This is a genomic window from Arthrobacter sp. ZGTC412 (genome assembly GCF_002929215.1).
Classification (GTDB): Bacteria; Actinomycetota; Actinomycetes; order Actinomycetales; family Micrococcaceae; genus Arthrobacter.
This window is the reverse complement of the sequence record NZ_PJII01000026.1, coordinates 1-55,914: the sequence shown is the minus strand read 5'-3', so window position 1 is coordinate 55,914 and position 55,914 is coordinate 1. Positions and strand designations below refer to the sequence as shown.

The following is a 55,914-nucleotide window of genomic DNA, read 5'->3' as shown; positions in this document are numbered from 1 at the left end:
TGATGAGGTTGGCGTCGTGGGCGCGCTCCTCGTCCAGCCAGAACACAGCCGGGGTCTGGGAAGCGCGGGCGCGGGTGACGGCGAGCTTGACCCAGTCGCGGATGGGCAGGTCCTTGGTCTGGCAGGCGCGCCAGATGTCACCCTCGGAGACTTGGTGTTCGATCAGGACGTTGCCCGAGCCGTCCACAATCTGCATGGTGCCGGCTTCCTGGAGTTCGAAGGTCTTGTCGTGGCTGCCGTATTCCTCGGCGGCCTGCGCCATGAGGCCCACGTTCGGCACGGTTCCCATGGTGGTGGGATCGTAGGCGCCGTTCGCGCGGCAGTCATCGAGAACCACCTGGTAGATGCCGGCGTAGGAACTGTCGGGCAGCACGGCGAGCGTGTCGGCTTCCTTGCCGTCCGGGCCCCACATGTGGCCGGAGCTGCGGATCATGGCGGGCATGGACGCGTCCACGATGACGTCGCTGGGGACGTTCAGGGTGGTGATGCCCTTGTCCGAGTCCACCATAGCCAGGGCGGGGCCCTCTTCGAGGCCCTTTTTGATGAGGTTCTGGACGCCTTCACGAACGTCTTCCGGCAGTTCTTCGAGGCTGCTGAGGATGGCGGCGAGGCCGTTGTTGGGGCTGATCCCCGCGGCGGCGAGCTGCTTGCCGTAGGTGTCGAAGAGCTCGGAGAAGTAGGCCTTGACCACGTGGCCGAAGATGATGGGGTCCGAGACCTTCATCATGGTGGCCTTGAGGTGGGCGGAGAAGAGGATGCCCTCCTCCTTTGCGCGGGCCACCTGTGCCTTCAGGAACTCGTCCAGGGCTGCAGCGCGCATCACGGAGCCGTCGATGACCTCGCCGGCCAGCACGGGGAAGGCCTTCTTCAGGACCTTGACCGAGCCGTCTTCGCGGACCAGCTGGATTGCGATGGTGCCCTCGGACCCGATGACAACGGACTTCTCGTTGGAGCGGAAGTCATCCTGGCCCATGGTGGCCACATTGGTCTTCGAATCGGCGGTCCAGGCGCCCATGGAGTGCGGGTTCTGGCGGGCGTAGTTCTTGACGGACAGGGGTGCGCGGCGGTCCGAGTTGCCCTCACGCAGGACCGGGTTCACTGCCGAGCCCTTGATCTTGTCGTAGCGGGAGCGGACGGCCGTCTCCTCATCAGAGGACGGGTTGTCCGGGTAGTCCGGCAGGGCGTAGCCCTGGCCCTGCAGCTCGGCAATGGCTGCCTTCAGCTGCGGGATGGAGGCACTGATGTTGGGCAGCTTGATGATGTTGGCTTCCGGCGTCTTCGCCAGCTCACCGAGTTCAGCAAGGGCGTCACCGATCTGCTGCTCAGGGGTCAGGTAGTCACCGAAGACGGCGATGATGCGGCCGGCGAGCGAAATGTCGCGGGTCTCCACCTCCACACCTGCTGTCGAGGCGAACGCCTCGACGATGGGCAGGAACGAATAGGTAGCCAGCATCGGCGCTTCGTCGGTGTGGGTGTAGATAATCTTGGACATGCGCGGGCGTCTCCCTGAAGGTCGGCTTAATTATGAAATCCGGTCTATTTCACCATGTATAACCTACCCGAGGACACGGGTTTGAACCCTACTGGGGCTTGTGGATTACCCTGCCGTTGGGCAGGATTACAGCGATGGAGAACGGACGACGGCGTCACGCGCCCGGGTGCCGCTGCCGCCGCCGTGCTTTCCCCCGAAGGTGGGCATCAGGGCCCCCCTATCCGAAGTTGCGGGGTACCGAAAAGACGAAAGCACTGGCCGATGCGCAGCTACTATCTACAATGTTGTATCCGGCGTTATGTTTGCCACGTCACTCTTGGCCCTCCCCGTGGCCCTCCCCGTTAGGACAGGACAACAATGATTCGCACCAGGTCCTTAGTTTCCGGATTTCTAAGCCTCTCAGCAGCAGCCGCTTTGACGCTCTGCTCGACAGGCGGGGCCGCTGCTGCCCCCGCCGCCTCCGATGAGAAGAACAACCCCACCGTCGTCAGCGCGGTCCTGGACAGTACCGGCGTTGCCGAGTACTGGACAGCCGACCGGATGCGGCAGGCAGTCTCAGGCGAGGTTCTTGCCGAAAAGGCCCTCGAACGCGGCAACCGTTCGAGTGTGGACACCGTGGAGAAGGGCAAGAGCAGCAAGGTCAAGGCCACCCGCGCCAAGGCTGAAACCCCAGCGTCCGTGAGCCACATCGGCAAGGTCTTCTTCACCATGGGCAACGCCAACTACGTCTGCTCCGGTAACGCCGTTGCCTCCGCAAACCAAAGCACCGTGGCCACAGCAGGTCACTGCGCCATGGACGGCTTGGGGCAGGAGGCTGAGAACTTCATATTTGCTCCGGCATACGAAAACGGGGTGGCACCCTACGGCACCTGGACGGCCAGGGCCTTGTACGCACCCACCGAGTGGCGATCCAAGGGCAACATGGCGTATGATACCGCTTTCGCTGTGATGGCCCCGAACGACAACGACCGGCTCCTGACCGACGTGGTTGGCGGTTCGGGCCTAGCTTTCAACGAAAGTGCGGGGCAGTACTACACGTCCTATGGTTACCCGGCATCGAGTCCGTTCACTGGGGTGACCCTCAGGAGCTGCGCCGGCACGGCAACCCCGGACATTATCAACTCGGGGTTCGGCACACAGGGCATTCCCTGCGACATGAACGGCGGCTCGTCCGGCGGCCCGTGGTTTATTGGCTCCGGCCCGGAGGGACTCCAGAACTCGGTCAACAGCTACGGCTACAAGGGCTCCAAGGTCCTGTACGGGCCTACCTGGGGCAAGGTCATTAGGGCGACGTACATGATTGCACAAGCTTCCTAGCGACGCCTGGAAAACAAAGACGGCGCCTGTCCCCACCAAGGGGACAGGCGCCGTCGCTGTTTCACGCCATACGGGTCCACGCCGGCAGGGTTCCCTGTCCGAGCTTGCGAGGTCAGGGAACCGGTGGAGACTAGTGGAAGAAGTGACGCGCTCCCGTGAAGTACATGGTCACGCCGGCCGCGTTGGCTGCTGCAATGACTTCCTCATCGCGCACCGAACCGCCGGGCTGGACTACGGCGCGGACGCCGGCGTCGACCAGGATCTGCAGGCCGTCAGCGAACGGGAAGAAGGCGTCAGAGGCTGCAACGGCGCCGCTGGCCCGCTGTGGTGCGCCGCTCGCGTCGGTGTTGCTGGCACCGCCGGCTCCTTCGACGTCGGACTCCACCGTGACGCCCAAGGTGTTGGCCCGCTCCACGGCCAGCCGGCAGGAGTCCAGGCGGTTGACTTGGCCCATGCCGATGCCCACGGCAGCGCCGTCCTTGGCAAGCAGGATGGCGTTGGACTTGGCCGCGCGGCAGGCAGTCCAAGCGAAAGCCAGGTCCGCGAGGGTCTTTTCGTCCGCAGCTTCACCGGCGGCAAGGGTCCAGTTAGCGGGGTTGTCGCCGTCGGCATCGACCTTGTCCGCGACCTGGACCAGGACGCCGCCGGATACCTGGCGGATCTCCGACGGGTAGCGGCCGTAGCCGTCCGGCAGGGCGAGCAGGCGGATGTTCTTCTTCTTGGACAGGATTTCCACGGCTTCAGGTTCGAAGCCGGGGGCGATAACAACCTCGGTGAAGATGTCCTTGACGGTGTTTGCCATGCCGGCGGTCACGGGGCGGTTGGCAGCGATGACACCACCGAAGGCCGAGACGGGGTCGCAGGCGTGGGCCTTGGCGTGTGCATCGGCGATGGGATCAGCGGCATCCGCGGAACCGACGGCAACGCCGCAGGGGTTGGCGTGCTTGATGATGGCCACCGCGGGCTCGGCGAAATCGTAGGCTGCGCGAAGGGCGGCGTCGGCGTCCACGAAGTTGTTGTAGCTCATAGCCTTGCCATGCAGCTGGTCAGCCTGCGCGATGCCGGCCGGAGCTGCCTTGTCCACATACAGGGCGGCCTGCTGGTGCGGGTTCTCGCCGTAGCGCAGGACCTCGGAGCGTTCCAGCGAAAGGCCGGCGTAGGCGGGCCAGTCGATGACGCCGTCGCCGTCTTCATCCAGGAACTGGCTCGCGGTCCAGGAGGCAACGGCGTTGTCGTAGGACGCCGTGTGGGCGAACGCCTTGGCGGCCAGCCGCCGTCGTGTGTTCAGGTCAAAGCCACCCTCAGCGGCTGCAGTGACTACCTGGCCGTAGAAGGAGGGGTCCACCACGATGGCGACGGCGGCATGGTTCTTCGCGGCGGAGCGCACCATGGCGGGGCCGCCGATGTCGATCTGCTCGACAACGTCGTCCTGTCCAGCGCCGGACTTAACGGTTTCCACGAACGGGTAAAGGTTCACCACCACCAGGTCGAAAGGCTCGATCTCCATGTTGACCAGCGTCTCCATGTGCGCCTCGACGCGACGGTCAGCCAGGATTCCGCCGTGAACGCGCGGGTGCAACGTCTTGACGCGGCCGTCCAGCATTTCCGGCGAGCCGGTGACTTCCTCGACCTCCTGGACCGGGATACCCGCGGCGGCGATCTTCTTGGCCGTGGACCCGGTGGAAACAAGCTTCACTCCCGCTGCGTGCAGGCCCTGGGCGAGCTCCTCCAGACCGGTCTTGTCGTAAACCGAGATCAGGGCCCGGCGGATGGGAACACGGTCAATGGATACGCGCTCATGCTGCGTGAAGCTCACAAATGTCTCCGTCTTATGTCGCGGAACAGTGCCGCGGTTGGTGGGGATACGGCCAGTTTATCGCGAAGTGCAGTTTGCCCCCGTGCAGGCGGACGTGTGAACGCCAGCGGGCCCGGCTAAAGTTCTTTGCAGGAGGCTGCAATGAATACTTACACCACTGTGCCGAGCGGCGAGCAGGTGGTCCAGGAACTGCCCTGGCGATGGAAAGTCCAAGGCAGGATCTTTTTGATCGGCGGCCTTGGTTTTATGTTCGATGCCTGGGACGTGACACTGAACGGCATCCTCATTCCGCTGCTCTCCACGCACTGGGCCCTTACCCCCGGCGAGGTGGCGTGGGTTGGCACGTCGAACCTGATCGGGATGGCCCTGGGCGCTTTCGTCTGGGGCACCATCGCGGACACCATCGGACGCAAAAAGGCGTTCACTGCCACGCTGCTGATCTTCTCCCTTTTCACCGTGTTTGGCGCCTTCTCCCCCGACTTCATCTGGTTCTGTGTGTTCCGGTTCATGGCGGGGTTCGGCCTGGGCGGCTGCATCCCGGTGGACTACGCGCTGGTGGGTGAGTTCACTCCCCGGAAGCAGCGCGGCAGGGTGCTCACGGCCATGGACGGCTGGTGGCCGGTGGGTGCCGCCCTGGCCGGTTTTGTGTCAGCAGGGCTCGTGGCCCTGTACGGAGACTGGCGGCTGACCATGCTGGTGATGGTCCTGCCGGCGCTCCTGGTGTTCTGGGTCCGCCGGAGCGTCCCGGAGTCCCCGCTGTTCCTGATCCGCAAGGGCCGGCGCGAAGAGGCGGCCAGGGTCATTGATGATCTGGTGGCGGCAACCGGCGCCGAAGCCCGCGTTTACAGCCTGCCCGACGCCAAGGAAGTGCCGCGGCTCTCCGCCGGCAGCGCCTGGCATCAGCTGCGCCTGGTCTGGCAGTTCAACTGGAAGATCACGGCCACGGCCTGGGCCCTGTTTTTCTCGATCCTGCTGGTCTACTACCTGTCCCTTACCTGGATGCCGCGGATCCTGATCGGCGCCGGCTTCGCCGAGTACAAGGCGTTCGTTACCACCGCGTCCATGGCCGCCGTTGGGCTGTTGGGGGTTGTCGTGGCGGCCCTGCTGGTGGAGCGGGTGGGCCGCAAATGGATCCTTGCCGTCACCGGGCCCTTGTCTGCGTTGACCCTGGTGATCGTGGCGATCGTGGTGGACATCCCCACCGCGGCGGTGTTCTGGCTGCTGGTGTTCGGGTTCGTGGTGCAGGTGGCCATCCCCGTGCTTTATGCCTACGTTTCCGAGCTGTACCCCACCGAACTGCGCGGCACCGGCTTCGGGTGGGCGTCCACGTTCTCGCGGCTGGGCGCGGGCTTCGGGCCGCTCATTTTCGCGAACTACTTCTGGCCCGAGCTGGGCCTGGCAACGTCCTTCGCCTTGGCCGGTGGCCTGGTGCTTCTTGCCGTGCTGTGGATGGCGTTCTTCTCCCCGGAGACCAAGCAGCGCAGCCTCGACTAGCAGGCCAGTCGACACGCCCATTCGATTTCGACACGGGCGTTCCTTTGGGCACCCCAAATTTCAGGTGCGCCTAGGAGCCTGCGGGTCGAAAAGGCACTTGCGCAGCGACGGGCATCGGGTTCGGGTGGGAACTGGTCAGGTGCCGGAGGGGTGGGCGGCGGCCAGGGCTGCCAGGGTGGACACCAGCAGCCGGCGCTCCACTACCTTGATCCGCTCGTGCAGGGTTTCCTCGGTGTCGGACTCCTCGATGGCCACTGCCTCCTGGGCAATGATGGGCCCGGTGTCCACCCCGGCGTCGGCCCAATGGACAGTGCAGCCGGTGACCTTCACGCCGTACGCCATCGCGTCCCTCACACCGTGGGCTCCCGGGAAGGCCGGGAGCAAAGCCGGGTGGGTGTTGAGGTATTTGCCGTTGAACGCGTCGATGAACTCCGGGCTTACGATGCGCATGAACCCCGAGGAGACCACCACATCCGGCTCGAACCCGGCCACGGCCTGGGTCAACGCGGCATTCCAGTCAGCCCGGTCCGGGTAGGCCTTGAAGTCCACCACGAACGTCGGGATGCCGGCCGCCGCGGACCGTTCCACCCCGAAGGTTCCCGGCCGGTCGGCGCCGACGGCGGCGATTTCGATGTCCAGTTCCCCCGCCTTAACCGCGTCAATGACTGCCTGAAGGTTGGACCCGGTTCCGGAAACGAGGACGACGATACGCATGGCACTAGCTTATGGGCAGCCTCGCGTAGGCTGGAAAACATGAACACCACACCGGAACCGGCTGGGCGGCAGCGCACAAAACAGCCGCTCAGCGAGGCAGCAAAGGCCTCGCTCGCCAAGACCCACACCCTGTTCCGGATCTTCGTGGTGACCGTACTGGGGGCGTTCTTTGTCTACCAGCTGGACGTCAGCTACCTCTGGCTCACAGCACTCCTGACCGCCGCCAGCATTGCCCTGGGCGTGGTGCTCCTGGTCCGGGCGGCACGGCTGAAGGAGTCCCGCCTTGTCCTTATCGGCACCATATCGGGTCTCGTGGTGTCCGCGATCATGGTCCTGCTGATCTTGGTCACATCGCTGTTCTTCAATGAAGTGCGCGAGTACCAGGCGTGTGTTGGACGGGCGCTGACGGACCAGGCGCAGTCCGCGTGCCGGGTGCAGCTGGAAGGATCGCTGCCCTCGCAGCTCCCCTAGGGCCATGAAGCTCCCCTAAGGGCAGCCCAAAGACGCCAGCTCCGGCAAACTACCGGACCAGTTCGGCGTCCGCTTCCGTTGCTGCGTGCTCCCGTTCCAGCCAGGGTCCCGCCGCGTAGCCGATGACGACGCCGGCACCCACTTCCGCTGCCACCCAGACTCCCGTCCAGAACGGGTCGGGTCCGATGTCAGTGAGGCGTCCGATTCCGGCCGAGCCGCGTGCCAGCCACGCCAGGCAGGCGGTCAGCAGCCCGGCAGCCAGTCCACAGAGCACGCCGAGCACCAGGGTTGAAACTGTGGCCGTGAACCAGCGGGCGCGGATCTTGATGGCGAGCCACTCGTCGAAGTGGTTTTCCCCTTCGCGGAGGAACCACCAGCCGGCCAGGACTCCGGCCAGCACCGGGACGATCAAGGCAACGAAGGCGTACTCCAAGGGGCCGGACGGGATGGCGGCGAGTACCGGCACGGAAGGCAGTGGACCGACGGCGGTGCCCAGCGGGCCCAGCTGGGATCCGACGCCCATGGCGAGCCCGGAACCCGATGTCCAGGCCAACGCAAAGACGACGAGGTTGGGCAGGAAGCCCAGCTGCGCAATGGTGAGGGCGGCACCTCCCACCGCGCCGGCGTCGAGCGCTTCATAGACCGCAACCACCAGGTTCCAGTGGATGAACAGATCAACAGCCAGCAGCACCGCGGCCAGCGAGAGGGCCGAAAGCACGGCCACAAAACCGGCCTTCGCCGCAGAGGCGAGGTAGGACCCCGCCCACCGGGAGTGCTGGCTGGTCCGGAAAATCCAGTCCACGGCGTCGACGCCGATCAGCCGGCTCCAGGAACCCGCCTCACGCCGCGCGCCGATCACCATGCCCAGGGCGTAGGGAATGAGGGGAATGTACATCGCATGCCAGGCATTGATGCCGACGTCGGGCGTGCGGCAAATGAAGCCTGTTGCCGCTCCGAAGGCCGAGTACACCACCCAGGACCCGAGGAGTGCTTGCCAGAGCTGATCCGTATAGGAGGCCCGGGCCAGCCGCCGGCCTGCGCGCCAAGCCAGCAGGAAAGGGATCAAGGTCAGGCCAAGCGGAACAAGCGTGAGCAGCCCCGCCCCGGAAGCGGTGGCTGCATTCGAACCTGCGGCAGTAAGTTCCAGGGGCACGCCATGGACCAGCAGCCAGGACTGCCCGGCAAGGCGCGCAAGGAAGTCGACGGCGCCGTCCTGGAATCCGGCGGTAGCCCAGACAGCAAGAATCGGAGCAAGCACCACCAGTGCCGAGATCATGGCTGCCTGGGCCGTTTCGAGGGCACCCTGCAGCCACAAGGGCATGGGAAGGCCACGGTCTCCGGTCTGATCAGCGCGCAGTTTCATCGTTGTCCATGGTGTCACGGTGCTGCGGCCAGGCCCGTGACCGACAGGCACAACCCCGGAGCTGCCTGCACGTTCAATAGGGCCTTGCACCGGCGCTTTTCGTATGGGTCCGCCGTAAAATTTAACCGTCCACAGTTAGTGGTTGGAGGCAAAAGAATGACTACCGCATCCCCTCATGCACACGGCGTTCACTTTGGACGGGCAGACATCCAGAACGTGGGTATGGGCCTGGGAATTGTTTTGATGCTGGTGGGCGTCCTGGGCTTCATCCCCGGCGTCACCACGCAGTACAGCGAACTGATGTTCCTCGGACCGGCTTCGCATGCCATGTTCCTTGGGCTGTTCCAGGTGTCCATGCTGCTCAACATTGTGCAACTGGCAATCGGTGCAACCGGCTGGGCTATGTCCCGCACAGAACATGGAGCACGGAACTTCCTTCTGGGAGCCGGTGCGCTGTACATCGTCCTGGCTATCTTCGGGCTCATTGTCGGAGTGGATTCGGCGGCCAATTTCCTGTCGCTGAACATGATGGACAACTGGACCCACCTGGTGCTGGGCATCGTGATGATTGTTGCCGGCTGGCTGTTCTCGAGGAATATGACGGCCGACAGGACATAGCCCGGAATCCGTAACCCGGGAAACAGGAGCCGCGAATGAGAAAAGAACCTTAAGTTCTGAAGATATTCGTCCTACTGGCTGGTGCAGTCGCCGCTTCCTGCGTGGCTGCACCAGCATCTCCGCGGCCCGCCCGCACCAGCAGCAGGCTGGCCCGGCAAGTTGGAAAGTTCCGCATGCACCACGACGCCGGGAGCCCCCAAGTGGACTCCCGGCGTCGTTTGCTGCGCGGTTGCGTCAGCGCCGGTCCGTTCAGCGGCGCTTCAGCAGCACACTAGCGGCGAGGATCAGCGGCGCGTGCCTTCGACGCCGTCGCCATCAGCTTCGATGTGCTCCTTGCGGACTTCCTCAGTGACCGTTACGTCTTCCTGCACAACGTCCTTGTCCAGGCGGACGCGCTCTACCGGGACCGCTTCCTTCTGCACCACGGGGCGCTCCTCGTGCAGGATCACCTCGTGCTCTTCTTCGCTGATGTCCGGACCGTCAAGGGCCGCGCCGCGGTTGGCGTCCGTGATGGGCTCCCGCTCCAGGCGGACCTCTTCGCGCTGCACAGGAACCGTCGTGGTGACGTTTTCCGTGGTGACGTACTTCCGGAGCCTGGCCCGGCCGGCAGCTTCGCGCTCGGTGCCGACGCGGAGCTGCTCCTCCGAGCGGGTCATGGCGTCATCGGTGGTGGGACCGGAGGTGTCGTGGCCCACCGTGTCGCGGTCGGAGGAGTAGCCTGCGGTGCCGGTGCCGGTGCCGGAGGCGTAGCCAGCGGTGCCTGCGTTGGGCGTGCCGGCGTTCAGGTCGGAGTCACCCTGCAGGTCCACGTCGTTCTTGCTGTCCGAGTAGGTCTGGGCACCGCGCTCGTAGTATGCGTACAGCCGGTCCTCTTCCTCAGGGGTGAGGTGGCCGTCGACGTCGACGCGCGGGGCGTCCTTGACGTGCTCCTTGCTGAATGGCACAACCAGGTCGTCGCCCTGGTTGTGCGCGCCTTCAACGGGGACAAAGGACTGGGAAGACCCGAAAAGTCCCGTCTTGACGGTGACCCATGTGGGCTCGCCCGTGTCGTCGTCTGCGTACAGCTGGCCGATCGAGCCGATCTTCTCGCCATCGGAACCGATGACGTTGCCGCCCTTGTGGAGCAGGCCTTCAATGTTTTCCCTGTTGAGCATGACGTCTCCTTGGATGTGTCGTTGCGCTGGGCATTAGCTAGCAATTGGATGTTCCGGCACCGGTTGTCCGGTACTCGGCCTCCGCCCCCTCTGCTGAAGGCTGTGCGCTAGCTGCCCCCATACCGTAAGCATGCTTAGCATCAAAAGGAAAGCCTGCTTAGTAAATTTTTTTCGTGCCGGAGCCCCGACCACCCGTTCACCAGCAGCTTTGCCCGGAAAAAATTTACGGCTTCACCGGAGTGACACATGGCGGTGTTCGAGGCCTAAAAGGGATGCGGCAGCCTTGATGTCGGCCGCGCGGTGTCCCAAGCACAGGGCCCAGTGGTGGCCGGTTCCGGTCTGGCTCCACTGGTCAACCCACAGGCCGGGGTTGCCGCCGAAGTCCACGCGTGAGGTGGTGTTTCCGATGGCCAGCAGCGGGCCCGGAACCACTTCCCCTTCCGACGTGACGAAGACGTAGCTGCCACCGGGGTCCTGGCCAACAGCGAAGGTGGTGACCGGCCCGGGCTGGACGTCGAACTCCACCGAGACCCCCCAGCCGCGCTTGCCGTGATAGATGCCGAGGCCGCGCAGGAGCGGATCTTTTGAGGAGACGGCAAGGTGCGCGGGCCCGTCGTGCCCCATTTCCACCACGTTGTCGAAAAAGTTGAGGGCCTGGATTTCAGTAAAGGAACCGCCGGCGCCGATGGCCTGGGCTGCCAGCATGGCGATGGAGGTCCGCAGCTCGTACTCGCCCGCCATGGGAATTCCGCGTGCGGTGAGGATAGAGGAGCCCAGGATCATCCCGGCGCCCAGCCGCTCGTGCTGTTCCCCTGCAAGTCCCCGGTGGTAGTAGGCCACCGAGTCCAGGTCGAAGTCCGCCACAAGCCGGTCCAGGCCCACCGAGACCCTGGCACCCCAAGCGAAGTCGTCGTCATTGACGGACTCATCGAGCAAAAACAGCTCCCGTGCCAGCGCAAGCCGCTCGGACACCTCGGCGTCGGTCACCGCCTTGACGCGCTCACGCAGGTCGTCGAACTCAAGCACTTCCACGTGCGATCCGAAGGTGGTGGAGACGGTGGTAAGGTCGGTGGCTACGTCCAGCATGCCCGGATACAGGTGCCCCATCAGGCCGTGCCGCGCGTTCCGAAGCCTGGCGCGAACGCCCGCGGCGTGGACCCACTGGTTGATCCGTTCCCAGGCGGATTCCTGCTTCAAATGCCCCGAGACGGACCGAAAGTCGATCCCCGCGCGGCGGAAGACGTTCGCTACCTCCGGCACCGGGCATTGGCCGCAGTAGGCGAGCCAGGCGCCCGTATCAAAGTTCGCGTGGTCCATCGCCTCCGTGGGCTGGAGATCGATCACCAGCACCGGACTTCCGGAGCGCTGTGCCACGGGCAGAACCATGGAGGAGGTCAGGTACGTGGCCAGGAAGATGACGATCAGATCGCAGTCAGCCTGCCGAAGCTTCTCCCCCGCCGCAACGGCCTGGGTGGCATCAGAGATGAATCCTGCATCCACCACCTCCGCGTCCAGCTCCTTGAAGCGCGAGGTGACGTACCGGGCTGATTCCTCCAGCTGCGGCAGGAGTCCGGGGAACTGGGGCCAGTAGGCACCCAGCCCTCCGGAAACCAGGCCGATCCGGGTGGGCCGGCGCCGGTGGGGCTCCAACAGGGTTTCAGCGTTCCTCGTGGTGGGCGACATGCTGACCTTTCATTCCTGAGGCTTGATCCACCGCCAAGCACGGAAGGCCGGGCGGACAGGGCCCGCCCGGCCTGCGCCGTGCCGTGCTAGAAGTCGTACTGGTCGATGTTCTGGGCATTGAAGACGGTCGGCGGGCCAACAATCACCACGCCGCCTTCTTCAACCGTCCGGTCGCCCAGCTCCCCTGCGGTGAATTTGTCGCCCGGGGCGCCGGTGATCTTTCCTTCCACCAGGGCCTTGCCGGCGAATGCCGCGACGTATCCGAGCTGGGCGGGATCCCAGAGCGCAAACTCCTTGACGGTGCCGTCCTTGACGAACGGCCGCATCTCGTTGGGCAGCCCCAGCCCGGTCAGCGCCACCTTGCCCTTGTACGCCGAGGTGGAAAGGTACCGGGCGGTGGCGGCGATACCAACGGTGGTGGGCGAAATGATGCCCTTCAGGTTCGGGTGTGCCTGCAGCAGGCCCTGCGCTTCCTGGAACGACTTGGTGTCGTCGTCGTCGCCGTAGACCTTTGCCACCAGCTTGATGTCCTTGTAGGCCGGGTTGGAGGCCAGATCCTCCTCCATGAACTTGATCCACTCGTTCTGGTTGGTGGCGTTTGCCGTGGCGGACAGGATGGCGATTTCACCGGAACCGCCGATCTGCTCCGCGATCAGCTTCGTCTGGATCAGGGCCACTTCCTTGGCCACCACCTGGCTGATGAACACATCACGGCAGTCGGGGTTGGCGTCGGAGTCGAACGCGACGATCTTGGCACCGGCTGAGCGGGCCTCGCCCAAAGCCGTGCAGACGGCGTCGGGATCGTTGGCGGCGATAACGATGACGTTGGTGCCGGCCTGGGTTTCGGCGTTGATAAACGAGACCTGGCTGGAGGCCGACGCTTCGAGGGGGCCCACCACCTGGGAGGAAGCAAACCCTGCTTCCTGCGAGCCGTCCTTACCGCCGCCGAGGACGACGTCGGTGTATGGGTTGTTGAGCTGTTTGGGGATGAACGTGATCTTCTGCTCCTGCACCGCGGCGGAGGTCTCCCCCGTTGTTCCGGAGCCTCCGCCGCAGGCCGTCAGGGCCATGGCTGCGGCCGCCGTGATGGCCATCAGCGGGGCCAGTTGCGCTCGTCTGCCGGTGTTTTTTCGGTTCAACATCATTGTTTTTCCTTTTCCCTGGGTTGTGGGTTAGCGGCGCGCTCGGTTTAGGGCGTGTTCCGGCTGAAGCTCTGCCGGACCCGCCGGTTGTGCTGCCATTCCCGGATGGCGGCGCCAATGCTTGGTGCCACGACGGAGAAGATGAGCAGCAGGCCGGTCACGGTGATGAGGACGACGTCGGACACCCGCCCCAGGCGCAGGGCATAGTTCAGGCTGCCGATCAGCAGGACACCGGCAACCACGCCGGGAATGGTGCCCTTGCCGCCAAAGATGGAGACACCGCCGAGGAGCACGGCAGCGATGACGGCCAGTTCCAGCCCTGAGGCGTTGTCGCTCCGGGCACTGGTGTAACGCAGCGTCCAGTAGATCCCGGCCAGGGCTGAGACCGCGCCGGAGGCAACATACAGCCAGAACTTGCTGCGCGCCACGTTGATGCCCACGAAGTTGGCCGCCTCCTTGCTGTAGCCCATCGCGTACAGCCCGCGTCCGAACGGCGTGAAATGGAGCAGGATGCCGAAGAACACCATGATGAGTACGACGCCGATCATCACCGTGGGGATGCCGGTGGCTCCGAGCTTGGAGGTGAAGAAGGCTGTCAGGGGGCGGGGGAAGTTGGCTACCGCATTGTCCCCGATGACCACCAGCGCAAGGCCGCGGAAAAGCGCGAGCGTGCCGATGGTGACGGCCAGCGAGGGCAGGCCGAGGACAGCGATCAGGAAGCCGTTGAACATGCCGGCCGCTATTCCCGCCACTAGGCAGAGAACAAGTACGAGCCAGATATCCAGGCCGGCCGCCCAGAGTACACCCATCAGGGCGCTGGTCAGCCCCGCGATGCTCGCCACTGAAAGGTCGATTTCTCCGGTGACAATGATGAGCGTCATGGGCATCGCGATCAGCAGGACCGGGATGACATCCAGCAGCAGGAAGCCCGTGGTCACGGGCGAGGCAAAGCGCGGAATGGCGATTGCGGCGTAGATCAGGAAGGCCAGGAGTGCATAGATAGTGATGGCGTCACGGCCGGCCAGGATCCGCGCAGCCCCCGTCCGGCCCTTCGGCTCGGTAGCCAGCGGCTTGGTGCTGTCGGCAACTGGCACGGCTGCGGGGGTGCTGCTGGGAGTGGTGGTCTCAGACATTCCGCGCCTCGCTCATCCGCAGTTTCCTGGCTGTTCGTAGGCTGGCCAGGCGGTCAATAACGATGGCCGTGAGGATCAGGATGCCCACGATGGCCTGCTGCCAGAACTTGTCCACCCGGAGGGCTGTCAGGGAACTGGTGATGGTGGTCAGCAGCAGGGCTCCGAGGGCCGCGCCGGCAACCGTCCCGCTGCCCCCGAAAATCGCAACCCCGCCCACCACCGCGGCGGCCACCACATCGAGCTCCATCCCGGTCCCGGTGGTGGCGCCGACCGAGTTGAAGCGGCTGGCGTAGAGCACCCCGGCCAGGCCGGCGAGCGCTCCGTTGGCCAGGAAGGCCAGGAACACCCGCTTGGACACTTTGATGCCGAGGACCTTCGCCGCTTCCGGGTCCGAGCCGATGGCGTACAGGTCCCGGCCGGGACGGGTGCCCGCCATGTACACCGCAACTGCCGCCACCACAGCTATGGCCAGCAGGGTGATGATCGGGAAGCCCAGCACGGTGTCCACGGACAGGGCTCCAAAGGCCTCCGGCCGGTCCCCGGCAAAGTACTGCTTGCCGCCGGCCCAGGCGTTGTTGAAGCCGCGGAATACATACAGGGTGCCCAGGGTGATGACCAGGGCCGGCACCTTGGCCACCGTGACCAGGAAGCCGTTGACCATCCCAAGCACGGCGCCGAAAGCCATCCCGAGGAGCAGGACCGCCAGGATGGGAAGGTCAGGCATTGCGGCGAAAATCGATCCTGTGCCGAAAGCCACCAGGCCCAGCATGGAGCCGACCGACAAGTCGATGTTCCGCGTGATGATGAGCAGGGTCTGCCCGGCCGCCAGGATAACGATGATGGTGGCGTTGAGGAGCAGGTCTTTGATTCCCTGCGGGGAGAGGAACAGCGGATTGTTGAGGAATGTGATCAGCACCAGCAGCGCCAGCGCGATCAGGACGGGGAGTTCACGCAGCCGCAGCAACGAGCCGAACCCGCCGCTGCCGCCGCCGGTGCGGCCCGCCGTCGTGGGTTTTTCCTCGTGCTTGACGGTGGAACTCATTCCGTAACTCCTGTCGGGGAGGTTGCCGCGTGCATCACCGATTCGGGGTCCGCGTCCGCCCTGTCCAGCTGGGCGGTGATCCGGCCCTCGCGCATCACGAGGACACGGTCTGCCATCCCCAGGACCTCCGGAAGCTCGGAGGAAATCATCAGGATGGCGATGCCGCGGCCGGCCAGGTCGGAGATGAGGCGGTGCACCTCGCTCTTGGTGCCCACGTCGATGCCGCGCGTCGGTTCGTCGATGATGAGCAGCTTCGGGTCTGTTGCCAGCCACTTGGCCAGCACCACCTTTTGCTGGTTGCCGCCGGAGAGCGTGGAGACGGCGTGCTCCTGGGAGCCTGCCTTGACCTGCAGGCGCTTGCTCCACTCCTTCGCGGCAGCACGTTCCTTGCCGCCGTTGATCAGCCCGGCCGTCACAAACTTGTTCCGTAAAGTGAGCGTCACGTTCCGTGCCACCGACAGGTTCATCACCAGGCCCTGCTTGCGCCGGTCCTCCGGGACAAAGCCGAGGCCGGCGGCGATGGCGGCCTGGGGGTTCCGCGCCTTCAGCGGCTTTCCCTCCACCCGGATCTGCCCCGAGTCATAGGGGTCGATGCCAAATACTGCGCGGGCCACCTCGGTCCTGCCGGCGCCCACCAGGCCCGCGAGGGCAACGATTTCACCGGCACGGACCTCAAAGCTGATGTCCCGGAAAACCCCCGACCTGCTGAGCCCGTCAACTTCCAGGACCGTGTGGCTGATCTCCGCCTCGGCCTTGGGGAACAGCGTTCCGATGTCCCGGCCCACCATTTCGCGGACGATCTTTTCCACAGTGACTTCGGCCGTCAGGTGTGTTGCGATGTAGCGGCCGTCCCGCATCACGGTGATCCGGTCGCAGAGATCAAAAACCTCATCAAAACGGTGTGAGATAAACAGGATTCCAGTCCCCTTGTCCCGCAACGCTCGGGCCACGGCAAAGAGCCTGTCCACTTCCACCCCGCTGAGCGCGGCGGTGGGTTCGTCCATGACCAGTACCTTGGCGTCGAGCGAGATGGCCTTGGCGATCTCGATGATCTGCTGGTCCGCAATGGAAAGCCCCTCCGCAACGCGGGATGGATCAATGGGCACGCCCAGCCGCTCGAACAGTTCAGTGGCCTGCCGCCTCATCTCGGGACGGCTGATCAGGCGGGACCGGCCTTTCGGTTGCCGGCCGATGAAAATGTTTTCTGCCACCGTGAGGTCCGGGAACAGCGTGGGCTCCTGGTAGATGACGGAGATTCCGGCGGCCTTGCTCTCCGCCACGCTCCGGAAGTGGACGGGCTCACCGCTGAGCCTGAAGTCCCCCGAGTCCGGATGGTAAAGCCCCGCGAGGATCTTCACGAGGGTGGACTTCCCGGCGCCGTTCTCCCCCACGAGCGCGTGGATTTCCCCGGCCCGGATTTCCACCGTACCGTCCGCCAGGGCCACTACGGGACCGAAGGTCTTGGCAGCCCCGGTCAGCGAGAGCACCGGCCCGCCCTGCTGGATCCCTTGTCCGGGCTCGGGAGGATTACTGCGATCTTGCTGCATAAATGAACCGCGTCTCTGAGGTTTATGCTTCGCTAATGAATCGTTTCACAACATCCACGTGCTCTGAATCATAAAGCCGTCCAAATAGCAGGGTCAATAGAATTCACCGCTGCCGCAGCATTCGTGATTGATCCGTGTTCCAAGAGTGCCGGCCGCAGTGCTGTTGTTTCCCAAACCTTTCCCCCGCCGTCACATCCGGTCCCCCGCGCGGCAACACCGGGCGCCCACCGTGGAGGGGTGAGGATCGCAATTGTTGCTGAATCATTCCTGCCACTGATGAATGGCGTAACGCATTCCATCCTGCGTGTGCTGGAGCACCTGGAGGACCGGGGCGACGAGGTCCTGGTCATCGCGCCCTCCACGCTGGACGGGGAAGCTCCGGACCGTGTCAGGGGCGCCGAGATCCACCGGCTGCCTGCTGTTCCGCTGGCCGGTTACACAAACGTCCGGGTGGCGATGGGCGGTGTGTACCGGGTCAAGCGAATCCTTGCCGACTACGCACCGGACGTCGTCCACCTGGCCTCGCCGTTCGTCCTCGGCTGGCGGGCCGCACAGGCGGCCCACCAACTGGGCATCCCCACCGTGGCCATTTACCAGACCGAAGTTCCGAGCTACGCGGCACGGTACGGCGTGCCGTTCCTGGAGAACTGGGCCTGGAACCGCGTGGAGAACATCCACCTGCTCGCCACCCGCACCCTGGTGCCTTCCACGTTCGCGCTGAACCAGTTGCGCGGCCGCGGCATCCCGAGGGTGGAGATGTGGCGAAGAGGTGTGGATACGGCAAGGTTTTCGCCGGAAAAGCGCGACGACGGGTGGCGGACTTCAGTGGCCCCCGGCGGTGAGCGGATTATCGGCTACGTAGGCAGGCTGGCCGTGGAGAAGCAGGTGGAGGACCTGGCCGCCCTGGCCGGAATTCCCAACACCAGGCTGGTGATTGTGGGCGACGGACCCCAGCGGGCGGTACTCGAGGAAGCCTTGCCGGACGCAGTGTTCACCGGGTTCCTGGGCGGCGAGGAACTGGCACGCGCGGTGGCGTCCTTTGACCTGTTCGTCCATCCCGGCGAGTTCGAAACGTTCTGCCAGACCATCCAGGAGGCCATGGCGTCGGGTGTGCCGGTGGTGGCCACGGGCCGCGGCGGGCCACTGGACCTGGTGGAGAACTCCCGGACGGGATGGCTCTACGAACCCGGGGATCTGTCCGGAATGCGCTCCCACGTCCTGGATCTGATGGGCGACGACGCCAAGCGCCGCGCGTTCGCCGCAACGGCTCATGCGTCGGTGCAGGACAAAACGTGGTCGGCCCTCTGCGCACAGCTGCTCCGCCACTACGAACAGGTGACGGCGCTGGGCCCACGCCCGCCGGGTTCCCTGGCCGAGCCTGCGAGGTTAGGGCGCGGGTGGGGATCATGAAAGTCTCCGTGATCGGCTGCGGCTACCTTGGCGCTGTGCACGCCGCCACCCTGGCCTCCATGGGCCACACAGTGGTGGGCATCGACGTCGACCCCGGCAAGGTGGAGCAGCTGGCACGCGGCGCGGCACCCTTCCACGAACCCGGGCTGGACGAACTGCTGCAGGACGGGCTGGCCACCGGCAGGCTCACTTTCGCCACGACGCCGGCTGCCGCCAAGGGCGCGCAGGTGCACTTCCTGTGCGTGGGCACGCCGCAGCACAAAACGTCCGACGCGGCCGACCTCACCTACCTGGTCTCCGCCGCGGAGGCGCTGCTGCCGCACCTGGCGGCAGGCGCCGTCGTCGTCGGAAAATCCACGGTGCCGGTGGGCACCGTGGACATGCTCCGCGGCGTGCTGGCCGCACGGCCGGACGTGCTGCTGGGCTGGAACCCCGAGTTCCTCCGGCAGGGCACCGCAGTGAAGGATTCCCTGGTGCCGGACCGGCTGGTCTACGGCGTGGACGGCGGACGTGCCGCTGCGTTCAACCTCCGGACCGAAGCGGCCCTCGGCGTGACGGCCGCTTTGGACGCCGTCTACGAGCCGCTGCTCGCGGCCGGGATTCCGCGGCTGGTCTGCAACTTCGCCACCGCAGAACTCATCAAGTCAGCGGCGAACGCCTACCTGGCCACCAAAGTCAGCTTCATCAACGCCATGGCGGAACTCTGCGACGCGTCAGGCGCGGACGTGGCGGAACTGAGCGAGGCAATGGGCATGGACCCGCGGATTGGCGGGCGGTACCTGCATGCCGGGCTCGGGTTCGGCGGCGGCTGCCTGCCCAAGGACATCCGCAGCTTTCGGTCCCAGGCCTCAGCCCTCGGCGTCGCCGCAGTCGATGACTGGATGCGGCTGGTGGATTCCGTGAACCTGGGCCAGCGCGAGCGCACCGTCAGCCTTGCCGCGGAGCTCTGCGGCGGCAGCCTGGCCGGGCGCTCGCTGACAGTGCTGGGCGCGTCGTTCAAGCCGGACACGGACGACATCCGGGACTCTCCCGCCCTTGACGTTGCCGACCGGCTCGCCGCTGCAGGCGCGCACGTCACCGTCACCGATCCCAAGGCGGTGAACCACGCCTGGCGGCGCTACCCGCGCCTCCGGTTCGAGGCTTCCACCGAGCGGGCGCTCGAAGGCGCCGAACTGGTGTTGCTCCTCACCGAATGGGACGAGTACCGCGGCCTCTCCCCGGCCGCTACAGGCGGGCTGGTACGACGGCGGGTGGTGCTGGACGCGCGGAACGCGCTGGACGCCGTGGCCTGGCAGGCGGCGGGCTGGGTTGTGCGCGGCCTTGGAACAGGAAGCTGCGAGGTGCAGGCTTTGGAGAGCTCCGTCCCCCAGCGTTAGTTCAGGAGGCCGAGCCCGGCAAAGGCGAGCGCCACGCCGTTGCCGGCCGGGCCGGGCGTGAACCTGTCGGCCACCGCCAGCACCTTGGGGTGGCCGTCCTCCACCGCAATGCCGATGCCCGCGTACTCGAGCATCTCGATGTCATTTGCGCTGTCGCCAATGGCCACGATGTCTTCCCGCTTCAGGCCCAGGCGCTTCTCCACCACCTGGATGCCCACCGCTTTGTGGGTTCCGGCCATGAAGATCTCCCCCGCGGTGTCGCCCAGCGCGGACAGCGAACTTGGGATGAGCCCCACGTCCGGGCCGAGCCCGGCCATCAGCCGGGTCAGCGGAACCGGGGAGTCAAAGCACGAGATCTTCGCGAAGGACGCGTGCCGCAGGTCGTCGCTGTACTGCACCGGACCCAGGATGTCCTCTACCGGATCGACATCAGTGCTGAGAACGCCGTCGTGCCCAGACCTGCCGGCGAACACGGGCGTGAGCACCCGCCGCAGGCGCTCGTCCACACCGGTTCTTCCGTGCAGCGCTTCCGGCGCCTCAAGGATGTACGCAACGTCGTGGGCGTCCAGCGTGTCCACAATGCGTGCCGCCAGGTCCTGGCTGAACCGCGTGTCCTTCAGTACCTCCCCGTCCAGCTCCACCCGGGCACCCGCACCGGTAATCACGCCGTCAAACCCTGCTCCCAGAATGTGTTCGGGAACCATGGAGAGCGGCCGGCCGGTGCAGACAAAGACCAGGTGGCCCTGGCGCCGCACCGCGCGAACGGCCTCGACGTGGGCGTCCGGAACCACTCCGTGGTCTGCGTAGGTGCCGTCAATATCGAGGAAGATGGCGCGTGGCCGGTCGGTCTGCTGGCTGGACATGCCGGGGCTCCTAGGTAGGTGACAGGGACATTCAACTCTATCGAAGGGGCGTTAACTTCGACGGATTCCCGGGTTTCGCCGCTGCCTCCGCGGCCCTGCCATAGCGCGTATTCCCGCTGGCCAAACTGACAGTCATCCCGTGATATTCAGGGTCTTGAAGTGTAGTAAGCACACTGCTTGAATTATGGAACCGGAAATGGGGGCCCGGCACAACTTAACTAATTAAGGAGTGACAGCATGGGCATTCTAGGATTTCTCATTTTGGGCCTGATCGCCGGAGCTATTGCGAAGGCCATCCTGCCGGGCCGTCAGGGCGGAGGCTGGGTAATCACCATGGTCCTCGGCGTTGTGGGCGCCATTTTGGGCGGCTGGATCGGCTCGCTGATTTTCGGTGGCGGGCTGGCTGAATTCTTCGATATCCGCACCTGGCTCCTGGCAATTCTGGGGGCGATTATCGTACTGCTTGTTTACGGCGCCGTCACCAACCGCAGCCACGGCCGCGCGTAGCCGCCACACAAATTTCCTAAGGGCCAGGCGCCGTTCTCCGCATGCGGAGAACGGCGCCTTCGCTTGCCCTCCCACCGGCAGGTCTCCGGCGTTTCCACCGCTGCGGTGAAACTGCTTCCGCTGTAGCCATCAATTTCCTGCATCGGCACTTTATGCTGTGCGAGGGGGTGTGACATGGCTAAACCGCAAAGCGACAGCAAAAGTTCTACGGCGTGGGCATTTGGCGCAGTGCTGGACGCCAGCCCCGATGCACTCCTCGCACTGGCAGCGGACGGCACCATCATCATGGCCAATGCCGCCGCCGAGAGGCTTTTCGGGGCCAGCCGGGAGGAACTGACGGGCCGGAACCATCGCACGCTGCTTGCGGAGGGCTTCCGCGACGAGGTGGACCGGCTCTTCCGGCTGCTCCTGGCACAGCCCGGAAGACACCCGCAGCCGCAGGAGGTTTACGGGGTGCACGGCAACGGAACCGAGTTCTCGGCGGAGGTGGCCGCATCACTGGTCCCGGACTCTGGCCCCGAAAACCCGGGCGGCACCCAATCGGCCCTGCTGCTGTCCGTCCGCGGCACCTCACACCGGAAGGCGGCGGACGACGACCTGCGCGAAGCGATGTCCCTGCTGACGGCCACCTTGGAATCCACGGCCGACGGAATTCTGGTGATGAGCACCGAGGGGCACGTGGCCGGGTACAACGATCAGTTCGTGACTATGTGGAATATCCCGCCGGAGCTTATGGAAGGCGACACCGAGGAACCCGTCATGCGGCTCGTCGTCGCACAGTTGGTTGATCCCGTTGCGTTTATGGGCAGGATCGGCGAGTTGGAGGACAACCCGGCGGCGGAAAGTCACGACGTGCTGGACTTTAAGGACGGCCGTACGTTCGAGCGGTATTCGCGCCCCCAACGGGTGGGCGAGAAGATCGTTGGCCGGGTGTGGAGTTTCCGGGATGTGACTCCCCGGCGCAAAGCGCAGGAGCAGGCGCACCAGGCGATGCTCGACCTCGCCGCGCAAGCGGAGAAGTTGCGCACCATGGCCTTCCAGGATCCGCTGACCGGGTTGGCCAACAGGGCCGTCTTTAACGACGGACTGGCGGAAGCAGTCACAGAGCCGCGGCTGAAAGCGGTGGACGTCCTCCTTCTGGACTTGGACGATTTCAAGGAAGTCAATGACGTCCTTGGGCACCAGGCCGGCGACGAGCTGCTGATCGAGGTGGCACGCCGGCTGCGGGGCTGCGTATCCACCGCGGATGTGGTGGCCAGGCTCGGCGGTGATGAATTCGTGGTGCTGCTGACTGCCTGCCCGGACGCCGATGCGATTGCCGCCTGCATTGTCCGCTGCCTGCATGTGCCCGTGACCATCAGCGGCACCGTGCTCCGGCCAAGCCTCAGCCTGGGGCTCGCGTCCCTCGGCCAGGAGAATGTGGGGGCCTCCGAGCTGCTGCGGCAGGCGGACATCGCCATGTACGCCGCCAAGGCCGCCGGGAAGAACCGCTTCCTGAGGTTCCACCCGGAAATGATGGCGGCCCTGGTTCAGCGCACGGACATGGAAAGCGGGCTGCAACTGGCCGTATCGCGGGGCGAGATCACGGTGGACTTCCAGCCGATTGTCTCGCACCGCATGGGCCAGGTTGTTAAGTTCGAGGCGCTGGCGAGGTGGGACAGGGACGGCGAGCGCGTCCCGCCGTCGGTATTTATCCCGCTGGCTGAACGCACTGGCCTGATCGGTGAGATCGGCGCTGAGGTGATGGCCCTTGGCATGGTGCAGCTGGCGCCGTGGCTCAGTGAGGACCCGTCCCGGTCCCTGTCCGTGAACGTCTCCGGCGTCCAGCTGCTGGAACCGGATTTCGCGGATATGGTTCTCCGCCTCGCCGAAGCCAGCGGCGTGGCCCCATACCAGTTGGTGCTGGAGGTGACCGAAAGTGTATTTTTTGACGCCGACTGCAGCCTGATCAAACAGCTCAGCACGCTGCGGGACGCGGGAGCCCGGGTTGCCTTGGATGACTTCGGCACCGGCTATTCCTCGCTGGGCCGGCTGCAGGATCTGCCGGTGGACACGGTGAAGATCGACAAGACGTTCGTTTCGATGGTCCGCACCGGCGCCGAGCGGCTGCCCATCCTCAGCTCAATGATCAATATGGCCCACAGCCTGGGGCTGACGGTGACCGCCGAAGGTGTGGAGACGGCCGCGCAGGCTGACTACCTGACCGCACTGGAGTGCGATTCGCTGCAGGGGTATCTGTTCTCGCTGCCGGAGCCCGGCGAGCGGCTGGAGTTCGCCCTGCACCACGCAGAGGTAGCCCTCAACTCGCTGAAGGGGCGGTAGGGTTTCTGCCCAAGTCCCCGTACCGGAGCTACGCGGCCTGCTTGCGTCCTGCCTGCTTCACGTTCTTCGCCGGCGCGGCGGGTGCGGCCTGCTGTGCCGGGGACGGCGTGCTGACGGGGGCGGCGGCGGCCTGTTCTGGTTCGGGTGCAGGCTCAACATAAGCTGCTTCCGTGTCCTGGGCTTCCTCAAAGGCATCGGCTGCTTGGGCGGCGCGGTTGCGCTGCCAGCGCCGGACCAGGTCGACGGCGGCCCAGGCGCCGGCCAGCGGGGTGAGGACCGCGGCTCCGTAGACGAACAGCATCCAGGTGAGGGTGGTCAGCGGGGGCTGGTTGTTGTGCAGGAGGGACAGTCCGCCCAGGAGGCCCACGGCCCAGAAAAGGACCACTGCGGTGAGCACCGCGGCGGCCGGAAAATACTGGTTGGACACGATCTTTTTTAGGGTTTCCATGTACTTCCTCCTGCCTGGCCGGGGCACGGCAACAGCCGCTCAAGACAAGTATGGCGCTGCCTGGGCGAGAATTCCGGCAACACGCAGGGGCTGGTGACGAACCTAACGTTCAGCGGTCCCGCTGGTCAACTCAACTGCCCCTTCCCTGCCGGTGACACACCTAATACCGTGGTGCTGTCCGGCCCTTGAGCCGGCTCATTCATGGTGTTCGCACCCAGCCTGGAGGTCCTTATGCGTAAAGTCACTGCCGGCCTGTTCCACTCCGTCGACGGCGTCGTCTCAGATCCCTACAAGTTCCAGTTCGACAGCTTCGATGACGAGCTTGGTGTGGGCCTGACCAGGATGATGGAAACGGTTGACACGGTGGTGCTGGGCCGCGTGAGCTACCAGGAGTGGGCTGCTTACTGGCCAAACGCCTCGGTGGACGAGGACTTCGCCGGCTTCATCAACCCGGTGGAGAAGTTCGTTGTTTCCCGGTCGCTGAAGGATCCGCTGGAATGGCAGAATTCGCAGCTGATGGATGCGCCGCTGGAAGAGTTCGTGGGCAAGCTGAAGGAGCGCGGCGGCGGCGAGATCGCCGTGTGCGGCAGCATCTCGGTAACCCGGCAGCTGCTGTTCGCCGGGCTGCTTGATTCCCTCACGCTGATGACCCACCCCGTGGTGGCCGGCACTGGCCGCCGCCTCTTCGAGGACGGCGACCCCACCACCCGGCTCGTCCTGGAGGACCAGTACCGGACAAGCAAAGGCAATGTGATCAGCACCTACGCGCGGCTGGGCGGGTAGCGCTCAGCCGGACGCGTTCCGTTTCAGCACCTCCCCGATGATCCGGGCGCCCTCGGGGAAGGCGCCCGGGTTCGTCCCCGAGTAGTTGAGCCGGATGAAGGGACCCGCCGGTTCGGCCGGGAACCACTCGTTGCCGCCCGCAATAATCACCCCGGCGGTTTCACACTCCCGGGTGAGCCGCGCGAGGTCCGTTCCGTCCGGCAGCCGCACCCACACGTTCAGCCCGCCCTTGGGCACCTGCACCAGGTGGGCGGCCGGTGCGTGCTCGCGCAGGCTGGTGACCAACAGGTCGCGGCGCGATTCGAGCTGGTGGCGGAGGCTGCGAAGGTGCGTCTGCCACCCAGGCTGAGTGACGACGTCGAGCGCGGCTGCCTGCAGCAGGCCGCTGACGTACATCGACTCGGCTGCCCGGTCCGCGAGGATGCGCTCCCGCGCCGGGCCACGGGCAATCAGCGCCGCCACGCGGATCGAAGGCGACACGCTCTTGGTCAGCGAGCGCAGGTACACCACGTGGCCCGAGTCGTCGCGGGAAGCGACAGGGACGGGGTCGGAGGAGATGCCGAAGTCGTGTGCCCAGTCGTCCTCCACCAGAAACGCGCCCTGCGCACGCACCACATCGAGGACCTGGTCACGCCGCTCCGCCGACCACTGCGCCCCCGTGGGGTTCGCGTAATTGGGCTGTGCATAAAAGACCCGCGCTCCGGACTCCTCAAACGCCCGCGTGAGTTCCGCCGGGTCCGGCCCGTCGGGGCCGCTGGGCACCGGAACCACGTGCACGCCCGCCTGCGCCGCCGCGAGAATCGCGCCCCAGTACGTCGGCGACTCCAGCAGCAGCGGCTGCCCCCTGCCCACCAGCGCGCTGAAGATGGAGCTCAGGCCGCTCTGGCTGCCGGGGAGTACGACGACGTCGCTTGGGTTCGGCGGTGTGGTCCCGGCCGGCGTGGACGCACCGAGCTCATGTGCGAACCACGACTGCAGTTCCGGGAGGCCGGCCGCGGGCGGGCGGGACAGCGCGGCTTCCCCGCGGGCGGCGCGGGTAAGGGCGGCCCGCGCCAGCCGTTCGGGCAACAGCTCACGGGCCGGGTAGCCGGAGTGGAAGGAAATGGCATCTAGCGGTACGTCGCGCATGGTGGACGACGCCGGTGGCAGCGCCGCCAGCGGTGAGCGCAGGGCTGCCGTCTGCCAGCCGTAATCGGAGGGCTTCGCGGTCCTGGCAGCGAGTACAAACGTCCCGACGCCGGGCCTGCTCTCGATCAGGCCCTGCGAAGTGAGTGCCTGCAGGGCCTTCTGCACCGTCACCGGACTGGCCTGGTACTCAGCCACGAGGGAACGGGTGGATGGCAGCTTCGCACCGGGCGCGGCCGCAGCCACCCATGTTTTCAGGTGCGCCACAATCTTTGAACTGCTATCGTTGTTCATGAGAGATAATAGTAGCGCTACTCCTTCTCGGCGCACAGTGGTACCGCAGCCGCAAGCGTCCGGAGTATGGCTGGGCCTGGTCGGCGTCGCGGCCTTCTCGTTTACCGTTCCGTTCACGAAGGTGGCGGTGGCGAGCCTGTCGCCGCTGTTCATCGGCTCCGGCCGCGCGGTAGTGGCTGCGGTGCTGGCGGCCTTCGCCCTGGCACTCACCCGGCAGCGGCTCCCCCGCGGGACGCAATGGGCACGCCTCGCCGTAGTGGCCGCCGGCGTCGTGATTGGCTTTCCGCTACTGACGTCCTTTGCCCTGACCGCCACTCCCGCCAGTCACGGCGCAGTGGTTATCGCCTTGCTGCCGGCTGCTACCGCAACGGCAGCGGTGCTCCGCGGGCGGGAGCGGCCCCCGCTGGCCTTCTGGCTGATCACTACCGTCGGCGCCCTCGCCGCCCTTGTCTTTGCCTCGATGCAGCCCGAAGGGTTCGGGCAGTTGCACTGGGCGGACCTGCTGCTGCTCGGCGCCGTAGGAGCAGCCGCGGTGGGCTATGCCGAAGGTGGCCTGCTGGCCCGCGAGCTCGGCGCGTGGCAGACCGTTTCCTGGGCGCTGATCCTTGCATCCCCGCTGATGCTCGCCCTGACGGCGGTCTCCGTCGCCCAGCAACCGCCGTCCGCCGGCCCCGCGCAGTGGGCCGCATTCGCGTACCTCGGTGTGGTGAGCATGTTCCTGGGATTCTTCGCCTGGTACCGCGGCCTCGCCATCGGACCCATCGCCTCGGTCAGCCAGATCCAGCTCATCCAGCCGGTGCTGACCCTCTGTTGGGCGGCGCTCCTGCTGGGCGAGACCCTGGCGTGGTCCACCATCGTCGGCGGCCTGGCGGTCATCCTCTGCGCGGGCGCCGCCGTCCGGGTCCGGCTCAAACCTGCCGCTGCGCCCCCAGCACCGGATGCTCCGCAGTCCGCGCCCCATCCCGACCAAGACCTCCAGCCAGTGAAGGACTAACACCATGTACGTTCCGGCCCACTTCGCCGCCAGCCCCGCAGCTCTCCGCGACCTGCTCACCCGCCCGGGCGCGGCAAACCTGGTCACTATGACATCGCAAGGCCTGCTGGCCACGCTCCTGCCCTTTGTCTACGATCCCGGCGCCGGTGACCACGGCGCGTTGCTGGGACACCTGGCGCGGAACAACCCGCAGTGGTCTGAACCCGCCGTCGGGGAAGCGCTGGCCATTGTCCAGGGCGCAGACGCGTACGTTTCACCGTCCTGGTACGAGTCGAAAACCGAGCACGGCCGGGTTGTGCCCACGTGGAACTACACCGCCGCGCACGTGTACGGGCGGCTGGTCGTCCATGATGATCCGGCCTGGCTTTCCCACCAGGTACGGCAGCTCACCGGCAAGCACGAAGCCGGGTTTGGCCACCCGTGGCGCGTGGACGATGCCCCCGAGCGCTACATCGCCGGCCAGCTGCGGGCCATCGTGGGCGTCGAAGTGGTGATTACCAGGATCGAGGCGAAGGCCAAGCTGAGCCAGAACCGGCCCCAGGCAGACATCGACGGAGTGGTGGCCGGGCTCAACGCTACCGGGCACCCGGAAGTTGCCGCCGACGTCGAGCGCGTGCGCTGCCCGATGCCTACGAAATCGCCTTAACCAGCTCTGCGCTCTTCTCCCACAGCCCGCGCGCCAACTCGGCGTCGTACGCCTGGGGGTTGGCCTTGGCCATGGCGCGCTTGGTGTAGAAGGCTCCGGAGAACCAGTCCTTGCCCGGCGTGCCGTTGACGAGCCAGAGCAAGGTGTCGGCGCCCTGGTCCGGGGTGAGCATAAAGCGGTTGAGCACGGTTTTGTAGGCATGGCGGAACGGGCTGGTGGACTCTGCCGCGAAGTTGGTGCGGACCACGCCCGGGTGGAACGCCGCCGTCGTAATACCCTGATCCGCGTAGCGGCGGTCCAGTTCGGCGGTGAAGAGGATGTTGGCCAGCTTGCCGGTGCCGTAGGCGCGGTTGGTGGAGTAGCTGCGCTCGGCGGTGAGGTCGGACAGGTCCAGTTTGCCGAAGCCATTGGCGGCGCTGGACGTGTTGACCACCTTGGCGTTGCTGGCGGTGAGGGTGTCCATCAGCAGCGTGGTGAGCAGGAATGGCGCCAGGTGGTTGATCTGGAACGTGGACTCGTTGCCGTCCACGGTGAGCGCGTGCTTGCCCATGATGCCGCCGGCGTTGTTGGCCAGGACGTCGATCCGCGGGTAGTCGGACTTCAGCTGCGCGGCGAGCGCGCGGACCTGCTCGAGCTCGGAGAAGTCGCTGACAAAGTAGTCGGCGTTGAGCTCCTTGGCGATGGTCCGGGTCTTCTCTTCGGAACGGCCGACGACCACCACCTGCTCCCCTGCCTTCGCCAGCGTCCGCGCGGCTGCTGCGCCAATGCCGTCGCTGGCGCCGGTAATCACGATGGTGCGAGGAGTCAAGGGATGTCCTTTGGTCGGGGAAGGGTTTAGGGCTCGGGTGGAGCGCACTGCCTCTGGCACAACGATGGCGGCACCCCGGGTGTTCCCTGCCGCACCTGCCTGGGTACCCCCCTCTGTACCGCCAGCCCCGCGACGGCATATCCTGCACACACCAGCCACAAGCCCCGGGAGGAACCACCATGGAGATGCCAAAAGCGTCGGACGAGGACAAAGAACGCTTCCGATCACTGGTTCCAAATCAACCGGATGTCACGGTCAAGCCGATGTTCGGCAACCTGGGGGCGTTCGTGAACGGCAACATGTTTGCCGGACTGTTCGGGTCCACCATCGGGATCAAACTCTCCCCCGAGGACCGGGAGGAACTTGAAACCGCGGAACGGACGGTCCCCTTCGGGCCTCCCGAGCGCGCGATGGCCGGCTACACCGGCCTCCCGGAAATGTGGAACGAGGAGGGCGACGGCGACGATGCGCGGGCGAAAGCCTGGATCCGTAAGGCCTTTGACTACGTAGCGAAGCTTCCGCCGAAAGAGCCGAAGCCCGCTAAATCCCGGGCAGTAAAGAAGTAGCCTGCGACTGTTCTTGTCACGCAGTTAACCAGCCATTCATAGTCTCCTCAGGACCTGTCCAACCGGCCTCCCTACGGTCGAACGCATGGACAACATCTCACGCAGATCCCTGATTTCCGCCGGCCTCGGGGCCGGTCTCGTCGCCGCCCTCCCGGGTGCCGCCGTCGCCACCTCCATTGCGGACGACGCCGGCCTCCGCACCGACCCCTTCCTTCTAGGCGTCGCCTCCGGCGAGCCGTGGCCGGACGGCTTCGTTATCTGGACCCGCCTCGCGCTGAATCCCCTGGCCGAGGACGGCCTGGGCGGGATGCCCGCACGCAAGGTCCCGGTGGCCTGGGAGGTCGCCGAAGACGCCAACATGCGCACCGTAGTAGCCCGCGGCGTCGAACATGCCCGAATCGAAACCGCACACTCCGTGCACGTGGAGCTCAAGGGCCTGAAGCCGGGCCGCGAGTACTTCTACCGGTTCCGCAGCGGCCGCCACATCAGCCAGGTGGGCCGCACGCTCACCGCCCCCGCACGGCACGAGACACCTGCCGCGCTGGCCATGGCCTTCGCGAGCTGCTCGCAGTACGAGCACGGCTACTTCACCGCCTACACCCGCCTGGCCCAGGACCACCCGGACCTGGTGCTGCACCTCGGCGACTACCTTTACGAGTACAAAAAGGACAGCTACGTGATCGGCGGCGGCAACCCGCGCGACCACCAGGGCCCAGAGACCACTACGCTGCAGGGCTACCGGCAGCGGCACGCCCAGTACAAGTCCGACGCCGACCTCCAGGCTGCGCACGCCATCGCGCCATGGCTGGTGGTGTGGGATGACCACGAGGTGGACAACAACTGGGCGGACGAGGTTCCCGAGAACCGGGACGCCAACCAGCTCAACGACACCACCGAGCGTTTCCGTCAGCGCCGTGCCGCCGCGTTCCAGGCCTACTACGAGAACATGCCACTGCGCGCGTCTTCTGTGCCGGCCGGGTTCGACATGAAGATCTACCGCACCATCCAGTGGGGCCAGCTGGCCAACTTCCACATGATGGATACCAGGCAGTACCGCGACGACCAGCTCGCCGGTGACGGCTGGCGGAAGAACGTGGCCGAGCGCCTGGCCGAGGACCGCACCATCACCGGCGCCGAGCAGGAAAAGTGGCTGCTGGACGGGTTCAAGAACTCCACCCAGCGCTGGGACATCCTGGGCCAGCAGGTGTTCTTCGCCGAGCGTGACCGGGCGCAGGCCCTCGAGGTGGACGACGTCTCCATGGACGGCTGGGACGGCTACGCCTCCTCCCGCCGCCGCATCACCCAGGGCTGGGTGGACGCGAACGTGCGCAACGCCGTCGTCCTCACCGGCGACGTGCACCGCAACTGGGCCAACGACCTCAAGGTGGACTACAGGGACCCTGCCTCACCGGTGGTCGGCTCGGAACTCGTGTGCACGTCGATCACCTCCACCGGCAACGGCACCGGCTCCACTACGGATCCGACCATGGCGTGGAACCCGCACCTGAAGTTCTACAACGATTCGCGCGGCTACGTGAACACGAAGATCACCAACGACGCGATGACAGCCGACTTCCGCGTGCTGGACCAGGTCACGACGCCGGGCTCCCCCGTCAGGACCCTCGCCTCGTTCCGAATCCAGGACGGCACACCGGGGCTGCAGGCGTAGGTCGGCCGGCACCTTAAAAGTAAGTAGCGCCAAGTGTCGTTTTGATGGACACTTGGCGCTACTTAGTTGGGGGAAACTAGCCCGCCAGGCCGGCGAGCAGGAAGATCACGGCGGCGATGGCGAAGCCCATCACACCGATGAGGGTTTCCATCACGGTCCAGGTCTTCAATGTCGTCTTGACGTCCATGCCGAAGAAGCGGCCCACCAGCCAGAAGCCGGAGTCGTTGACGTGGGAGACCACCACGGAGCCGGCGGCCACAGCGATCACCAGCGCGGCAACCTGCATCCCGTTCAGGCCGGCCAGCGCAACAGCCGGGGCGATGAGGCCGGCGGTGGTGGTCAAGGCCACCGTGGCAGAGCCCTGGGCGATACGCAGGATGGCGGAGATCAGGAAGCCGGCCAGGATCAGCGGGATGCCCAGGTCGCCCAGGACATCGGCCAGTGCGGCGCCGATGCCGGAGGTGCGCAGGACGCCGCCGAACATGCCGCCTGCACCTGTGATGAGGATGACGGAGCAGACCGGGCCCAGGGAGGACTCGAGCAGTTTTTCGATGGCGCCGGCGTCTGTTCCCCGGCGCTTGCCCAGGACGAACACGGCCACCAGGACGGCGATCAGCAGGGCAACGGGGGTTTCACCGATGGTGCGGAGGATCTGGTACCACTGTTCGTCCTTGACACCCTCGGGCAGGACGTTGGAGGAGGCCAGCGTGTTCAGGCCGGTGTTCATGAAGATCAGGAGAAGCGGCAGGAGCAGCAGGCCCACGATGGTGCGGAAACGCGGGGGGTGTGACTCGGCTTCGGCGCTGGCGTGGCCCAGCAGTTCCGGCACGGGCAGGACCAGCTTCTTGCCGGTGTAGAGGCCGAAGAGGTAGGCCGTGACGTACCAGGTGGGGATGGCGACGATGAGGCCGGCAATCATCACAAGGCCGATATTGGCTTCGAAGAAGGCGGCGGCAGAGACCGGGCCCGGGTGCGGCGGCAGGAAGATGTGCATCACGGAGAACGCGCCGGCTGCGGGCAGGCCGTAGCGGAGCACTCCCCCGCCCAGCCGGTGGGCGACGGCGAAGACGACGGGCAGCATAACTACCAGGCCGGCGTCGAAGAAGATGGGGAAGCCGAAGATCAGGGACGCGAGGCCCAGCGCGAACGGGGCCCGTTTTTCGCCGAAGACGCCGATCAGGTAGTCGGCCAGGACCTTGGCGCCGCCGCTGGTTTCGACGATGCGGCCGAGCATCGCACCCAGGCCGACGAGGAGGGCCACAGTGCCCAGTGTTGTACCGAAGCCGTTGATCAGCACCGGCACCACTTGGTTGGCGGGGATTCCGGTTGCAAAAGCAGTGGCGAGGCTGATGACGATCAAGGCGACCAACGCGTGCATCCGCAGCTTGATGATGAGGAACAGCAGCGCGGCAATCGCGGCCGCAGCGATGAGCAGCAGGGGGCCTGCTCCCAGCGTTTGGGTCCATCCTTCGATGACCATGGTTCTCCTTTGAAACAGAAATTATTGGGGATTAGGGAGGCGAAAAGTGCTTAGGATGCGTGGTCAGGAGGGAGCTGCAGCGCGGCGATGATGGTCTTGACCAGCTCTTCCGGGGACTTGGAAATGTCCAGGCGGAGGCTGCCTGCGGCCAGTTCCTCGTCACTCAGTGGTTCGAGCGTGGCCAGCTGGCTGGGAAGGAGCGTGGGCGGCATAAAGTGGCCTTCACGGCCCTGCATGCGCTGGCCGATCAGGTCCGCCTCGCCGTGAAGGTGAAGGAACAGGACCCGGCCCTCCGCCCGGGCCAGCAGCTGCCGGTAGCTCTGCTTGAGGGCTGAGCACGTAAGAACCGTGCTGTGGCCGGCCTGAGCCTTTGCGGTCATCCAGTTTTGGATTTCCTGCAGCCACGGCCAGCGGTCCTCGTCCTGCAGCGGGATGCCCTGGCTCATCTTTTGGATGTTGGCCTGCGGGTGGAATTCGTCCGCTTCGGCGCAGGCCCAGCCAAGCTGCTGGGAGAGTGCTGCCGCAATGGTGGACTTGCCGGAACCGGCAACGCCCATCACCACCAGGTGCGTGGCTGGGTACTGCATGTTTTACCTCCGAAGAAGACGCCGTTGGCTTAGTGAAGAAAGCTCGTTTGCGCAGCTTCAGGAAGTGCGCTGGAGATAAGGTATCACCATTTACCTCCATAGATACTATCTTTAGGCGTCACAAGTCATACCTTTGTGTCTTCTTTCGGTATGCTGGTACCGCGCGCAGGCGCTGGGAAAGGCAGGAATGATGTCGACGGCGACACGACAGGACGCGGATACCGCGCACGACGGCGGGGCCTCCCCCGCGATGCAGGGACGCGTTGTGGAGGCGGTTGGCATTGCCATCGCTTCCGGCGGCCTGCCGCCCGGAAGCCGCCTCACGCTGGAGGGGCTTCAGCAGGAGTACGGGATTTCCCGCACCGTGGCCAGGGACACCATGAAGGTCCTGGAGTCGATGAACCTGGTCTACTCGCGCCGGCGGGTGGGCATTGTGGTGCAGGAGCGCAGGTTCTGGAACGTCTTCGATCCGAAGCTGGTGCGCTGGCGGCTCGCCTCGGACCGGCGCGAGATCCAGTACAGCAGCCTCACGGAGCTGCGCATCGCCGTCGAACCCATCGCCGCGGCGGGCGCCGCACGCCGGGCGAGTGCCGCCGAGCGGGCGAAGCTCACTTCCCTCGCCGCCGACCTTCGCCGCCTGGGCGAAGCCGGCGAGCTGGAGGCGTTTCTGGCGGCGGACATCGAGTTCCACTGCCTGCTGCTGCAGAGCTGCGGCAACGAGATGTTCTTTGCGCTCGAAGGAATGGTGGCAGAGGTGCTGACCAGCCGCACCAAGCAGGGGCTTATGCCGTTCAAGCCGCGCAACGAAGCACTTCAGGCGCACGAGGATGTTGCAGCGGCCGTCGCAGGCGGGGATGCCGTCGCTGCTGAGGCCGCCATGCACCATATCCTCGATGAGGTGCGGAACGCGATGGGGCTGCACTAGTCACGGCGGCGGTTGGGCCTGTCAGAAAGCATGGCCCTCTTCCCGCGCTTCGGCGTTGGTGGCACAGCAGGGTTAAAGCAAAAGCAGGGCCGGTCAATGACCGGCCCTGCTTTCAAACTTTGAAACCCTAAGGCCCCAGTTTCTCTAAAAAATTAGAGGGACTGGATGTTTACGGCCTGGGGACCCTTGGGGCCCTGCTCGGTTTCGAAGGAGACCTTCTGGTTCTCTTCGAGTGAGCGGAAGCCGGAGGAAGCGATCGCAGAGTAGTGTGCGAAAACGTCCTGTGAGGAGTCATCGGGGGAAATGAAGCCGAAGCCCTTTTCAGCGTTAAACCATTTGACGGTACCAGTAGCCATTATTTTTGTCCTTCGTGAAGGTGGAGGAAAAGTCCCGACTTTCGGGTCCTCCGGTGTGGGGTGTTCAAAACCGCTACTTCAGAAGAACACGGACTTTCGACCGTGCGTACTGCCTGAACTACCAACTGCATAAACACAACAACAAGAATGACTCTACACGAGATTTCGGGCGCCGCTTACCACTGCCCGTGCAGAGACTCTGTGGTGCCTCATCATCTGGGCTGTCAGGACAGCCGGCGCGGGCGTATGGTTCGGTTTATGGGTCGGACTCGAGTCATCCTGCTTCCAGGCGCGATTCTCCCCGCGCAGCCTGCGTACGGTGCACTGATTGAAGCCCTTGGGCCCGATGTACAGGCTGTCGCCAAGGATCTGGAACTCTACGCGGACAACGAACCTCCGGTTGGCTGGAGCCTGGACACCGAAATCGACGGCGTACTGCGCGAGGCAGATGCCCTCGGATGGCAGACATTCCACCTTGTCGGCTACTCCGGCGGCGGGGCGGTGGCTCTGGCGTTAGCCGCGAAGCACCCTGACAGGCTGCTCAGCCTGGCGCTGCTTGAGCCCGCCTGGGCTGGAAGCTGGGACTGGAGCCCCGCGCACGCGGAACTCTGGAAGGAGTACGGGCGGTTGGAAGTGCTCCCCCCGGAGCAGCTCCTGCCCGCCTTCACGAGCCTGGGAGTCAAGCCCGGCGTCGTCCTTCCGCCGCCACCGCCGGGGCCTCCGCCGTCGTGGATGGCAACACGGCCCGAGGGTATCAAAGCCTTCCTGCGGAATTTCAGGAACTATGACCTGGACAGGGCCCGCCTTGCCGCCTTCCGCCCGCCGGTGTTCTTTGCCTTGGGCGGCCTCAGCAACCCGGATGGCTACGGTGAGATTGGCAGCCGGCTGGCTCGGGTCTTCTTCCCGGACTTCCATCTGGAAGTGTTCCCCAAGCGCCACCACTTCGACCCTCCGCACCGGATCGAGCCCCAGAGGCTGGCGGAATTGCTCCGTCGGCACTGGGAGCGGGCGGAAGCCAGCCAGGCCGCGGGCCTTGCCGAGGCACCCAAATAGAGTGCGACGGCAGCACGCGCCTTTCTCTGTGCCCGCCCCTTTTCAAATTGTTGTGGCAACAACCCATCCGAAATGCGATATGGCCCGAATTGCTGGCATAACCCTTTGGGTCGGCAGGCAAACCAGCTGACTCATAAACACATATCGCATTCAGGAGATCACCATGGCAACACCAACGAACACCGGTACGGCAACCCGGACCAACGTGCAGAAGGCATCGCTGGCTGTGGGTGCAGTGTTCCTGCTTGTTGGCGTCCTGGGCTTCGTCCCGGGGATCACGGGCAACTACGACCAACTGCACTTCGCCGGCCACCACTCCGAGGCACTGCTGCTGGGCCTCTTCCAGGTCTCGGCCCTGCACAACATCGTCCACCTGCTCTTCGGCGTGGCCGGCATCGTGCTGGCCAGGACCGCGTCGGGCGCCCGCTCCTTCCTCCTCTACGGCGGCATCATCTACCTCGTCCTCTTCGTCTACGGCCTGGTGATCCCCCAGGACACCGCAGGCAACTTCGTGCCGGTGAACGGTGCTGACAACATCCTCCACCTGCTGCTCGGCGTCGGCATGGTTGCCCTAGCTTTGGTCCTCACCAAGGGCCATGCCAAGGCCCGCGCTTAAGGCAGCCTTTCCGCGCCAAACCCGGCCGGACCATGGCAATGGCCCCGGACCCAGCTTCGGCTGGGTCCGGGGCCATTGACATCTGAGGCCATTCCTGTGTCGGGCCCTTGCACCACCTGTCGAACTAGGACATCTACGTCCTCTCAAGAATTTCCAAAGGTTGCTAAACGACGCTGTCGCACAGGCAGTGGTGCGACCCACTGCGTCAGTAGATGGATTTCTCTCGGGGGGAAAACAGCAATGGAAGAAACGTTTCCTACGGTGAATCCGAGCTTTCAGGGTGCATCGAGCACTCCGGCCCTGTTGGTGCTCGCCGCGCGGTACCGGTACTTCCCCCCTGATTCCACTGCCACGCTGCACTCAGCGTCCTCAACTATTGCTCGAACGCTGCTAGATGCCAGTACAGCCGTGTCAGGCTGTGTAGTTCTGTCCACGTGCAATCGCTTCGAGATTTACTGTGAAATTTCCGCTGAATGTAACGCCGCAAAGGCACGCTCGGACGCACTGGAAGCGGTGAGCTGCTGTTCCGGCCTTCCGCTGACCGACTTGCAAGCACTATTCGAGTACCACGAGGGTTCTGCGGTAGCGGAACATCTGTTTGCTGTCGGATGCGGTCTGGATTCCCTCGTTGTGGGTGAACGTGAAATTGCTGGCCAAGTCCGGCGCGCGTTGGCCACTGCCCAGGCCGCAGGCACCACAACTGGACGGCTGGTCCGCCTATTCCAGGCGGCTTCCCGGACTGCTAAAGAGGTGGGAGCACGGACCCGCCTTGGCAGTGCAGGAAGGTCGGTAGCTTCGGTGGCCGTCGAACTGGCCGCCTCCCGACTAAGGCCGGCAGCGCTCTCTGACCTTTCAGTAGTCCTGATTGGCAGCGGGTCCTACGCCGCCTGCATCTTGGATCTGCTGCTAAGGGGGCAGTGTTCAGATGTCGCCGTCTTTTCCCGCTCAGGCCGGGCAACGGCATTCGCCGCCGCCCGGGGAGTGAAGGCCCTTACGGCAGCCGAGCTGGATGCAGCCATCGGCCAGGCAGACATTGTTATTGGCTGCAGCGGCAGCGGAACGCGCATCGATGCCACGATGATTGCACCGAGGCGGAATAACAGCCGGCTTGTGGTTGTGGATCTCGCCCCCAACCGTGACTTCGATTCTGCCGTTGCTGACCTGACAGGCATTGACCTGGTAACCCTTGAGTCAGTTCGCCAAGCCGCCCCGCAGGCGGACGCGGCGGAACTTCAGCTCGCCCTAACCCTCATCAGGGAAGCAGCGGGCCGTTTTTCTCAACAGGAAAAAGTACGCGCAATCGACGCCTCCATTGTCGCCCTGCGCCACCACCTGCAGACGGTTCTCAACCACGAAGTAGAACACCTCAGAAAACGTAGTGGATCAAGTACCTCGGTTGAGGAAACCACAATGGCGATGCGGCGCTTGGTGCATCAGCTACTCCACACGCCCGCGGTCCGCGCCAGGGAGATGGCTGCTGCGGGCCGTCATGACGAGTACACAGCCGCTTTGGAGGCACTCTTTGGCATCAGCGTCGACCCTAATGTTCCGCCCGAGTTTAGGCGGAACATGTCCGAGAAGCTGGTTGTGTAGTGCGGTAAGGGGGGCTCAGCGTCCCGCGGCGTAGCCCTGCGCTCCCCTTGGGTTGGCGGCGGCCTTCAAAATTCCCGTTTCGGGGTCACGCACCACTGCTGAGAGCCGGCCCAAAGCCCAATCCCCTGCCCGGGTAACCACGTGCCCGCGCTCTTCGAGCTCGGTGATCACCTCATCGCCGAGGCGGTCTTCAACAACAACACCGCCCGGCGTCCACGTGCGCGGCCAGAACGATCCGGGGATGGACGTTGTGTGGAAGGCGGGGGCGTCGATGGCCTGTTGGGGCTCGTAGCCGCCCACGATCGTGCGCAGCAGGTACAGCAGCTGCCACTGGTCCTGTTGGTCGCCTCCCGGCGATCCGATGGCAGCCACCGCCTTGCCGTCCCTCAGCACCAGCGTGGGCGTCAGCGTGGTGCGCGGGCGTTTGCCGGGGGTAAGGGTGGACGGGGCTTTGTCCTCGAGCCACGTCATCTGGAGCCGTGTGCCCAGGCAAAAGCCCAGCTCCGAGATGGTCGGGGATGACTGGAGCCAGCCTCCGGATGGGGTGGCTGAAACCATGTTTCCCCACTGGTCCACGACGTCGATGTGGCAGGTGTCCCCGCGCGTCTCCCCGGTGGGCATAACAGTGGGCTCGCCGACGCCAGCGAAGGCATTTTCGCCGCGTTCAGCGAGCGACGGCGGGAGGTACTCCGTGCGCAGCGGCGGAATGAAGGGCTCGTGGCCGGGCACCCGGCCGGGTCGGAACTCGTGTGACGCCTGCTTGCCAATCAACTGCCGCCGCTCGGCCGCGTACTCCGGACTCAACAGGTAAGCCAACGGCACCGCGGCGTCACCGTAGTACGCCTCGCGGTCCGCGATGGCCAGCTTCTGCGCCTCCAGGATGGTGTGCGCGCCGAGGGTAGTGGACGGGTCCAGGTACTCGTCGTCGAACCCGTCCAGGATCCCGAGCGTCTGGAGCAGCGCCGGCCCCTGTCCCCAGGGCCCGGTTTTGGCAATTGTGTAACCGCGGAATTCCAGGGTGGCGGCGGGTTCGTAGCCTGCCGAGCATCCGGCGAAGTCCGCTTCCGTGATGACGCCTGCATGATCCGTGCCGGAGGAGTGGCGGTGCGGCTCGGCGAGGAACGCGACGGCTGCCGTGGCAACGAAACCCTCGCGCCATTCCACCCGCGCGGCGTCGATTCGCGCTTCCCGTGACCCGGCGTCCTCCCCCGCTGCCGGCTCTCCGGCTGCGATGAGCCGCTCGAGGACACCGGCGTAGGCAAGGTTCTTCACGATGTCTCCGCCCGCTGGGACTTTCCCGTCCGGCATCCAAAGCGCGGCCGACGTCGGCCAATGCTCGGTGAAGAGCCCCGCCACGGAGGCGATGGTGCTGCCGACGCGGTCCAGAACCGGGTGGCCGTGGCGGGCGTAGCCGATGGCGAAGGACAGCACGTCCGCCAGTTCCCAGGTGCCGTGGTCGCGCAGGAGGAGCAACCAGGCGTCGACGGCGGCCGGGACGGCAGCGGCGAGCGCACCGGCGCCGGGCACCAGTTCCAGCCCTTCGGCCAGGTAATGCTCCCGGGTTGCCGCGGCCGGAGCAGGGCCCTGCCCCATCAGCACGGCGGGTTCGGCAGGGTGGCCGGCGGTGACAAACACACCCGTCATGTCCCCACCGGGACCGTTCAGGTGCGGTTCGACCACGTGCAGGACAAATGCCCCGGCGACGGCAGCGTCGAAGGCATTCCCGCCCCGCTCCAGCACCGCCTGGGCCGAGGCAGTTGCCAACCAGTGGGTGGAGGCGGTCATGCCAAACGTGCCCTGGAGGGTGGGCCGGGTGGTGAAGCTCTGCGCACGTGTGTAGGTCACGCTTGATTCTTTCCGCCTATGGGCGCGAGTCCGGGCGTTGGGCCGCGTGTCGGCCGAAAAGGTTGAAGGGCAGTGGCTACCGGACGGCGCGGTCTGCGTTGACGCGGCCCTTCGCCCAGAAGGTGCCGGTGCCGGCAATCTTGTCTGCAGTTGATTCCACTTTTGCGCGGACTGCCGTGGCCGTGGCGCCTGGGGTGGAGCTCCAGACGAGTGCGGCAGTAGCCGCAACGATTGGCGAAGATATCGACGTACCGTTGCCGACGTCGTAACCCTGGGAGCGGTTATTCTGCGTGCCCAGGACGAAGGGGTGGTTCGGGAAGGTCGAGAAGACATTTACACCAGGCGCTGCGATGTCCACCCAGCTGGCTCCGTAAGTTGAGAAGGGGGCCTTGGCGTCTCTGTTGTCGGTTGCAGCGGCGGCAATAACGTTGGGATACGCGGCCGGATAAATCTTGGTCTGATTGTTTCCGTTGCCTGCGGCCGCCACCAGCACAGCGCCATTCTTCCAAGCGTTGTTGACAGCAGTTTCGAGTGTGCGTGATGCGGGCACACCGATGCTCATGTTGATGACCCTGGCACCATTGCTGACGGCCCAGTTGATCCCGTTTGCAACACTCGACGACGATCCAACGCCGCTGTCGTTGAGGACTTTGCCAGCCAGGATGGTGCATCCCGGGCACACGCCGGCGATACCGATCGTATTGTTCATGGACGCGGCAACAGTGCCGGCGACGTGGGTGCCGTGGCCGTAGTGGTCCTCGTTGGTTCGTGCAGTGCTGAAGTTGGCGCGGGCAACAACCTTCGGGCTGATGTCAGGGTTGTCAGTTGCGACCCCTGAATCGAGGACAGCAACCTTGATGCCGTTGCCGGTGGTGACGCTCCACGCTTCGACGGCGTCAACATCGGCGTCTGCTTTGCCCGGGGCCACAGTGATCGTGCCGGCGGTGTTGGTGAAGGACTGGCCATCGTTCTGCAGGGAGTACTGGCGGGGAAAGTACTGGTCAGCAGTAGTTGCGGTAGCTACAAGGTCCGGTTCGGCGTATTCAACAATGGGACTCCGGTTCAGGGCCTCGATGTCCTGATGCTCCTTACCAGCAGGCACATTGAGAAGGTGCGCGCCGGTGCTGCCGATGCCTGGGCCGTCACTGAGGCCATGCTGCTGCAGTACACGAGCCGCCGCCCGGTCATCGCGAAACTTCACGATGATCTGGCTCGTCATGTCTTCCGAACCTGATGCGACGCCGGGGGCGGCCGGGGTAATTCCAGCAAGCGTCATAAGCAGTGCAGAAAGACCAGCTACCAGGTTCCTTTTCATCCCGCCATTTTGCGCCAAACTCCAGATGCTGGATAGTGCTTTTCCAAGGACGTCCGACGGCTGATCCTGCCGATAAGTCGTTCAGTCCCACCGAAAAGACGCAGGCGCATCAGTACTCAAATGGACGGCCCGCCCGCACCGCCCGGTCCGTCAAACAGCGCGCTGTTGCTGCTCTGAGGCACCACGACGTGAACGGCGTTGCGCTGGATGGTGAAGTCGGTCGGCGTGACCGCCGCGATCTCGCCGTCGAGGTTCACCGACAGCGGCGGCTCGGTGACCAGCCTGACATGTCGGCTGGTCAGGTGGTACACCCGCTCGTGCTTGACGAAACTTCCGTCCCTGAGCAGCCGGGCAATACTCACGTGGTCCCAGAGCGGTCCCGCCGGTATGGCGTAGATGTCCAGAGTGTGATCGTCGATCCCTGCCGTCGGGGAGACCATATTGCCGCCGCCATAGTGCCGGCCATTGCCGACGGCCACCTGAAGCAGGTTCTCGAGCTCGATCGGCTCGTGGTCCCCCTCCGGGAACTCGAGACGGGCTCGGAACGGCTTGTGCCGGGCATACGCCCGCAGCGTGGCAATGCCGTACGCCAACGGCCCGATGTACCGCTTCAGGCGGGGGCTGAGTGCCTCGGTAACACCCACCGACAGGCCAACGGACGCGACATTAAGGAATGGTTGACCGTTAGCCCGTCCGAGGTCGATGTCCACCACCTTCCCGTCTGCGATGGCAGCGCACGCCTCCGCAAGATTATTCGGTATCTCGAGGGTGCGGGCGAGGTCGTTGGCGGTGCCCAGCGGAAGAACGCCGAGCACGACGTCGGTGCCGGCGACCCGACCGGCGGCGTAGGACACCGTCCCGTCACCGCCACCGACAACCACCAGGTCGTGCCCCTCAGCCACCACGCGATCGAGCGTCGCGGCCAGCTCTGCCCCCGACAGCACGTGGTGCATGGAAGAGATCGGCACGCCTGCCTTTTGCATCTTGTCCAACACCAGTTCGTGTGCGGCCGCTCCCCGGCGTGATCCGGCGTTAATCACCACGGCAGCAGAGCGCGCCTCTCGGGCAACCTTCATGTGGGACATGTTAGGTCGTTGACCTGTGAATTCCTGCACGCCGCGTCACCGTTCCGGCTCAGACGTGAGAGAGGACCCGGCGAAAAGGTGCAGGAACTGAGAGAGCGTCAAGGGAAAAGGCGCATCAACTGATAGCTGGTTCCGGGAAAGGGCGCATCAACTGATAGAGCGTCTTAGAAGGAGGCGCCGCCGCAGATCACGTAGTTCTGGCCGGTGATCGACTTGCCGTGCGGGCCCAGGAGGAATGCGGCCAGGGCGGCAACGTCGTCCGGGTCCACCAAAGCACCAAGTGCCGGCATTCGCACCGGGGTGGCTGCACGGCCGGGGTCGTTCAGCATGGGCGTGTCAGTCGGCCCTGGGGAGAGCACGTTGACCGTGATCCCCCGCGGCGCGAGCTCTTGCGCCCAGGTCCGGCCCAGTCCTATCAGCGCAGCCTTTGTCGCCGCGTACTGGCTCTTGCCCGGTGACCCCGTGGAGGTGCGGCTGCCCAGCAGAACTATCCGGCCGCCGTCGGGCATTGTCGGCACCAAGGCGTTGGCCAAAACGCTAGCCGCAGCCACGTGAACCGTGAACATCCCGGCCAAAGCCGCAGGATCCAGTTCCCCCAGCGGCGCCGTCCGCTGGAAACCCGCTGCGTGCACCAGAGCGTCAGCCGGTCGCAGCCCCGCAACGGCAGAAGCCAGGGTCTCGGGCTCGGACAGGTCAGCCTGTAGCCACTCGAACTTCCCGTCCAGCGATGTCGGGGTCCGGCTCAACCCGGTCACGGCCCACCCTTCCACCAGCAGGCGGCGGGTGATGGCCAGGCCGATCCCCGAGCTGCATCCGGTGACAACCGCATGCAGCTCAGCCAGCATTGATTCAGCCGGCATTGATTGAGCCGTCTTCCAGGCCGCCCGGCGTCTGGGTGCCCTCGTACGCCCACTGCGGGTCCACCCGGACGAACTTGATGGCCTGCCGGAAGTACGTGTACGCGATGTTCAGCGAGCCGTCCGGGCCCTGGTGGATGGACGGGTAGGAGTACTCGCGGTTGAGCCCGTCGCGGGAGTTGTTGGACAGGCAGTAGCCGTCCCCCACGTCCAGGTTGCGGCGGATGGGCCAGGAACGGCCGGAATCCTCGGAGATCGCCAGCGTCATCGGAGACCGCGGCGTCCCCCAGAAGGCGCGACGCTCGCCGTCGTCAGCAACGGCAGCGCCGGGCACCGGCTCAGCCAGCTGGCCCTGCTCCTCGGCCAGGCCGTCGTCGTCAATTTCGTCGTAGAGGGACAGCCGGCGCTCGGTGTTCTCCTCCGCCTGGCTGTGGTTGTACACCAGGGCCAGGCGGCCGTCGGCGAGCGCAGTGAACTGGATGGACGAGTTGTTGTTGGGCAGCTCGGTGGGAACCGGCTCGCTCCAGGTGGAGCCGTCGTCGGTGGAGCGGGATTCGTAGATCGAGTCCGCCCAGCGGCTGCGGAACAGGGCCAGCAGCGAGCCGTCGGCCACAGGCTGGATGTTCATGTGGACGCAGCCCAGGCTGCCCGGCAGGACGTGCTCGCTCCAGGTGGCGCCGGCGTCGTCGGAAATCATCACGGCGCTGTCGTCGCTGTTGCCCACCCACTTCCCCCCCGGCGTGGTGATGCAGCGGAAAATCGGCACAATCAGGCGGCCGGACGGCAGCACCACCGGCAGCTGGCGGACAAACACGCCGCCGGTTTCATTGGCGGCGAACAGCGTTTCCACGTCGCCCCAGGTGCGGCCGCTGTCCGTGGAAATACGACGGCGGACCTCGGCGGTGTCCTGGTTGCCCGCCTTCTGCGCGGTGTACAGCAGCCAGAGCGTCTGGTCCGGCGCGGTGAACAGGATGGGGTTCTGCTCCGAGCGGGCGGAATCGTCGGAGAGCTGCTCGGGTGCGGACCACTGGGTACTGCCGGGCTCCAGGGTGGAGAACCAGATGGAGATGTCCGGCACGCCTTCCTGGGTGCCGCCAAACCAGACACAACCCAGCCGGCCGTCGGGCAGGGTGAGCAGGTTGGCGGCGTGGCTCTGCACGGTGGGTGCCGGCAGGTAGGCGAAGTCGGCGCCGTCGGCCCGCTTCACGGCCCCGTCCGGGGTGATGGTGCTGTACTCGTTGGTGGTGGTGTTCGGCATGAAATTAGCTCTCCTTGCTGGTCGCGGCGTCGGTGCGCGCGGCGTCGAGGTGGGACTTCGCGATCTGTTCCAGGTGCGTGAGGTCCGAGGCGATGGTGGTGAAGGTGTATCCCTGGGCCAGCCGCTGCGCCGCGACCGTGCCGGCCGGCGTGTGGATACCTGCGGCGATCCCGGCGGAGGCGGCAGCCTCGGCGATGGTCTCCAGCGCGGCGTTGAACTCGGCATCAACCTGCGGATCCCCGGGGAATGCCCCGCCCACGGCAATGGCCAGGTCCGATGGTCCCACGTAGATACCGTCCAGGCCCGGGGTGGCGCAGATTTCCTTGACGTTGGCCAGCCCCTCGGGCGTCTCGATCATGGCAAAAACCAGCGTGGTGCCGTTAGCGTCAGCGGGCTTCGGCCCGATGCGCAGCGCCGAGCGCATCGGCCCGTAGGAGCGGCCGCCCATCGGCGGGTACTTTGCTGCAGCTACTGCGGCGGCTGCGTCTGGGGCGTTGTTAATAAGAGGGACGATGACGCCCACGGCTCCAGCATCGAGCGCCTTGCCGATCGCGGTGAAGTCGTTGGCCTCCACCCGGACCATCCCGACGGCGGTGTGCCCGGCGTCGATGGCCATCAGCCCGTTGAGCACGCCGGAGTAGCCGAGCAGCCCGTGCTGCGCGTCGAGGGCAACGTAGTCGTAGCCGAGGCGGCCGATGCGTTCGGTGGCCACGGGCGCGTCCAGCACTGCCCAATAGCCCACCGCCTGCTCACGGGCGCGGATCTTGCGGGCGAATTCGGTGGCCAGTTCGGATGTCATGGAGATCTTCTACCTTCGGTTCTGGAGTTCGGATGGACGGCGTCGGCCGGGTGTCAGGAAAGTCAGCGGTTGTAGGCGGGCATCGGGCCGCGCAGCGAGGTGCCGACGGCGTCGCAGGCTTCCACCACGTCGGCCGGCAGCGGCCCGTTCGCCACGGCGGCGATGTTGGCGCGGAGCTGCTCCACCTTCGACCCGCCCAGCAGCATGGAGCCCACACCGTCGCGGTAGGCAAGCCAGCGGAGCGACAGCTCGGCCAAGGAAACCCCGGCACCGTCTGCGATCCGGGAGAGATCCTCGATCGCGTCGAACAGCTGCTTGTCCCAGTACCGCTGCGTGTACATGGCGGCGAGCTTGGAATCGCCGTAGCGGCCCTCGGTGGGCTTCGCTTCGAAGCTGTGCTTGCCGGTGAGCAGCCCGCCGCCGAGGGGGTTGTAGACCATGGTGTGGACGTTGTGCGTGGCGGCGAACTCGAGGTACTCCTCCTCCAGCCGGCGGGCAACCAGGTTGTACAGCTGCTGCGCGACGACGGGCTGCGGCGCCCCCACTTCACGCGCCGTGTGGACCACGTCGGCGATCTGCCAGGCGGCGAAGTTGGACACGCCCAGCGCGCCGATCTTCCCCTCGGCGACCAACTCGGCAACCGTAGAAAGCGTGGAAGCCAGTGGCGTGGCCCGGTCCGGCTGGTGCAGGTAGAACAGGTCGATGCTGTCCGTGCCCAGCCGGCGCAGGCTTCCCTCGACGCTGGCACGCAGTCCGGCCGGGGACAGCGGCGTATTGGAGCCGGCGTCGGCATGCGGCATGCCGGCCTTGGAAGCCAGGATGACGCCATCGCGCTTTCCCTTCAGAAGCCGCGCGAGCATCTCCTCGGTAACACCCCCCACGTAGGCGTTGGCGGTGTCGATCGTGGTGATGCCGGCGTCGAGCGCTTCCTCCACCATCCGCCCCGCGGTGGCCTCGTCGACGGTGTCGCCGAACGTCATGGTCCCCAGGACCAGCCGGGAGATGGGAAGTTTCAGGCCGTCCACCGTGGTGCCTTCAGGCTGCTTGCTCATGCGTAAATTCCTCGTCGTTGCGTCGTCGTCAAAAAGAAGGGGCTCAGGCCTGGTTGGCGAGCGCCAGGGAGCGGACCAGGTGCCGCGGCTTGAGGCCCGTCATGGTGGAGGGGTCCAGCGCCGCGCGGCGGAGTTTGCGGGTGTAGTCCTCCTTGGGGGCGGTCAGGACGGACGCGGTGGTGCCGTGTTCCACCAGCTTGCCCTTCTGCATCACCATGACGCTATCGCTGATCTCCTGCACCACGCCAAGGTTGTGCGAGATGAACACGTAGGTGATGCCGGTTTCGTCCTGGATGGATTTCAGCAGCCGCAGCACCTGTGCCTGCACGGACACGTCCAGGGCGCTGGTGGCCTCGTCGCAGACCAGCAGTTCGGGCTTGGACGCGAGCGCCCGGGCGATCCCGATGCGCTGGCGCTGGCCGCCGGAGAACTCACCGGGGTGCTTGTCCAGCGACCGGACGGGCAGGCCCACCTGGTCGATCAGCTTGGCGGCCGCCTTGTGCCGTTCCGCCTTGGACCGGACGCCTTGCAGTTTCAGCGGCTCGGCCACAATCTCCTGCGCCGTCATGTGCGGGTCCAGCGAGCCGTACGGGTCCTGGAACACCATCTGGAACTTGGAGCGCATGGGCCGCAGCTTGGCCTCACTCATGGAAGCAATGTCCGTGCCGTCCAGGTCGATGCGCCCGCTGGTGGGGGTCACCAGCCGCATTAGCGCCTTGGCGATGGTGGATTTTCCGCAGCCGGATTCACCCACGACGGCGATCGTCTTGCCTTTGTCCACTGAGAAGGACACGTCGTCAACGGCCCGGAAGGTCCCGCCCGGCACGTGGTAGTCCACCACGAGGTTTTCGACGGCGAGGAACGGCTTACTCATGGCTTGCTCCGGTCTGGGTCAGGGCTGGGTCAGTAGTGGTGGCGGAGGAGCCGCCAGTGGCTGAGGAGCCGGCGGCGTGTGTGCCGGCGGCGTGTGTGCCGGCGGAACGACGGCCAGCAGCGGGGGCAGCAGCAGGAGTTTCGTCCCACGGCCCCAGCACCGGCACGGCGGCCAGCAGGTCCCGGGTGTACTCGGTGGCCGGATGGTCCACAATCTGCTGGACCTCGCCGGACTCCACAAACGAGCCGTCCTTCATCACGTGGATGCGGTCCGAGATCAGCCGGGCCACACCAAGATCGTGTGTGATCATCAGGATGCCGATGCCGCGCTGCTCCTGCAGTTCCAGCAGCAGGTCCAGGATGCCGCCCTGAACGGTGACGTCCAGGGCCGACGTCGGCTCGTCCGCCACCAGCAGCTGCGGCTCACTGGCCAGCGCGATGGCGATCAGCACACGCTGCAGCATGCCGCCGGAAAGCTGGTGCGGGTACTTCTTCAGCTGCTTCTCCGGGGTGGGGATGTGCACCTGCTCCAGGAGCCGGATGGCCCGGGCCTGCAGTGCGCCCTTGTCCTTGGCGGAGGCGGCACCGGCAATCCGGATGGCCTCGAAGAGCTGGTTCCCGATCGAGTGGACCGGGCTCAGCGCCGTCATGGGGTCCTGCGGGATCAGGGCCAGGGTCTTGCCGCGCACCTTGTTGATGGCCTTGGGATCGGCGCTGATGTCGACGCCGTCAATCATCACCGTGCCGGACAGTACCGCCAGGTCCTCGGGCAGCAGGCGGAGGATGCCCATCGCCGTCGTCGACTTGCCGGAGCCCGACTCGCCGATGATGGTGACCGTCTCGCCCCGGTGGATGCTGAAGCTGACGGAGTCAACGGCACGGATGATGCCGGCGTCGGTGATCAGCTCCACCTGGAAGTCGCGCACCTCGAGGAGCGGCTTTTCCTTGAACGGGGTCTCAGTGGAAGCGGTCATGTCAGGCACCCTTTTTCTTGCGGCGGGGACGGTCGCGGAGGCCGTCGCCCAGCAGGTTCACGCCCACCACCATGAGCACAATCACCAGGCCGGGCAGGGTGACCATCCACCAGGAGGTGGTGATGTAGTCCTGGCCGTCGGAAATGATGCGGCCCCAGGTGGCGAAGGGCCGCTGCGGGCCGGCACCCAGGAAGGACAAAGCGGACTCGAGCAGCACGGCCTGGGCCAGCAGGAGCAGGACCACCAGGGTTGCCTGCTTGATGACGTTGGGGATGATGTGCTGGATCAGGATCTGGATCCGGTGCAGGCCCAGGATCCGGGCGGCGGAGACGTAGGGCTTTTCGCGTTCCACCAGCACCATGGAGCGGGTGAGGCGGGCCACTTCGGGCCATTGGGCGATGGCGATCACGAAGGTGATCACCGGGATGGAGGGGCCGAACAGGGCCACCACCAGCAGCAGCATCATGAGCAGCGGCAGGGACATCTGGGCTTCGAGGACGCGGGAGACAACTGTGTCTACCCAGCCTCCGAAGTAGCCGGCGGCCGCGCCGAGGATGATGCCGATGGCGCCGGAGACCAGCACTGCCAGCAGGCCGATGGTCAGCGAGACCTGGCCGCCGTGCAGCACGCGGGAGAGGAGGTCGCGGCCCAGCTGGTCGGTGCCGAACAGGTGGCCGTCCGTGAACGGCGGCAGGCGGCGGGCGCCGAGGTCCTGGAAGTTGGCGTCCGGCAGCGGGAGTACCTGGGCCAGGATGATGGGGATGATCACCAGCAGGGTGCAGATGGTGCCCACGATGAGCTTCCACTTGGCGGCATTACGACGCCGGGTGGCGCCTGCCGCTGCGATGTCCGCCTTGGTGACGGCGCTCGGGCTCGGCTGCCGGGCCGGGGTGCCGGCCGAAGAACCGGCGGGTGTTGCGGTGTCGAGGCTCATGCTGTTGCCGCCTTTCCAAGACGAACGCGGGGATCAAGAAGCGGGTAGGCGAGGTCGATGAGCAGCTGGACACCGACTGCGAGCAGTGCGGTGAGGAGGACCGTGGCCTGGATGAGGGGGTAGTCGCGGGTTTCGAGGGCCCGGACGATCAGGGAGCCGACGCCGGGCCAGGCGAACACCACTTCCACCACCACCACACCGTTGAGCATCGCGGCGAACCGGGTGCCGAGCGCGGTGAACACGGGGATGGCCGAGTTCCCCATGGCGTAACGCCAGGTAAGGACGGAGTTCTTCACGCCGCGAGAGCGGGCCACCGTGAGGTACGGGGCGGCGAAGTTGGCCGTCATTTCCCGCCGGACCATCCGGGAGATCAACGCGATCTGCAGGATCGCGATGGTGATGGTGGGCAGCACCAGCCCGCCCCAGGTGGCGAAGCCGGAGGCCGGGAAGATAGGGATCAGGACGGCGAAGCCGGTGAGGAGCATGATGCCGGTCCAGAAGTCGGGCATCGACTGCCCGGCGATGGTGAGCACGTTGACGCCGAACTCGCGGCCGGTGTCCGGGCGGCGGGACATCCACACGCCCAAGGGGATGGCAACTACGGCGGTAAGGAGGATGGCCGCCGCCGCGAGGGTCAGGGTGTAGGGCATCCGCTCGGCCACCACCTGCATGGCAGGAGCCTGGAAGGAGTAGGACTGGCCCAGGTTGCCGGTGATCAGCTGCTGCAGGAAGATCCAGTACTGCTCCAGCACCGGCCGGTCCAGGCCGAACTGCTCCCGCACGGCGGCGAGCTGCTCGGAGGTGGCCAGCGGGCCGGCGTAGGAGACGGCGGGATCGCCCGGGGCCATGCGGATGAGGATGAACACTGTGGATACCGTGAGGAACACGGTCAGCAGGCCCTGTCCCAGTCGCTTCAGGATGTAGTTCGTCATGGCTTAGGCCTCCAGCCGTGCGTCAACGAGCGGGTAGGAGTTGGTGGGTGCCAGGTTGATCCCGGACACCCGCTCGCGGTGGGCGAGGACGGACTTGGGCACAAACGCCCAGGCGCAGGGCCAGGTGTCCCAGACCGCCTGCTGTGCGTCGTTCAGCAGTTCCGTCCGGCGGGCCGGGTCCGCTTCGGCGGAGGCAGCCTGGATCTTGGCGGTGACCTCGGGGATCACGTAGCCCTGGTAGGTGTCGCGGGTGGCTTCCTTCTCCGGGGTACCGGAGTACATGCCCTGCAGCATGGTGATGGCCAGGCCGGTGGGGCTGGGGTAGCCGTTGCCCAGCAGGTCCCAGTCGCCCTGCTTGCCCTGGCGCCATGCCAGGATGTTGCCGCCAGGTTCGAACTGTTGCAGCTCGGCCTTCACGCCGATGTTGCCAAACATTTCCACCAGGGCCTCCATCACGGAGGTGTCGGACGCGAACTCGCCGGTTTCCCAGATGATCTTGATGGTGAGGTCCTTGACGCCCAGCTCCTCGAGGGTGGCCTTGGCCTTCTCGGGATCGTAAACGTACTCGCCGGTCTTGTGGTAGCCCGTGAGGCTGGACGGCGTGACGCCTTCGGCCTGGGTGACAGAGTCCACCAGCACGTCCCGCACCAGCGACTCGCCGTCGATCGCCATGCTGAGGGCCTGGCGGACGCGGGGATCGGCGAGCGGGTGGCCAGCGGGCTTGCGGAAGTTGAAGAAGATCTGGTTCAGCCGGAGGCTGGACGCCTCCTGGAGTTTGACGCCGGGAAGCCCGGCAAGCTGTTCGCGGGAGTCGGGCGTGATGGAGTCGATGATGTCCACCTCGCCACTGCGCAGGGCGATGACGCGACTGGATTCCTCGGGGAGGAAGCGGACTTCCACGTTCTCCACCTCGGGCCTGGGGCCCCAGTAGTTCTCGTTGCGGGCCAGGCTGTAGGTTCCGGCGCCGCGGTTGAACTTGGTGACCACGTACGGGCCGGTGCCCACGCCCTCCTGCAGTTCCTCCGGCTTGTTCTGCGCGGCGGGGGTTATCAGGATCATGCTCATGAGCGAGTCCAGGATGGGGACGGGCTTCTTGGACACCATCTTGAAGGTGCGGTCATCCACCGGCACCACCTCGGGGAATTCGGGGAAGAAGCCGGCTACGAAGGAGCCCTGCACCTGCTGGTACATCTTCAGCGCGGTGGAAACGTCCTCGATCTTCACGGGGCTGTTGTCCGAGTAGCGGATGCCTTCGCGGAGCGTGACGGTCCATTCGGTGGGCCCGGTCATCTCGAAGCGTTCGGCCAGGACCAGGATGGGCTTGGTTTCTGGGCCGATGGCGGTGAGGCCCTGGCGGACAGAGCGCTGAACCGTGACGGCGGCGTCGAACTGGTTGAGCTTGTTGTCCAGGCTGACCAGGGACCGGTTGAGGGCCAGCGTCAGGGTGCTGGGTCCCGGCAGGCCGGTGGGGCCGGCGCAGCCGGCGAGGCTGCCGGTGCCCAGCAGAAACCCGGCGGCGGCGCCAAACTGCAGCAGGCGACGGCGGGAAATCTCACTTCCTTGAGGAAGAACGGTCATCGTTGACCTCTCGGTAGATCGGGGACGGCTGCCGGTTTGGCTGCGCCGAATGTTGTGTCCATCACTTTGCCACTCCTGCGCAATTTGCGCAACCCCTCTAGCGTGATTCGCGCAAGCGTGTCAGAATGTTTGGGAAGCATCCCGCTACTTAGGTGGGGTCCCAGCCAACAACGAACGCGAGAGGAGCAATGTGGCTTCCGTATTTGTGCAGGCCGATGATTTCTCCGGCGCCGCCGAGGTTGGCTACTGCTTCGTGCAGCATGGGCTGTCCACGCAGCTCACGCTTGGAACGCACGACGGCGATGCCTCCTTTCGGGGGCTCGTCACCGACGTGGTGGTGGCCGATACCCATTCCCGCGGGCTGGCTGGATCCACCGCCGAGGCACTTGTGAAGAAAGCCTTCTCGAGCGGCGCGGCCTCAGCTGCGCAGGTGGCCTTCAAAAAGATCGACTCGCTCTGGCGCGGAAACGTCCGCGCTGAAGTGGCCGCCCTGACGGGGCTGGGATTCAACGCCGTTGTTGCGGGGGCACTCCCCCAGCTTCAGCGTTCAGTGCAGAATGGTCAGCCTTTGGTTGCCGGTACTCCCCTGGCGGAGACGGATCTGTGGCAGGCCGAGCTTTCGGCCCCGCCGGCTGACATTCCTTCCCTGCTTCGGCCGGAGGATCCGTCCTCAGTTGAGTCACTGAATCTGGCCGAGGTCCGGTCCGGCTCACTCGTCGAGAAACTGTCCGCACTGCTGGGCTGCGACCAGGCCGCGCTGGTGGTGGCTGACGGCGAAACTGTGCAGGACCTTGAGCACGTGATGGACGCCCTGCTGGAGCTGAACTTCCAGGCCTGCGATCGCCGCATTGTTCTTGTGGGGACTGGCGGTACGGCGGACGTCCTTGCGCAGCGCCTGGCTGCACAACTTGCGCGAAGTGCGCAAGTTGGTGCACAAGCCGAAGCAGTCACCGCGGAACCGCAGGGACCCGCTAAGCCGGTCCTCGCCGTCGTCGGCTCCGCCTCCAAAACCGCCCAGGCGCAACTGGCGCAGCTCGAAACACAAGGCTTCGAAGTCATCAGGCTGCACCCGCAGTACGCCGGTGCCACCGGTGCGTACGGACCGCAACTGCAGGAAGCAAGGGTGGCTTTGGCCGCAGGCACCAACGTGGCCGTCACCCTGGCCGCCGGAAAAGTGGACCCGGCACGCGCCGCCAGCATCGTCCAGGCCCTGTCCACCTTCGCCGCCGAGGCAGCACAGGGACTCGAAGCAGACCTGATCCTCACCGGCGGTGAGACGGCCCGGGAAGTCCTGGACGCCGTCGGCCTCCACAGTCTGGTGCCGCTCGCGGCCGTGCAGCACGGGGCGGTGCTCAGCCGCGCCGATGACGGAACGCTGGTGGGCACCAAGCCGGGCAGCTTCGGCGACGACCTGGCACTCCAACAGCTTTACGACGAAATCCGGGAGCGCCGCGGTCAGTCCGCGCCGGCTCCCGCCAACACCCTTCCCCGCAAGACTTCCGAACGATCTGGAGCAGAAAAATGACTACCCCCGCAACGAGCAAGACCGAGCAGACCGAACTCCCCTACGTGGCCGTGACCATGGGCGACGGCGCCGGGGTGGGGCCGGAGGTGGTGGTGGCCGCCGTGCTGGATCCGCAGAGCAACGCCGAATGCCGGCCCGTGGTGGTGGGCGACGCGCTGCGCCTGCGCCAGGCCGCGGACGTTCTGGGCATCGAGGCGGACATCCAGAGCATCGAGAACGTTGAGCACGCGGTGTTCACGCCTGGCCGGGTGAACGTGATCGACCTGGCGCTGCTGCCGGAGGACCTGCCGTGGGGGCAGCTCTCCCCTGTGGCCGGGCACGCCGCGTACGAGTACATCCGGGTGGCCAGCGAACTCGCCATGGCCGGGAAGGTGCAGGCCATCTGCACCGCGCCGCTGAACAAGGAGGCGCTGCACTCGGCCGGTCACATCTTCCCCGGGCACACCGAGCTGCTGGCGCACCTGACGGGAACGGAGGAAGTGTCCATGATGCTCTCCACACCCAAGATCCGGGTGATCCACGTGACCACGCATATCGGGCTGATGGACGCCATCCGCAAAATCAACCCGGACCTGGTGGAGCGCACCATCCGCCGCGGCCATGACGCGTTGGTCCGCGCGGGCATCCCGAACCCGAAGATCGGCGTGTGCGCTATCAACCCGCACGCGGGAGAGAACGGTTTGTTCGGCCAGGGCGAGGAAGCGGAGAAGATCGAACCGGGTGTGAAGGCCGCGCAGGCTGCCGGGATCAACGCTGTCGGTCCGCTGCCGGCGGACACGCTGTTCTTCCTGGCCGGCCGGGGCGACTACGACCTGGTGGTGGCCATGTACCACGACCAGGGCCACGGCCCGGTGAAGGTCCTCGGCATCGAGGCCGGCGTGAACATCACGGTGGGCCTGCCGGTGATCCGCACGTCCGTGGACCACGGCACCGCCTTCGACATCGCAGGCAAGGCGATCGCCGATTCCCGCTCCATGGTGGAGGCGCTGCACCAGGCCGCCGAAATGGCCACCCGGCCCTCCGTCGCCGCGTAGCAGCACAGGTTTCTTCGGGGCCGGAACTAGCATGGTTACCACTGCCACGGGAAGGAGACCGGGAATGCTCAGCGCAAACGCGCGGCGCGAGGAGATTTACCACCTTGCCGTGACCACCGGCCTCGCATCCGTGGAGGAACTCTCCGCCCGGTTCGAGGTCACCGCCTCCACCATCCGGCGCGACCTGGCTTTGCTGAATGGGCAGGGCCGGCTGGCCCGCACCTACGGCGGGGCCATGGCCCTGGGCGCGCACCCGGAGGCCTCGCTGCGGCAGCGCACCGGCGAGGCGTTCGAGCAGAAACACGCCATCGCCCGGTGGGCGGCGTCCGTGATCGTGCCCGGGGAGAACATCCTGCTCGACGCCGGCTCCACCGTGGGCGCCCTGGCGCACGAACTGCGGGGTTTCGAGAAGCTGTCCGTGACCACCCCGGGCATCAATACGATGCAGGAACTGGCCGATTCCGAGGGCATCGAGGTGGACTGCCTGGGCGGCCGGCTGCGCAGCGTTTCGCAGAGCTTTGTGGGTCCCCTGGCCGAGGCCGCGCTGGAGCGGATGAGCTTCGACCGGGTATTCCTCGGCGCCGACGCCGTCACCGCCGAGGACGGCATCTGCGAAGCAGACCACGCCCAAACCCGGCTCAAAGAACTGATGGCCCGCCGCGGCAATCTTGTGTACGTGCTCGCGGATTCGTCCAAGCTGGGGTTGCGGCCCTTCCACGCGTGGGCACGGCTGGCTTTGCCGTGGACCCTCGTGACGGACGACGGCGCCGACCCCGGGCAGGTGCAGAAGTTCCGGGACGCCGGGGTTGAGGTTGAGGTCGCCGAAGTCGCCTAGTGCAGCTCCAATACCCGCCTCCGGCTGGTGCCCCGATTTAGGAAGGCAGCAATTTGCTATGCGTTTGCCACCTTCGTAATTCTGGGGTGGTAGGAGGAGGCCGGATTCGGGGGCGATTCCGTTTGGCCCGCGCTGTACCTCAGTGGTCAAGGTGTTGCCTTGCGTTGCCGTTGGACGTCCGCCCTCAAAATTCGCCAACGGGCGGTTCGAGGCCAGCTGTTTCACCGGTGATCCCCGCGTGCCGCAGATCCCGTGAAACGATGCTGGACACGGTAGAGAACGGGGACATAGCGTCGGCTTGTACGGGTCGGCAAGGCTGACAGAGTGGGTAGCCGATGTGCACCGCCGGTCCACAAAGGAGGTGGCCGTGCCGAAAGTTGCGCGCTTACTGCTTCTGCCGTTTGTCCTACTCGCGGCGTTCACGGTCGCGCAGCCGACACCGACCGCGCCCCCGCCAACCTCCACGCCGCCGCCCACCTCCATGGCAGCCTTGGGCGACTCCATTACCCAGGCCCTGGCAGTGTGTTGTTCCAACGGTGACAACTCGCTCCACTCATGGTCCACCGGGCACGGTCCCGGCGACGGAGTCAGCAGCCACTACGAGCGGCTGACAGCCCTGGATTCGGCTGTCGCTGGCCGCAACCACAACAACGCAACCAGCGGGTCCAGAGCGAGGCATCTTCCAGACCAGGTCGAACTGGCCGTAGAGCAGAACGTGGAATACGTGACCATCCTGATCGGAGCAAACGACCTTTGCGCCTCATCGGCAGCCACGATGACATCCGAGACAGAATTCGCTTCTCACATCAAGACCGCCTTGGCGGCGCTCCACCGTGGCCTGCCGAGCGCCCGAATCTTCGTCGGCAGCATCCCGAACCTCTACCAGCTCTGGAAGACTTTGGAAAGCAACGCCGAGGCACGCGAGGCATGGTCCGGCGGCACCTGCCAATCGATGCTTGCTGCTGACAACACCGAGGAGCAGCGGCAGTCGGTCATCAAGCGGGAACTCGCGTTCAACCAGATCCTTGCCCGGGCGTGCTCGCAGTACAAGAACTGCCGCTGGGACAACAACGCTGTGTATGACTTCAAGTTCTCGGCAAGCGACGTTAGCGTGCTCGATTACTTCCATCCAAGCCTGGAAGGCCAGGCCCGCCTGGCTGAGCTCACTTGGCGGGCATCATGGTGGGGCAACCAGCAGTGACTATCGGCCCCCCGCACGGTCTGGCTGAGCCCGGGAAGAGGACCTGCAGCGCCATGGCCACCCTGTATTCCGTTCGGCGAGTGGCGATTTCAACTTCGGAGGGGTCGCCTAGGCGGTCTGCCAACAGGTTTTTCAAGTCTAGTGAGACAAGCCCAAAGATCCGCATGGACACGGTCCCTACCTAGCATCACTGCCGTGTGGTGGTGGGACACACCGCCGCTGGTGGTTCCCCACTAGGCCTCGCCGCACGGTTAGGCAAAGCGGCGCCCCGCCTCCCCCAGAGAGCGGGGCTTCGCCTCTTACCCGGCTTTATCGGCCGTCACAGCTGCCGTCACCAATGGTGGGCGACGTCGATCACGAGCTTGGATCCGCTACCGGGACCTGCAAGGGTGAAGACCTTGAAGGGCAGT

At 65.6% G+C, this 55,914-nt stretch carries 50 protein-coding genes and 1 pseudogene (1 of these 51 only partly in view); 21 read left to right on the top strand and 30 right to left on the bottom strand.

What is annotated here, in order from left to right; genetic code table 11:
* Nucleotides 1–1,492, bottom strand: partial view of an NADP-dependent isocitrate dehydrogenase gene (locus CXQ88_RS20300; RefSeq protein ID WP_104045934.1) — the 5' portion only. Its footprint begins 728 nt before the window's first position; the window shows 1,492 of its 2,220 coding nt (coding positions 1–1,492); it begins with the start codon at nucleotides 1,490–1,492; its stop codon lies off the left edge, out of view.
* A gap of 357 nt (nucleotides 1,493–1,849) precedes the next feature.
* Between CXQ88_RS20300 and CXQ88_RS20295 the strand changes: the two genes are divergently transcribed.
* The gene (locus CXQ88_RS20295) at nucleotides 1,850–2,809 is read left to right on the top strand and encodes a trypsin-like serine peptidase (RefSeq protein ID WP_104045933.1); all 960 of its coding nucleotides are present in this window, start codon (nucleotides 1,850–1,852) and stop codon (nucleotides 2,807–2,809) included.
* Nucleotides 2,810–2,939: 130 nt separating this feature from the next.
* Here the strand turns inward: CXQ88_RS20295 and purH are convergent, their stop codons facing one another.
* A complete protein-coding gene (gene purH, locus CXQ88_RS20290; protein ID WP_104045932.1) occupies nucleotides 2,940–4,625 on the bottom strand; it encodes a bifunctional phosphoribosylaminoimidazolecarboxamide formyltransferase/IMP cyclohydrolase in 1,686 nt (561 codons plus the stop codon).
* Between the two features lie 141 nt (nucleotides 4,626–4,766).
* On the opposite strand from purH, the gene CXQ88_RS20285 reads away from it, so the two are divergent.
* Nucleotides 4,767–6,119: an MFS transporter gene (locus CXQ88_RS20285; protein ID WP_104045931.1), complete on the top strand. Its 1,353-nt coding sequence runs from the start codon at nucleotides 4,767–4,769 to the stop codon at nucleotides 6,117–6,119.
* Between the two features lie 135 nt (nucleotides 6,120–6,254).
* On the opposite strand, the gene purN is transcribed toward CXQ88_RS20285, so the two are convergent.
* Nucleotides 6,255–6,833 (bottom strand): phosphoribosylglycinamide formyltransferase, encoded by a 579-nt coding sequence (purN, locus tag CXQ88_RS20280; protein WP_104045930.1) that lies wholly within the window; start codon nucleotides 6,831–6,833, stop codon nucleotides 6,255–6,257.
* Nucleotides 6,834–6,872: 39 nt separating this feature from the next.
* On the opposite strand from purN, the gene CXQ88_RS20275 reads away from it, so the two are divergent.
* Nucleotides 6,873–7,304, top strand: coding sequence for a hypothetical protein (locus CXQ88_RS20275; RefSeq protein WP_104045928.1), 432 nt, complete (start codon nucleotides 6,873–6,875; stop codon nucleotides 7,302–7,304).
* Between the two features lie 49 nt (nucleotides 7,305–7,353).
* Here CXQ88_RS20275 and CXQ88_RS20270 read toward each other — a convergent pair whose 3' ends face one another.
* Nucleotides 7,354–8,667: a cell division protein PerM gene (locus tag CXQ88_RS20270; protein WP_104045926.1), complete on the bottom strand. Its 1,314-nt coding sequence runs from the start codon at nucleotides 8,665–8,667 to the stop codon at nucleotides 7,354–7,356.
* Between the two features lie 156 nt (nucleotides 8,668–8,823).
* Between CXQ88_RS20270 and CXQ88_RS20265 the strand changes: the two genes are divergently transcribed.
* The gene (locus CXQ88_RS20265; protein WP_104045925.1) at nucleotides 8,824–9,285 is read left to right on the top strand and encodes a DUF4383 domain-containing protein; all 462 of its coding nucleotides are present in this window, start codon (nucleotides 8,824–8,826) and stop codon (nucleotides 9,283–9,285) included.
* A gap of 284 nt (nucleotides 9,286–9,569) precedes the next feature.
* Here the strand turns inward: CXQ88_RS20265 and CXQ88_RS20260 are convergent, their stop codons facing one another.
* From CXQ88_RS20260 to CXQ88_RS20235, 6 genes are all read right to left on the bottom strand, one after another.
* The gene (locus CXQ88_RS20260; protein WP_104045924.1) at nucleotides 9,570–10,439 is read right to left on the bottom strand and encodes a DUF2382 domain-containing protein; all 870 of its coding nucleotides are present in this window, start codon (nucleotides 10,437–10,439) and stop codon (nucleotides 9,570–9,572) included.
* A gap of 231 nt (nucleotides 10,440–10,670) precedes the next feature.
* Nucleotides 10,671–12,122, bottom strand: coding sequence for an L-fucose/L-arabinose isomerase family protein (locus tag CXQ88_RS20255; protein WP_104045923.1), 1,452 nt, complete (start codon nucleotides 12,120–12,122; stop codon nucleotides 10,671–10,673).
* 86 nt (nucleotides 12,123–12,208) lie between these two features.
* Entirely contained in the window at nucleotides 12,209–13,267 is a 1,059-nt protein-coding gene (gene rhaS / locus CXQ88_RS20250) for a rhamnose ABC transporter substrate-binding protein (RefSeq protein WP_104045922.1), read from the bottom strand.
* Between the two features lie 44 nt (nucleotides 13,268–13,311).
* Nucleotides 13,312–14,397, bottom strand: coding sequence for an ABC transporter permease (locus CXQ88_RS20245; protein ID WP_104045921.1), 1,086 nt, complete (start codon nucleotides 14,395–14,397; stop codon nucleotides 13,312–13,314).
* Complete coding sequence (locus CXQ88_RS20240; protein ID WP_104045919.1) at nucleotides 14,390–15,439, bottom strand: ABC transporter permease; 1,050 nt, start codon at nucleotides 15,437–15,439, stop codon at nucleotides 14,390–14,392. Before CXQ88_RS20240 ends, CXQ88_RS20245 begins: the two co-directional genes overlap by 8 nt.
* Nucleotides 15,436–16,986, bottom strand: coding sequence for a sugar ABC transporter ATP-binding protein (locus CXQ88_RS20235; RefSeq protein WP_104045918.1), 1,551 nt, complete (start codon nucleotides 16,984–16,986; stop codon nucleotides 15,436–15,438). The genes CXQ88_RS20240 and CXQ88_RS20235 overlap by 4 nt, the downstream gene beginning before the upstream one ends.
* Nucleotides 16,987–17,223: 237 nt before the next feature.
* On the opposite strand from CXQ88_RS20235, the gene CXQ88_RS20230 reads away from it, so the two are divergent.
* On the top strand, nucleotides 17,224–18,396 hold the full coding sequence (locus CXQ88_RS20230; RefSeq protein WP_219816364.1) for a glycosyltransferase family 4 protein: 1,173 nt from the start codon (nucleotides 17,224–17,226) through the stop codon (nucleotides 18,394–18,396).
* Nucleotides 18,393–19,772 carry a UDP-glucose dehydrogenase family protein gene (locus tag CXQ88_RS20225; RefSeq protein ID WP_104045942.1) on the top strand — a complete coding sequence of 460 codons (1,380 nt, stop codon included), beginning with the start codon at nucleotides 18,393–18,395 and terminating at the stop codon, nucleotides 19,770–19,772. The genes CXQ88_RS20230 and CXQ88_RS20225 overlap by 4 nt, the downstream gene beginning before the upstream one ends.
* Here the strand turns inward: CXQ88_RS20225 and CXQ88_RS20220 are convergent.
* A complete protein-coding gene (locus CXQ88_RS20220) occupies nucleotides 19,769–20,635 on the bottom strand; it encodes an HAD hydrolase family protein (RefSeq protein ID WP_104045917.1) in 867 nt (288 codons plus the stop codon). The two genes, CXQ88_RS20225 and CXQ88_RS20220, sit on opposite strands and share 4 nt — an antisense overlap.
* Before the next feature lie 237 nt (nucleotides 20,636–20,872).
* On the opposite strand from CXQ88_RS20220, the gene CXQ88_RS20215 reads away from it, so the two are divergent.
* A complete protein-coding gene (locus CXQ88_RS20215; protein ID WP_104045915.1) occupies nucleotides 20,873–21,142 on the top strand; it encodes a GlsB/YeaQ/YmgE family stress response membrane protein in 270 nt (89 codons plus the stop codon).
* 174 nt (nucleotides 21,143–21,316) lie between these two features.
* Nucleotides 21,317–23,464: a putative bifunctional diguanylate cyclase/phosphodiesterase gene (locus tag CXQ88_RS20210; protein ID WP_104045914.1), complete on the top strand. Its 2,148-nt coding sequence runs from the start codon at nucleotides 21,317–21,319 to the stop codon at nucleotides 23,462–23,464.
* Nucleotides 23,465–23,492: 28 nt separating this feature from the next.
* On the opposite strand, the gene CXQ88_RS20205 is transcribed toward CXQ88_RS20210, so the two are convergent.
* Nucleotides 23,493–23,912 (bottom strand): hypothetical protein, encoded by a 420-nt coding sequence (locus CXQ88_RS20205; protein ID WP_104045912.1) that lies wholly within the window; start codon nucleotides 23,910–23,912, stop codon nucleotides 23,493–23,495.
* Between the two features lie 231 nt (nucleotides 23,913–24,143).
* Here CXQ88_RS20205 and CXQ88_RS20200 point away from each other — a divergent pair, with 231 nt between their 5' ends.
* Nucleotides 24,144–24,695 carry a dihydrofolate reductase family protein gene (locus CXQ88_RS20200; protein ID WP_104045941.1) on the top strand — a complete coding sequence of 184 codons (552 nt, stop codon included), beginning with the start codon at nucleotides 24,144–24,146 and terminating at the stop codon, nucleotides 24,693–24,695.
* Between the two features lie 3 nt (nucleotides 24,696–24,698).
* On the opposite strand, the gene CXQ88_RS20195 is transcribed toward CXQ88_RS20200, so the two are convergent.
* Nucleotides 24,699–26,114, bottom strand: coding sequence for an aminotransferase-like domain-containing protein (locus CXQ88_RS20195; protein ID WP_104045911.1), 1,416 nt, complete (start codon nucleotides 26,112–26,114; stop codon nucleotides 24,699–24,701).
* On the opposite strand from CXQ88_RS20195, the gene CXQ88_RS20190 reads away from it, so the two are divergent.
* Together CXQ88_RS20190 and CXQ88_RS20185 are read left to right on the top strand one after the other, a co-directional pair.
* Complete coding sequence (locus tag CXQ88_RS20190; RefSeq protein WP_104045910.1) at nucleotides 26,113–27,108, top strand: DMT family transporter; 996 nt, start codon at nucleotides 26,113–26,115, stop codon at nucleotides 27,106–27,108. The two genes, CXQ88_RS20195 and CXQ88_RS20190, sit on opposite strands and share 2 nt — an antisense overlap.
* Before the next feature lie 4 nt (nucleotides 27,109–27,112).
* Nucleotides 27,113–27,754: an FMN-binding negative transcriptional regulator gene (locus tag CXQ88_RS20185; protein ID WP_104045909.1), complete on the top strand. Its 642-nt coding sequence runs from the start codon at nucleotides 27,113–27,115 to the stop codon at nucleotides 27,752–27,754.
* Here CXQ88_RS20185 and CXQ88_RS20180 read toward each other — a convergent pair.
* Nucleotides 27,738–28,562, bottom strand: a complete 825-nt coding sequence (locus CXQ88_RS20180) for an SDR family NAD(P)-dependent oxidoreductase (RefSeq protein ID WP_104045907.1) — start codon at nucleotides 28,560–28,562, stop codon at nucleotides 27,738–27,740. The genes CXQ88_RS20185 and CXQ88_RS20180 overlap by 17 nt on opposite strands.
* A 179-nt stretch (nucleotides 28,563–28,741) precedes the next feature.
* Between CXQ88_RS20180 and CXQ88_RS20175 the strand changes: the two genes are divergently transcribed.
* Nucleotides 28,742–29,128: a TfoX/Sxy family protein gene (locus CXQ88_RS20175; RefSeq protein WP_104045906.1), complete on the top strand. Its 387-nt coding sequence runs from the start codon at nucleotides 28,742–28,744 to the stop codon at nucleotides 29,126–29,128.
* A gap of 85 nt (nucleotides 29,129–29,213) precedes the next feature.
* Complete coding sequence (locus tag CXQ88_RS20170; protein WP_104045905.1) at nucleotides 29,214–30,797, top strand: alkaline phosphatase D family protein; 1,584 nt, start codon at nucleotides 29,214–29,216, stop codon at nucleotides 30,795–30,797.
* A gap of 76 nt (nucleotides 30,798–30,873) precedes the next feature.
* Here CXQ88_RS20170 and CXQ88_RS20165 read toward each other — a convergent pair whose 3' ends face one another.
* Entirely contained in the window at nucleotides 30,874–32,277 is a 1,404-nt protein-coding gene (locus tag CXQ88_RS20165) for a GntP family permease (protein WP_104045904.1), read from the bottom strand.
* Nucleotides 32,278–32,327: 50 nt separating this feature from the next.
* Nucleotides 32,328–32,864, bottom strand: coding sequence for a gluconokinase (locus CXQ88_RS20160; protein ID WP_104045903.1), 537 nt, complete (start codon nucleotides 32,862–32,864; stop codon nucleotides 32,328–32,330).
* Between the two features lie 190 nt (nucleotides 32,865–33,054).
* Between CXQ88_RS20160 and CXQ88_RS20155 the strand changes: the two genes are divergently transcribed.
* Nucleotides 33,055–33,789 (top strand): FadR/GntR family transcriptional regulator, encoded by a 735-nt coding sequence (locus CXQ88_RS20155; protein WP_104045902.1) that lies wholly within the window; start codon nucleotides 33,055–33,057, stop codon nucleotides 33,787–33,789.
* Between the two features lie 152 nt (nucleotides 33,790–33,941).
* Here CXQ88_RS20155 and CXQ88_RS20150 read toward each other — a convergent pair whose 3' ends face one another.
* Nucleotides 33,942–34,145, bottom strand: a complete 204-nt coding sequence (locus CXQ88_RS20150; RefSeq protein WP_066274236.1) for a cold-shock protein — start codon at nucleotides 34,143–34,145, stop codon at nucleotides 33,942–33,944.
* A 258-nt stretch (nucleotides 34,146–34,403) separates the two neighbouring features.
* Between CXQ88_RS20150 and CXQ88_RS20145 the strand changes: the two genes are divergently transcribed.
* The 3 genes from CXQ88_RS20145 to CXQ88_RS20135 all read left to right on the top strand — a co-directional run bounded on the left by CXQ88_RS20145 (nucleotide 34,404) and on the right by CXQ88_RS20135 (nucleotide 37,407).
* Nucleotides 34,404–35,198 carry an alpha/beta fold hydrolase gene (locus tag CXQ88_RS20145; RefSeq protein WP_104045901.1) on the top strand — a complete coding sequence of 265 codons (795 nt, stop codon included), beginning with the start codon at nucleotides 34,404–34,406 and terminating at the stop codon, nucleotides 35,196–35,198.
* A 163-nt stretch (nucleotides 35,199–35,361) separates the two neighbouring features.
* The gene (locus CXQ88_RS20140; protein WP_104045900.1) at nucleotides 35,362–35,814 is read left to right on the top strand and encodes a DUF4383 domain-containing protein; all 453 of its coding nucleotides are present in this window, start codon (nucleotides 35,362–35,364) and stop codon (nucleotides 35,812–35,814) included.
* Nucleotides 35,815–36,054: 240 nt separating this feature from the next.
* Nucleotides 36,055–37,407, top strand: coding sequence for a glutamyl-tRNA reductase (locus CXQ88_RS20135; RefSeq protein WP_104045898.1), 1,353 nt, complete (start codon nucleotides 36,055–36,057; stop codon nucleotides 37,405–37,407).
* Between the two features lie 15 nt (nucleotides 37,408–37,422).
* Here the strand turns inward: CXQ88_RS20135 and CXQ88_RS20130 are convergent, their stop codons facing one another.
* From CXQ88_RS20130 to CXQ88_RS20075, 12 genes are all read right to left on the bottom strand, one after another.
* The gene (locus tag CXQ88_RS20130; protein ID WP_104045940.1) at nucleotides 37,423–39,192 is read right to left on the bottom strand and encodes a gamma-glutamyltransferase family protein; all 1,770 of its coding nucleotides are present in this window, start codon (nucleotides 39,190–39,192) and stop codon (nucleotides 37,423–37,425) included.
* Between the two features lie 136 nt (nucleotides 39,193–39,328).
* Entirely contained in the window at nucleotides 39,329–40,567 is a 1,239-nt protein-coding gene (locus CXQ88_RS20125) for a S8 family serine peptidase (protein ID WP_104045897.1), read from the bottom strand.
* A 116-nt stretch (nucleotides 40,568–40,683) separates the two neighbouring features.
* Nucleotides 40,684–41,643 (bottom strand): lipid kinase, encoded by a 960-nt coding sequence (locus tag CXQ88_RS20120; protein WP_104045895.1) that lies wholly within the window; start codon nucleotides 41,641–41,643, stop codon nucleotides 40,684–40,686.
* Between the two features lie 173 nt (nucleotides 41,644–41,816).
* A complete protein-coding gene (locus CXQ88_RS20115) occupies nucleotides 41,817–42,497 on the bottom strand; it encodes an SDR family NAD(P)-dependent oxidoreductase (protein WP_104045938.1) in 681 nt (226 codons plus the stop codon).
* Nucleotides 42,498–42,501: 4 nt separating this feature from the next.
* On the bottom strand, nucleotides 42,502–43,767 hold the full coding sequence (locus CXQ88_RS20110) for a sialidase family protein (protein WP_104045894.1): 1,266 nt from the start codon (nucleotides 43,765–43,767) through the stop codon (nucleotides 42,502–42,504).
* Nucleotides 43,768–43,771: 4 nt separating this feature from the next.
* Nucleotides 43,772–44,566, bottom strand: a complete 795-nt coding sequence (locus CXQ88_RS20105; protein WP_104045893.1) for an HpcH/HpaI aldolase family protein — start codon at nucleotides 44,564–44,566, stop codon at nucleotides 43,772–43,774.
* 62 nt (nucleotides 44,567–44,628) lie between these two features.
* A complete protein-coding gene (locus CXQ88_RS20100) occupies nucleotides 44,629–45,618 on the bottom strand; it encodes an aldo/keto reductase (protein WP_104045892.1) in 990 nt (329 codons plus the stop codon).
* A gap of 43 nt (nucleotides 45,619–45,661) precedes the next feature.
* Nucleotides 45,662–46,492 (bottom strand): ATP-binding cassette domain-containing protein, encoded by an 831-nt coding sequence (locus CXQ88_RS20095; RefSeq protein ID WP_104045890.1) that lies wholly within the window; start codon nucleotides 46,490–46,492, stop codon nucleotides 45,662–45,664.
* Nucleotides 46,485–47,465: an ABC transporter ATP-binding protein gene (locus CXQ88_RS20090; protein WP_104045889.1), complete on the bottom strand. Its 981-nt coding sequence runs from the start codon at nucleotides 47,463–47,465 to the stop codon at nucleotides 46,485–46,487. Before CXQ88_RS20090 ends, CXQ88_RS20095 begins: the two co-directional genes overlap by 8 nt.
* Nucleotide 47,466: 1 nt before the next feature.
* Nucleotides 47,467–48,399 (bottom strand): ABC transporter permease, encoded by a 933-nt coding sequence (locus CXQ88_RS20085; RefSeq protein WP_104045888.1) that lies wholly within the window; start codon nucleotides 48,397–48,399, stop codon nucleotides 47,467–47,469.
* A complete protein-coding gene (locus CXQ88_RS20080) occupies nucleotides 48,396–49,331 on the bottom strand; it encodes an ABC transporter permease (protein ID WP_104045887.1) in 936 nt (311 codons plus the stop codon). Before CXQ88_RS20080 ends, CXQ88_RS20085 begins: the two co-directional genes overlap by 4 nt.
* Before the next feature lie 3 nt (nucleotides 49,332–49,334).
* Nucleotides 49,335–50,909, bottom strand: a complete 1,575-nt coding sequence (locus CXQ88_RS20075) for an ABC transporter substrate-binding protein (protein WP_104045886.1) — start codon at nucleotides 50,907–50,909, stop codon at nucleotides 49,335–49,337.
* 190 nt (nucleotides 50,910–51,099) lie between these two features.
* Here CXQ88_RS20075 and CXQ88_RS22490 point away from each other — a divergent pair, with 190 nt between their 5' ends.
* The 4 genes from CXQ88_RS22490 (at nucleotide 51,100) to CXQ88_RS20055 (ending at nucleotide 55,504) form a co-directional block, all read left to right on the top strand.
* Nucleotides 51,100–52,434: a four-carbon acid sugar kinase family protein gene (locus tag CXQ88_RS22490; protein ID WP_258062037.1), complete on the top strand. Its 1,335-nt coding sequence runs from the start codon at nucleotides 51,100–51,102 to the stop codon at nucleotides 52,432–52,434.
* Nucleotides 52,431–53,468 carry a 4-hydroxythreonine-4-phosphate dehydrogenase PdxA gene (gene pdxA / locus CXQ88_RS22485; RefSeq protein WP_258062036.1) on the top strand — a complete coding sequence of 346 codons (1,038 nt, stop codon included), beginning with the start codon at nucleotides 52,431–52,433 and terminating at the stop codon, nucleotides 53,466–53,468. The genes CXQ88_RS22490 and pdxA overlap by 4 nt, the downstream gene beginning before the upstream one ends.
* Before the next feature lie 64 nt (nucleotides 53,469–53,532).
* Nucleotides 53,533–54,303 (top strand): DeoR/GlpR family DNA-binding transcription regulator, encoded by a 771-nt coding sequence (locus CXQ88_RS20065; protein WP_104045885.1) that lies wholly within the window; start codon nucleotides 53,533–53,535, stop codon nucleotides 54,301–54,303.
* A gap of 367 nt (nucleotides 54,304–54,670) precedes the next feature.
* Nucleotides 54,671–55,504, top strand: coding sequence for a GDSL-type esterase/lipase family protein (locus CXQ88_RS20055; protein WP_181037619.1), 834 nt, complete (start codon nucleotides 54,671–54,673; stop codon nucleotides 55,502–55,504).
* 331 nt (nucleotides 55,505–55,835) lie between these two features.
* Here CXQ88_RS20055 and CXQ88_RS22860 read toward each other — a convergent pair.
* A pseudogene (locus CXQ88_RS22860) lies at nucleotides 55,836–55,914 on the bottom strand (AMIN-like domain-containing (lipo)protein); the annotation flags it as partial.

Coding starts and splice junctions, on each gene's coding strand:
- CXQ88_RS20235 (WP_104045918.1), bottom strand. CDS start 16,986: ATGCAGCAAGATCGCAGTAATCCTCCCGAGCCCGGACAAGGGATCCAG.
- CXQ88_RS20120 (WP_104045895.1), bottom strand. CDS start 41,643: ATGAAGGTTGCCCGAGAGGCGCGCTCTGCTGCCGTGGTGATTAACGCC.
- CXQ88_RS20115 (WP_104045938.1), bottom strand. CDS start 42,497: ATGCTGGCTGAGCTGCATGCGGTTGTCACCGGATGCAGCTCGGGGATC.
- CXQ88_RS20150 (WP_066274236.1), bottom strand. CDS start 34,145: ATGGCTACTGGTACCGTCAAATGGTTTAACGCTGAAAAGGGCTTCGGC.
- CXQ88_RS20285 (WP_104045931.1), top strand. CDS start 4,767: ATGAATACTTACACCACTGTGCCGAGCGGCGAGCAGGTGGTCCAGGAA.
- CXQ88_RS20100 (WP_104045892.1), bottom strand. CDS start 45,618: ATGAGCAAGCAGCCTGAAGGCACCACGGTGGACGGCCTGAAACTTCCC.
- CXQ88_RS20160 (WP_104045903.1), bottom strand. CDS start 32,864: ATGCAGTACCCAGCCACGCACCTGGTGGTGATGGGCGTTGCCGGTTCC.
- CXQ88_RS20255 (WP_104045923.1), bottom strand. CDS start 12,122: ATGTCGCCCACCACGAGGAACGCTGAAACCCTGTTGGAGCCCCACCGG.
- CXQ88_RS20095 (WP_104045890.1), bottom strand. CDS start 46,492: ATGAGTAAGCCGTTCCTCGCCGTCGAAAACCTCGTGGTGGACTACCAC.
- CXQ88_RS20200 (WP_104045941.1), top strand. CDS start 24,144: ATGCGTAAAGTCACTGCCGGCCTGTTCCACTCCGTCGACGGCGTCGTC.
- CXQ88_RS20065 (WP_104045885.1), top strand. CDS start 53,533: ATGCTCAGCGCAAACGCGCGGCGCGAGGAGATTTACCACCTTGCCGTG.
- CXQ88_RS20275 (WP_104045928.1), top strand. CDS start 6,873: ATGAACACCACACCGGAACCGGCTGGGCGGCAGCGCACAAAACAGCCG.
- CXQ88_RS20110 (WP_104045894.1), bottom strand. CDS start 43,767: ATGCCGAACACCACCACCAACGAGTACAGCACCATCACCCCGGACGGG.
- CXQ88_RS20225 (WP_104045942.1), top strand. CDS start 18,393: ATGAAAGTCTCCGTGATCGGCTGCGGCTACCTTGGCGCTGTGCACGCC.
- CXQ88_RS20190 (WP_104045910.1), top strand. CDS start 26,113: ATGAGAGATAATAGTAGCGCTACTCCTTCTCGGCGCACAGTGGTACCG.
- CXQ88_RS20220 (WP_104045917.1), bottom strand. CDS start 20,635: ATGTCCAGCCAGCAGACCGACCGGCCACGCGCCATCTTCCTCGATATT.
- CXQ88_RS20265 (WP_104045925.1), top strand. CDS start 8,824: ATGACTACCGCATCCCCTCATGCACACGGCGTTCACTTTGGACGGGCA.
- CXQ88_RS20295 (WP_104045933.1), top strand. CDS start 1,850: ATGATTCGCACCAGGTCCTTAGTTTCCGGATTTCTAAGCCTCTCAGCA.
- CXQ88_RS20130 (WP_104045940.1), bottom strand. CDS start 39,192: ATGACCGCCTCCACCCACTGGTTGGCAACTGCCTCGGCCCAGGCGGTG.
- CXQ88_RS20205 (WP_104045912.1), bottom strand. CDS start 23,912: ATGGAAACCCTAAAAAAGATCGTGTCCAACCAGTATTTTCCGGCCGCC.
- CXQ88_RS20135 (WP_104045898.1), top strand. CDS start 36,055: ATGGAAGAAACGTTTCCTACGGTGAATCCGAGCTTTCAGGGTGCATCG.
- CXQ88_RS20175 (WP_104045906.1), top strand. CDS start 28,742: ATGGAGATGCCAAAAGCGTCGGACGAGGACAAAGAACGCTTCCGATCA.
- CXQ88_RS20080 (WP_104045887.1), bottom strand. CDS start 49,331: ATGACGAACTACATCCTGAAGCGACTGGGACAGGGCCTGCTGACCGTG.
- CXQ88_RS20185 (WP_104045909.1), top strand. CDS start 27,113: ATGTACGTTCCGGCCCACTTCGCCGCCAGCCCCGCAGCTCTCCGCGAC.
- CXQ88_RS20155 (WP_104045902.1), top strand. CDS start 33,055: ATGTCGACGGCGACACGACAGGACGCGGATACCGCGCACGACGGCGGG.
- purN (WP_104045930.1), bottom strand. CDS start 6,833: ATGCGTATCGTCGTCCTCGTTTCCGGAACCGGGTCCAACCTTCAGGCA.
- CXQ88_RS20260 (WP_104045924.1), bottom strand. CDS start 10,439: ATGCTCAACAGGGAAAACATTGAAGGCCTGCTCCACAAGGGCGGCAAC.
- CXQ88_RS20165 (WP_104045904.1), bottom strand. CDS start 32,277: ATGGTCATCGAAGGATGGACCCAAACGCTGGGAGCAGGCCCCCTGCTG.
- CXQ88_RS20195 (WP_104045911.1), bottom strand. CDS start 26,114: ATGAACAACGATAGCAGTTCAAAGATTGTGGCGCACCTGAAAACATGG.
- CXQ88_RS20125 (WP_104045897.1), bottom strand. CDS start 40,567: ATGAAAAGGAACCTGGTAGCTGGTCTTTCTGCACTGCTTATGACGCTT.
- CXQ88_RS20145 (WP_104045901.1), top strand. CDS start 34,404: ATGGGTCGGACTCGAGTCATCCTGCTTCCAGGCGCGATTCTCCCCGCG.
- CXQ88_RS20245 (WP_104045921.1), bottom strand. CDS start 14,397: ATGTCTGAGACCACCACTCCCAGCAGCACCCCCGCAGCCGTGCCAGTT.
- CXQ88_RS20270 (WP_104045926.1), bottom strand. CDS start 8,667: ATGAAACTGCGCGCTGATCAGACCGGAGACCGTGGCCTTCCCATGCCC.
- CXQ88_RS20090 (WP_104045889.1), bottom strand. CDS start 47,465: ATGACCGCTTCCACTGAGACCCCGTTCAAGGAAAAGCCGCTCCTCGAG.
- CXQ88_RS20215 (WP_104045915.1), top strand. CDS start 20,873: ATGGGCATTCTAGGATTTCTCATTTTGGGCCTGATCGCCGGAGCTATT.
- CXQ88_RS20105 (WP_104045893.1), bottom strand. CDS start 44,566: ATGACATCCGAACTGGCCACCGAATTCGCCCGCAAGATCCGCGCCCGT.
- CXQ88_RS20240 (WP_104045919.1), bottom strand. CDS start 15,439: ATGAGTTCCACCGTCAAGCACGAGGAAAAACCCACGACGGCGGGCCGC.
- CXQ88_RS20210 (WP_104045914.1), top strand. CDS start 21,317: ATGGCTAAACCGCAAAGCGACAGCAAAAGTTCTACGGCGTGGGCATTT.
- CXQ88_RS20140 (WP_104045900.1), top strand. CDS start 35,362: ATGGCAACACCAACGAACACCGGTACGGCAACCCGGACCAACGTGCAG.
- rhaS (WP_104045922.1), bottom strand. CDS start 13,267: ATGATGTTGAACCGAAAAAACACCGGCAGACGAGCGCAACTGGCCCCG.
- CXQ88_RS20085 (WP_104045888.1), bottom strand. CDS start 48,399: ATGAGCCTCGACACCGCAACACCCGCCGGTTCTTCGGCCGGCACCCCG.
- CXQ88_RS20170 (WP_104045905.1), top strand. CDS start 29,214: ATGGACAACATCTCACGCAGATCCCTGATTTCCGCCGGCCTCGGGGCC.
- CXQ88_RS20075 (WP_104045886.1), bottom strand. CDS start 50,909: ATGACCGTTCTTCCTCAAGGAAGTGAGATTTCCCGCCGTCGCCTGCTG.
- pdxA (WP_258062036.1), top strand. CDS start 52,431: ATGACTACCCCCGCAACGAGCAAGACCGAGCAGACCGAACTCCCCTAC.